Source organism: Arthrobacter sp. Soil764, assembly GCF_001428075.1.
Lineage (GTDB): Bacteria > Actinomycetota > Actinomycetes > Actinomycetales > Micrococcaceae > Arthrobacter.
In genome coordinates, this window is sequence record NZ_LMSI01000021.1 from 56,237 (window position 1) to 103,009 (window position 46,773).

47 protein-coding genes and 1 pseudogene (1 of these 48 running past the window's edge) are annotated in these 46,773 nt (G+C 66.6%); 19 read left to right on the forward strand and 29 right to left on the reverse strand.

Features of this window, described 5'->3' with window-relative positions:
• Positions 1–1,205 carry the 3' portion of an adenylosuccinate lyase gene (gene purB / locus ASG86_RS14525; RefSeq protein ID WP_056335723.1) on the forward strand. 238 nt of this gene lie to the left of the window's left edge, so the window shows 1,205 of its 1,443 coding nt (coding positions 239–1,443); the start codon falls outside the window, past its left edge; it ends in the stop codon at positions 1,203–1,205.
• A gap of 130 nt (positions 1,206–1,335) precedes the next feature.
• The gene (locus ASG86_RS14530; protein WP_056335725.1) at positions 1,336–2,013 is read left to right on the forward strand and encodes a histidine phosphatase family protein; all 678 of its coding nucleotides are present in this window, start codon (positions 1,336–1,338) and stop codon (positions 2,011–2,013) included.
• Here ASG86_RS14530 and ASG86_RS14535 read toward each other — a convergent pair.
• The 3 genes from ASG86_RS14535 to ASG86_RS14545 all read right to left on the reverse strand — a co-directional run bounded on the left by ASG86_RS14535 (position 2,010) and on the right by ASG86_RS14545 (position 3,896).
• Positions 2,010–2,993, reverse strand: coding sequence for a serine/threonine-protein kinase (locus ASG86_RS14535; protein WP_056335728.1), 984 nt, complete (start codon positions 2,991–2,993; stop codon positions 2,010–2,012). The genes ASG86_RS14530 and ASG86_RS14535 overlap by 4 nt on opposite strands.
• A complete protein-coding gene (locus ASG86_RS14540; protein ID WP_235565190.1) occupies positions 2,990–3,310 on the reverse strand; it encodes a hypothetical protein in 321 nt (106 codons plus the stop codon). Before ASG86_RS14540 ends, ASG86_RS14535 begins: the two co-directional genes overlap by 4 nt.
• 70 nt (positions 3,311–3,380) lie before the next feature.
• Positions 3,381–3,896: a MarR family winged helix-turn-helix transcriptional regulator gene (locus ASG86_RS14545; protein WP_056335734.1), complete on the reverse strand. Its 516-nt coding sequence runs from the start codon at positions 3,894–3,896 to the stop codon at positions 3,381–3,383.
• Positions 3,897–4,053: 157 nt separating this feature from the next.
• On the opposite strand from ASG86_RS14545, the gene ASG86_RS14550 reads away from it, so the two are divergent.
• The 5 genes from ASG86_RS14550 to ASG86_RS14570 all read left to right on the forward strand — a co-directional run bounded on the left by ASG86_RS14550 (position 4,054) and on the right by ASG86_RS14570 (position 9,260).
• Positions 4,054–4,557: a GNAT family N-acetyltransferase gene (locus ASG86_RS14550; RefSeq protein WP_056335735.1), complete on the forward strand. Its 504-nt coding sequence runs from the start codon at positions 4,054–4,056 to the stop codon at positions 4,555–4,557.
• Positions 4,558–4,647: 90 nt separating this feature from the next.
• Entirely contained in the window at positions 4,648–5,082 is a 435-nt protein-coding gene (locus ASG86_RS14555) for an acyl-CoA thioesterase (RefSeq protein ID WP_082566804.1), read from the forward strand.
• A gap of 168 nt (positions 5,083–5,250) precedes the next feature.
• Entirely contained in the window at positions 5,251–6,327 is a 1,077-nt protein-coding gene (locus ASG86_RS14560) for an extracellular solute-binding protein (RefSeq protein WP_056335738.1), read from the forward strand.
• Between the two features lie 48 nt (positions 6,328–6,375).
• Positions 6,376–7,440 carry an ABC transporter ATP-binding protein gene (locus tag ASG86_RS14565; protein ID WP_056335741.1) on the forward strand — a complete coding sequence of 355 codons (1,065 nt, stop codon included), beginning with the start codon at positions 6,376–6,378 and terminating at the stop codon, positions 7,438–7,440.
• Positions 7,437–9,260 (forward strand): ABC transporter permease, encoded by a 1,824-nt coding sequence (locus tag ASG86_RS14570; RefSeq protein WP_056335744.1) that lies wholly within the window; start codon positions 7,437–7,439, stop codon positions 9,258–9,260. Before ASG86_RS14565 ends, ASG86_RS14570 begins: the two co-directional genes overlap by 4 nt.
• Here the strand turns inward: ASG86_RS14570 and ASG86_RS14575 are convergent, their stop codons facing one another.
• The 4 genes from ASG86_RS14575 to ASG86_RS14590 form a co-directional block, all read right to left on the reverse strand.
• Positions 9,261–10,316 (reverse strand): FAD-dependent monooxygenase, encoded by a 1,056-nt coding sequence (locus tag ASG86_RS14575; protein WP_200946271.1) that lies wholly within the window; start codon positions 10,314–10,316, stop codon positions 9,261–9,263.
• 60 nt (positions 10,317–10,376) lie between these two features.
• Positions 10,377–11,564 (reverse strand): 4-hydroxybenzoate 3-monooxygenase, encoded by a 1,188-nt coding sequence (locus ASG86_RS14580; protein WP_056335747.1) that lies wholly within the window; start codon positions 11,562–11,564, stop codon positions 10,377–10,379.
• Positions 11,565–11,711: 147 nt separating this feature from the next.
• Positions 11,712–12,455 (reverse strand): IclR family transcriptional regulator, encoded by a 744-nt coding sequence (locus ASG86_RS14585; RefSeq protein WP_056335749.1) that lies wholly within the window; start codon positions 12,453–12,455, stop codon positions 11,712–11,714.
• Between the two features lie 72 nt (positions 12,456–12,527).
• Positions 12,528–13,610 (reverse strand): FUSC family protein, encoded by a 1,083-nt coding sequence (locus ASG86_RS14590; protein WP_056335751.1) that lies wholly within the window; start codon positions 13,608–13,610, stop codon positions 12,528–12,530.
• 161 nt (positions 13,611–13,771) lie between these two features.
• Here ASG86_RS14590 and ASG86_RS14595 point away from each other — a divergent pair, with 161 nt between their 5' ends.
• Positions 13,772–14,614: an ACT domain-containing protein gene (locus tag ASG86_RS14595; protein ID WP_056335753.1), complete on the forward strand. Its 843-nt coding sequence runs from the start codon at positions 13,772–13,774 to the stop codon at positions 14,612–14,614.
• Here the strand turns inward: ASG86_RS14595 and ASG86_RS14600 are convergent.
• A complete protein-coding gene (locus ASG86_RS14600; RefSeq protein WP_056335755.1) occupies positions 14,574–15,107 on the reverse strand; it encodes an HPP family protein in 534 nt (177 codons plus the stop codon). The two genes, ASG86_RS14595 and ASG86_RS14600, sit on opposite strands and share 41 nt — an antisense overlap.
• A 327-nt stretch (positions 15,108–15,434) precedes the next feature.
• Here ASG86_RS14600 and ASG86_RS14605 point away from each other — a divergent pair, with 327 nt between their 5' ends.
• From ASG86_RS14605 to ASG86_RS14625, 5 genes are all read left to right on the forward strand, one after another.
• Positions 15,435–16,793 (forward strand): MFS transporter, encoded by a 1,359-nt coding sequence (locus ASG86_RS14605; protein WP_056335758.1) that lies wholly within the window; start codon positions 15,435–15,437, stop codon positions 16,791–16,793.
• A gap of 78 nt (positions 16,794–16,871) precedes the next feature.
• Positions 16,872–17,555, forward strand: coding sequence for a GntR family transcriptional regulator (locus tag ASG86_RS14610; protein WP_056335762.1), 684 nt, complete (start codon positions 16,872–16,874; stop codon positions 17,553–17,555).
• Positions 17,552–18,340 (forward strand): aspartate/glutamate racemase family protein, encoded by a 789-nt coding sequence (locus ASG86_RS14615; RefSeq protein WP_056335764.1) that lies wholly within the window; start codon positions 17,552–17,554, stop codon positions 18,338–18,340. The genes ASG86_RS14610 and ASG86_RS14615 overlap by 4 nt, the downstream gene beginning before the upstream one ends.
• A 30-nt stretch (positions 18,341–18,370) precedes the next feature.
• Entirely contained in the window at positions 18,371–19,798 is a 1,428-nt protein-coding gene (locus ASG86_RS14620; protein ID WP_056335765.1) for an amidohydrolase family protein, read from the forward strand.
• An 8-nt stretch (positions 19,799–19,806) separates the two neighbouring features.
• Positions 19,807–20,532, forward strand: a complete 726-nt coding sequence (locus tag ASG86_RS14625; RefSeq protein ID WP_056335768.1) for a maleate cis-trans isomerase family protein — start codon at positions 19,807–19,809, stop codon at positions 20,530–20,532.
• Positions 20,533–20,538: 6 nt separating this feature from the next.
• Here the strand turns inward: ASG86_RS14625 and ASG86_RS14630 are convergent, their stop codons facing one another.
• The 16 genes from ASG86_RS14630 to ASG86_RS14705 form a co-directional block, all read right to left on the reverse strand.
• Complete coding sequence (locus tag ASG86_RS14630; RefSeq protein ID WP_056335770.1) at positions 20,539–21,459, reverse strand: diacylglycerol/lipid kinase family protein; 921 nt, start codon at positions 21,457–21,459, stop codon at positions 20,539–20,541.
• 72 nt (positions 21,460–21,531) lie between these two features.
• The gene (locus tag ASG86_RS14635) at positions 21,532–22,905 is read right to left on the reverse strand and encodes an NAD(P)(+) transhydrogenase (Re/Si-specific) subunit beta (protein ID WP_056335772.1); all 1,374 of its coding nucleotides are present in this window, start codon (positions 22,903–22,905) and stop codon (positions 21,532–21,534) included.
• Complete coding sequence (locus ASG86_RS14640) at positions 22,902–23,222, reverse strand: NAD(P) transhydrogenase subunit alpha (RefSeq protein WP_056335774.1); 321 nt, start codon at positions 23,220–23,222, stop codon at positions 22,902–22,904. The genes ASG86_RS14635 and ASG86_RS14640 overlap by 4 nt, the downstream gene beginning before the upstream one ends.
• A complete protein-coding gene (locus tag ASG86_RS14645; protein ID WP_056335777.1) occupies positions 23,222–24,430 on the reverse strand; it encodes a Re/Si-specific NAD(P)(+) transhydrogenase subunit alpha in 1,209 nt (402 codons plus the stop codon). Before ASG86_RS14645 ends, ASG86_RS14640 begins: the two co-directional genes overlap by 1 nt.
• A 222-nt stretch (positions 24,431–24,652) precedes the next feature.
• Positions 24,653–25,465 (reverse strand): IclR family transcriptional regulator domain-containing protein, encoded by an 813-nt coding sequence (locus tag ASG86_RS14650; RefSeq protein ID WP_056335782.1) that lies wholly within the window; start codon positions 25,463–25,465, stop codon positions 24,653–24,655.
• Positions 25,466–25,488: 23 nt separating this feature from the next.
• A complete protein-coding gene (locus ASG86_RS14655) occupies positions 25,489–26,157 on the reverse strand; it encodes a 3-oxoacid CoA-transferase subunit B (protein WP_056335785.1) in 669 nt (222 codons plus the stop codon).
• A 1-nt stretch (position 26,158) separates the two neighbouring features.
• Positions 26,159–26,860, reverse strand: a complete 702-nt coding sequence (locus ASG86_RS14660; RefSeq protein WP_056335788.1) for a 3-oxoacid CoA-transferase subunit A — start codon at positions 26,858–26,860, stop codon at positions 26,159–26,161.
• A complete protein-coding gene (locus ASG86_RS14665) occupies positions 26,860–28,059 on the reverse strand; it encodes a thiolase family protein (RefSeq protein WP_056335791.1) in 1,200 nt (399 codons plus the stop codon). Before ASG86_RS14665 ends, ASG86_RS14660 begins: the two co-directional genes overlap by 1 nt.
• 87 nt (positions 28,060–28,146) lie before the next feature.
• Complete coding sequence (pcaC, locus tag ASG86_RS14670; protein ID WP_056335794.1) at positions 28,147–28,614, reverse strand: 4-carboxymuconolactone decarboxylase; 468 nt, start codon at positions 28,612–28,614, stop codon at positions 28,147–28,149.
• Positions 28,611–29,429, reverse strand: coding sequence for an alpha/beta fold hydrolase (locus tag ASG86_RS14675; protein ID WP_056335797.1), 819 nt, complete (start codon positions 29,427–29,429; stop codon positions 28,611–28,613). Before ASG86_RS14675 ends, pcaC begins: the two co-directional genes overlap by 4 nt.
• Positions 29,422–30,897: a lyase family protein gene (locus tag ASG86_RS14680; protein ID WP_056335800.1), complete on the reverse strand. Its 1,476-nt coding sequence runs from the start codon at positions 30,895–30,897 to the stop codon at positions 29,422–29,424. Before ASG86_RS14680 ends, ASG86_RS14675 begins: the two co-directional genes overlap by 8 nt.
• On the reverse strand, positions 30,894–31,451 hold the full coding sequence (gene pcaG, locus ASG86_RS14685; RefSeq protein WP_056335803.1) for a protocatechuate 3,4-dioxygenase subunit alpha: 558 nt from the start codon (positions 31,449–31,451) through the stop codon (positions 30,894–30,896). The genes ASG86_RS14680 and pcaG overlap by 4 nt, the downstream gene beginning before the upstream one ends.
• 2 nt (positions 31,452–31,453) lie before the next feature.
• Positions 31,454–32,326: a protocatechuate 3,4-dioxygenase subunit beta gene (gene pcaH / locus ASG86_RS14690; RefSeq protein ID WP_056335807.1), complete on the reverse strand. Its 873-nt coding sequence runs from the start codon at positions 32,324–32,326 to the stop codon at positions 31,454–31,456.
• Between the two features lie 51 nt (positions 32,327–32,377).
• Positions 32,378–34,246 (reverse strand): bifunctional sugar phosphate isomerase/epimerase/4-hydroxyphenylpyruvate dioxygenase family protein, encoded by a 1,869-nt coding sequence (locus ASG86_RS14695; protein ID WP_056335810.1) that lies wholly within the window; start codon positions 34,244–34,246, stop codon positions 32,378–32,380.
• Entirely contained in the window at positions 34,246–35,127 is an 882-nt protein-coding gene (locus ASG86_RS14700) for a shikimate dehydrogenase (protein WP_056335813.1), read from the reverse strand. The genes ASG86_RS14695 and ASG86_RS14700 overlap by 1 nt, the downstream gene beginning before the upstream one ends.
• A gap of 149 nt (positions 35,128–35,276) precedes the next feature.
• Positions 35,277–36,143 (reverse strand): IclR family transcriptional regulator, encoded by an 867-nt coding sequence (locus ASG86_RS14705; protein WP_200946272.1) that lies wholly within the window; start codon positions 36,141–36,143, stop codon positions 35,277–35,279.
• 235 nt (positions 36,144–36,378) lie between these two features.
• On the opposite strand from ASG86_RS14705, the gene ASG86_RS14710 reads away from it, so the two are divergent.
• The gene (locus ASG86_RS14710; RefSeq protein WP_056335816.1) at positions 36,379–37,698 is read left to right on the forward strand and encodes an MFS transporter; all 1,320 of its coding nucleotides are present in this window, start codon (positions 36,379–36,381) and stop codon (positions 37,696–37,698) included.
• A 120-nt stretch (positions 37,699–37,818) separates the two neighbouring features.
• Here ASG86_RS14710 and ASG86_RS14715 read toward each other — a convergent pair whose 3' ends face one another.
• Together ASG86_RS14715 and ASG86_RS14720 are read right to left on the reverse strand one after the other, a co-directional pair.
• Positions 37,819–38,907 (reverse strand): ATP-dependent DNA ligase, encoded by a 1,089-nt coding sequence (locus tag ASG86_RS14715; protein WP_056335819.1) that lies wholly within the window; start codon positions 38,905–38,907, stop codon positions 37,819–37,821.
• 62 nt (positions 38,908–38,969) lie between these two features.
• The gene (locus ASG86_RS14720; protein WP_056335822.1) at positions 38,970–39,893 is read right to left on the reverse strand and encodes an AEC family transporter; all 924 of its coding nucleotides are present in this window, start codon (positions 39,891–39,893) and stop codon (positions 38,970–38,972) included.
• Between the two features lie 160 nt (positions 39,894–40,053).
• Between ASG86_RS14720 and ASG86_RS14725 the strand changes: the two genes are divergently transcribed.
• The 4 genes from ASG86_RS14725 (at position 40,054) to ASG86_RS14740 (ending at position 44,412) form a co-directional block, all read left to right on the forward strand.
• Complete coding sequence (locus ASG86_RS14725; RefSeq protein WP_056335825.1) at positions 40,054–41,082, forward strand: TIGR03885 family FMN-dependent LLM class oxidoreductase; 1,029 nt, start codon at positions 40,054–40,056, stop codon at positions 41,080–41,082.
• Positions 41,079–42,773, forward strand: a complete 1,695-nt coding sequence (locus tag ASG86_RS14730) for an alpha-amylase family protein (RefSeq protein ID WP_056335828.1) — start codon at positions 41,079–41,081, stop codon at positions 42,771–42,773. Before ASG86_RS14725 ends, ASG86_RS14730 begins: the two co-directional genes overlap by 4 nt.
• 38 nt (positions 42,774–42,811) lie before the next feature.
• Positions 42,812–44,038, forward strand: coding sequence for a pyridoxal phosphate-dependent aminotransferase (locus ASG86_RS14735; RefSeq protein ID WP_056335831.1), 1,227 nt, complete (start codon positions 42,812–42,814; stop codon positions 44,036–44,038).
• A gap of 137 nt (positions 44,039–44,175) precedes the next feature.
• Positions 44,176–44,412 (forward strand): hypothetical protein, encoded by a 237-nt coding sequence (locus ASG86_RS14740; protein ID WP_018762891.1) that lies wholly within the window; start codon positions 44,176–44,178, stop codon positions 44,410–44,412.
• Between the two features lie 73 nt (positions 44,413–44,485).
• On the opposite strand, the gene ASG86_RS14745 is transcribed toward ASG86_RS14740, so the two are convergent.
• The 3 genes from ASG86_RS14745 to ASG86_RS14755 all read right to left on the reverse strand — a co-directional run bounded on the left by ASG86_RS14745 (position 44,486) and on the right by ASG86_RS14755 (position 46,147).
• Positions 44,486–44,806, reverse strand: coding sequence for a MoaD/ThiS family protein (locus tag ASG86_RS14745; RefSeq protein WP_440152975.1), 321 nt, complete (start codon positions 44,804–44,806; stop codon positions 44,486–44,488).
• Complete coding sequence (locus ASG86_RS14750; RefSeq protein WP_056335837.1) at positions 44,766–45,875, reverse strand: WD40/YVTN/BNR-like repeat-containing protein; 1,110 nt, start codon at positions 45,873–45,875, stop codon at positions 44,766–44,768. The genes ASG86_RS14745 and ASG86_RS14750 overlap by 41 nt, the downstream gene beginning before the upstream one ends.
• Before the next feature lie 71 nt (positions 45,876–45,946).
• Positions 45,947–46,147: a hypothetical protein gene (locus ASG86_RS14755; protein ID WP_043450767.1), complete on the reverse strand. Its 201-nt coding sequence runs from the start codon at positions 46,145–46,147 to the stop codon at positions 45,947–45,949.
• A 277-nt stretch (positions 46,148–46,424) separates the two neighbouring features.
• Here ASG86_RS14755 and ASG86_RS20800 point away from each other — a divergent pair.
• Positions 46,425–46,773 (forward strand): annotated as a pseudogene (locus tag ASG86_RS20800) (hypothetical protein); the annotation flags it as partial.

The following is a 46,773-nucleotide window of genomic DNA, read 5'->3' on the forward strand; positions in this document are numbered from 1 at the left end:
GGGAGCAGCAGGACCAGCTCCGCGCCATCGTCACCGAATTCGACGCCGCTTCCGTGGCCGAACTCGCAGAGATCGAGGCCGTCACAGTCCACGATGTCAAAGCCGTGGAGTACTACATCGGCCGCCGCCTGTCTTCGATCGGCATCGAAAACCTGACCGCCATGGTGCACTTCGGCTGCACCTCAGAGGACATCAACAACCTGTCCTACGCGCTCGGGATCAAGGGAGCGGTGGAGGACGTGTGGCTGCCCGCAGCCCGCGCCCTGGTAGGACAGATCAGCAAAATGGCGGAAGACAACCGCGCCGTCCCCATGCTGTCCCGGACCCACGGGCAGCCGGCCACCCCCACCACGCTGGGCAAGGAGCTGGCCGTCGTCGCGCACCGGCTTACCCGCCAGCTGGACCGTATCGCCAAGACGGAGTACCTGGGCAAAATCAACGGTGCCACCGGCACGTACGCCGCCCATGTGGCCTCCGTGCCGGGTGCCGACTGGCAGCAGGTGTCCAGGACGTTCGTGGAGGCACTGGGACTGACGTGGAACCCGTTGACCACGCAGATCGAGAGCCACGACTGGCAGGCAGAACTGTATGCCGACGTGGCGCGTTTCAACCGCATCCTCCACAACGTCTGCACGGACATCTGGAGCTACATCTCCATTGGTTACTTCGCGCAGATCCCTGTTGCCGGCGCCACGGGTTCGTCCACGATGCCGCACAAGGTCAACCCCATCCGCTTCGAAAACGCAGAAGCGAACCTGGAGATCTCCAACGGACTGCTGGACACCTTGGGCGCAACACTGGTCACCTCCCGCTGGCAGCGCGACCTCACAGACTCCTCCAGCCAGCGCAACATCGGGGTGGCGTTCGGCCACTCGCTGCTCGCCATTTCCAACGTGGCCAAGGGCCTGGAACGCCTGGACGTCGCTGAGGACGTGCTGGCCGGAGACCTCGATACCAACTGGGAAGTCCTGGGCGAGGCAATCCAGATGGTCATGCGCGCCGAGGCAATTGCCGGCGTCGAAGGCATGGAAAACCCCTACGAGCGGCTCAAGGACCTTACGCGCGGCCAGCGCGTGGACGCTGCCCGCATGCAGGAGTTTGTGCAGGGCCTGGGCCTTTCGCCGGAGGCCGAGGCCCGTCTCCTGGCCCTCACGCCCGGCAAGTACACGGGCATCGCTGACCAGTTGGTGGACCACCTGAAGTAAGGCCCGCAGCAGGGCAGGAACATACGACGGCGGCGCCGGGCTCCCACGGGGCCCGGCGCCTTTCCGCGCCCCGCAGCGTGACGGCCCTCCGCCGTGCGTCGGCCACCTTCCGGGGTGCGAAACTGGAATCATGAAGTTGCTCCTGATCCGCCACGGCGAAACCCCCGGCAACGTGCTGGGCCAGTTGGATACCGACCACCCCGGCCCCGGACTGACCGAACTGGGCGAACGCCAAGCGGAGGCCATGGCACGCTCCCTTGCCAACGAACGCATCGGCGCCCTCTATGCCTCCACGCTGATCAGGACCCAGATCACCGCTGCACCGCTGGCGCGGCTGCACACCCTTGATATCGAGGTACTGGACGGGCTGCACGAAATCGAGGCGGGGTCGCTGGAGAAACTCACCGACCACGAATCCCACAAGCGGTATATGGGGACGGTGATCTCCTGGGCGGCCGGAGACCTGGACCTCCGGATGCCTGCAGGTCCGAACGGCCACGCCTTTTTTGAACGGTTTGACGCCGCCATCGCCGAGGTGGCGGAGCGGGCCGAAAGGCAACAGCATGGCACCGTTGCCGTGGTCAGCCATGGTGCCGCGATCCGCACCTGGGCCGGGCTCCGGGCGGACGGTGCCGACCACGAATTCGCAGCCCGCCACGTCCTGGCTAATACCGGGATCGTGGCGTTGGAGGGCGACCTGCGTGCGGGCTGGAACCTGATCCACTGGGACGGGAGCCCGGTGGGTGGCCTTGCCCTGGCAGACCCAACCGCCGAGGACCCTACGGGGCGGGATGTGTCCGCGCCCTAAACGCGCTGGCGGTGGCGCCGGGGGGAAAATAAGCCCATTACCCTGCACGGGACTGCGTCCGGCTGAACCGGCCGGGGGCCGTAGCTGGGCTGGCTGGCCTGGCTGGCTTCTGCGGGCACTGGCACCACGGGAATCAGCCGCGCGGCCAAAGCCGCGGCGCCTGCCGCCGTCGGCCGTTCCCTGGGGTCCATGGCGGTGAGGGCACGCAGCAGGACAGCCCATTCACCGAGCTGGTCCGGAACGTCCGGGGACCGAAGGGTCCGCGCCACGAGGGATTCGATGGCGGTGCCCGGATACGCCTTGGAGCCGGTGAGAAGCTCCAGCAGGACCAGCCCCATGGAGTACACATCCCAGGAGGGCTCCACCGGACCGCCGGATGCCTGCTCAGGGCTCATGTAATGCACGGTGCCGGAGGAAATTCCGGGCTCGGGCGCAGACCCCGCCGCGGCGGCGATGCCAAAATCAATGATCCGGACGGGACTTCTGCGCAGGCCGCTCAGCATGAGGTTGGCCGGCTTGATGTCACGGTGAACGAGTCCGCTGGAGTGGACGTGGGCCAGCGCAGCGAAAAAATTCCGAGCCCACAGCGCAACATCGGTCGGACCGGGGTTCTGTGCCCGGATGGTTTCGGCGAGGCTCGTGCCAAAAGCCAGTTCCTCCACCAGAAAGGGACGCCCGGAATAATGCCCGCCCCCAGGCATAACGCCCTGGGCAAGAAGACGCGCAATGGAGGGGTGGTTGAGCTTGGCCAAAACGTCGGCTTCATTGCGGAGCCGCTGGTGCTGCTTCCGGCCATTGGCTGAGGCGATCTTTACTGCGGCATCAGGACCGCCCTCCAGGTCAACCGCGCGAAATACCTCGGCAGCAGCCCCACGGCCCAAGCGTTCCCTGAGCTGGTAGCGCCCGGCAATACGACCGCCGGCCCCGGGTTTCATCGAGTCAAGCGGCAGTGCCGGCGCTGCTGTCGCCGCGATGCTCATGCGGAAAGGGCGACGGAGGCGCGCGGTGCGCTGACATCGGCGGCAGGCCAGGCGTCCAGCTGGAATCCGCAGGCGCAGCGCCATACTGGCGGAAGCTCAACGCTTCCCGTATCGGTTGGCCCGAACGTGTAGCTGGCGCCTTCCCATCCCACGGCCGGCGTCACCAAATGCATGGCGGCCCCGCAGTGAACCGCCGGCTCTCCCTGCGGCGCAATGGTGCCGTCCAGGGGAAACTGCAGCAGCCCGCCCGTCACGTACGTCACGGCAGCGCCGGGACTGGGCGGTGAAACTTCGGTGAAAGTAACCAACACACTCACGACTCCGTTGGGAAGCAACTTCGGGAACAATCGTAAGCTTACATATAACTAGTTGATCTAGCTAGTCCACCTAGTGAATTTTATTGTTTCCGGCTTCAGGAGCTTGAAGGGCTTCGGTCATCCGCTGGAGGAAATCCACCACCACGCGCGCCTCGTCCGCTGTCAGGCCTTCGGCCACCTGCATCATCCGGCGATGCATTGCACCAAGCGTCTCCCGGACTTCCTTGTCCGATTCACCCGTGGGAATGACGACGACGGAACGGCGGTCGGTGGGGTGTGGCTCGCGCCGGACGTGTCCGCTGGCAACCAGACGGTCGATCAGGGAGGTAGTGGAAGCGCTAGTAATATTGAGGAACTGGCTCAGGTCCTTGGGGACAACCTGCTTGCCGGAGGCCTGGACACGCAGCAGGTACCGGAGTGCAAGAATGTCGGTCTCCCCCATGCCCATGGAGTCCCTGGTGGAGCGGCGGATTTCCGTCTCGGCTGCCCGATAGTCCCGCAGCGACTTCAATACCGCAGCACTATAGTCCAGCTGCCCGTCGGGTCCGTACCAGTAACCGGATCCCTCGTTGCCCATAGAAACCATGTACCTACTTTAGACCAACTGGTAACTAGGCTGCCGAGCAACCTTGAGAATGCCTTCCTGGTTGACGTTATCCAGGTGCTAACCGCCAGGAAACACCTCCGTAACTCCTCCCGCCTAGCCTTATCAGGCATACCCCCTCCGGCGAATCGAGGCAGATATGCAGACCAACCCAAGGCTGAACATCCGGCAGGTCTCCTGGTCCCACCCTGTTGGTGCCGACCTTCGCCGCGCCCAGCAGGCCGAACTTGACGCCCGCTTTGGCCGGCCTGACCACGAACCCGGCCAGCCGCCGTCGGGCGCCGACTGCGCAGTCTTCCTGGTGGCATACGACAAGGGCTCCGGTCAGCCCGTGGGCTGCGGGGGACTGCGGCTCCTCGATTCATCAACAGCCGAAATCAAGCGTCTCTACGTACTGCCCTATACCCGCGGGTCCGGCGTGGCCAGCTCCATCCTGGCAGCCCTGGAAGCAGAGGCACACAAGCAGGGGATCACCCGCATCAAGGCGGAGGCAGGGTCCGCCCAGCCGGACGGCCGGAACTTCTACCAGAACTCGGGGTTCGAGGCCATCCCGAACTTTGGCCCTTACGTCGGAGTGGAACACTCGTACTGCTACGCCAAGAGCATCAATGCCCGCAGCGCAGCGCAAACCGCCATGGCTTAGCACCGGACCCTGGCATTGCACGTTCCGCATGCCGTCACCTGGCACCGTCACACTGGGAGTGCGCGCAGCCCCGTCAGCTAATCTCAGCCTATGGAAACAGCGGACATCACCTTCCGGACCCGCAAGTGGGTCCGCCCCGAGGACCTCAACGCCAACGGGACGCTCTTTGGCGGCAGCCTGCTGAAGTGGATAGACGAAGAAGCCGCAATCTACGCCATCCTCCAGCTGGGAAACGGCCGTGCCGTCACCAAGTACATCTCGGAGATCAACTTCGTCAGCTCGGCAGTCCAGGGCGACCTCATCGAGATGGGCCTCACGGCCACAAGGTTCGGGCGGACCTCGCTGACCATGCGCGCGGAGGTCCGCAACATGATCACCCGGCAAAGCATCCTCACCATCGAGGAGATCGTGTTCGTGAACCTGAACCAGGACGGCAAGCCCGAACCGCACGGCTACACGGAAATCACCTACGACCGGGACCGGATCCCCACCCATCACCTGACCGGGACAGTCGCCAAGGACTAACGTTCGCCCCTGGTTCATACCCAGGGCACCCACCGTTTCCCGGGCTGGACCAATGTGGGCAGCCGGGCTGTTTATCGAATCGATAGCTATAACAGCCCGGTTTTTGTCATGCCCGGCTATAGGCTGTGCGGACATGCTCCGATTCCAGTCCAGAAATGAGTCCTGATCGTGCGTAAATTGCAGACTTTGGTTGCCGCCGCCGTCGCCGTCACCCTCCTCGCCGGATGCGGTGGCGGTTCCACTCCACCAACGTCAACGGGGGAAGCAACCGGCGCTCCGGCAGGTGGGTCCGGGGACACTTTGGTTGTCTATACCAACTCCAACGGAGAGGGCCGGGGCGACTGGCTGGCCGGCAAGGCGGCCGAGGCCGGATTCAAGATTGAGATCGTGGGGGCCGGCGGCGCCGATGCCACCAACAAACTCATTGCCGAGAAGAACAATCCCATTGCGGACGTGGCGTTCGGCCTGAACAACATGTACTTCTCTCAAATCAAGAACGAGGGAGCATTAGAGGCCTACCAGCCTGCCTGGGCCGGTGACGTGGACAAGGGACTTGCCGACGGGGAGACGTACTGGCCCCTGGTGAAGCAGGCCATCCTCCTCGGCTACAACTCTGACAAGTTCACCAAAGAAGCAGCACCGAAGGACTGGACCGACCTGTGGACCAAGGACGAGTTCAAGGACCGTTATGAAAGGGTCACGGGCCTGGGGACCGCCACAGCCCAGTTGGTCTTTGCCGGCATCCTCTCCCGGTACCGGGACGACTCCGGTGATTTGGGTATCTCGGACGACGGTTGGAAGCAGGTTGAGCAGTACTTCAAGAACGGCAGTCCCGCCGTTGCGAAAACTGACCTGTTTGCCCGCATCGCGTCCGGCGAAGTGGACATGGGCCAGATGCCGTCCTCGATCATCGCGGAGCGCGAAAAGTCCTTCAAGGTGAACGTCGACACGGTCATCCCAACCGTTGGCGTCCCGCTGGCGGTGGAGCAGATCGCACTGGTGAAGGGCACCAAGAAGAAGGAGCAGGCGCAGAAATTCATCGACTGGTTCGGCAGCGCCGAGGTTCAGGGCGAGTTCGCCCAAAAGTTCAATTCCATGCCCGTCAACAAGGCGGCCCAGGCAAAAGCAAACCCCGACGTGGTGGGCTTCTTCGCCGACCTTAAGCAGCAGGATATCGACTGGGGCTTCGTCCAGAAGAACATGGGTGCCTGGGTGGAGAAGATCGAGCTCGAATACATGACGTAGCCTGCCCTGCCAGCCCGCCGTTTCCGCGTTCCATCAGACAGGTATGCCATGATCCGCTTGGAAAACATTGAAGTTACCTTTGGCGGTTTCACCGCCATTCCGCACCTGGACCTGCATGTCCGGCCCGGCGAGTTCTTTACCCTCCTGGGACCCTCCGGTTGCGGAAAGACGACGGCGCTGCGCACCCTGGCCGGCTTCATCCAGCCGTCCAGGGGTACGGTCCGTGTCGACGGCAAGGATGTGACCCGCCTTCCCAGCGATAAGCGGCAGGTGGGCATGGTGTTCCAGAACTATGCCCTGTTCCCGAGCATGAGTGTCTGGGAAAACATCGCCTTCGGACTCCGGGTCCGGAAGGAAAAACCGGCAGACAGCGACCGTCTTGTGCGGGACATCGCACGGCGTGTGGAACTAAGCGATGAACAGCTGGCGAAGAACGTGGCGGAGCTGTCCGGCGGCCAGCAGCAGCGGGTTGCCGTTGCGCGGGCCCTGGTGCTGCGGCCAAAAATCCTGCTGCTGGACGAGCCGCTGTCCAATCTTGACGCCAAGCTCCGCCACCAGCTGCGCCAGCAGCTCAAGGACCTGCAAAGCGAGTTCGGCATCACTACCGTCTACGTCACCCATGACCAGGACGAGGCACTTGCCATGAGCGACCGCGTCGCGGTCTTCAACAAGGGCGTCATAGAGCAAGTGGGGACGCCGCAGGAAATATACGACCATGCGGCCACTGAATTTGTCTGCAATTTCATCGGCGACAGCTCCGCGCTTACACCTGACTTTGTCTCGGAGGTCAACAGGCTCTCAGGCGCCGCTCTCAGCGCCGATGCCAAATCGTACCTTCGTGTGGAAAAGGCCTCGCTTGACCGGCCCGCCGGCGGGGGCACCGCCGTCGGGCTTCCCGCCACCGTTGTTTCCCGCACCTATCACGGCCTGCACAGCCGGTATGTGGTCCACAGCCACGGCGCGGACATCCGTCTCCTGGTCAGGGAAGACGGAAGCACTCACCCTGACTCCGGCACGGAAACAATCGTCTACGTCCAGCCTGAGCACATCCTCCAATACCATTCAGCAAGTGGAGTCGCACTGCGCCAGGACCAGGCGGTTGCGCTGCCATGAGCACCAACACCACAGCGCGCAGCATGGGCCGATCACCCTTCGTCCTGGTGGTGGGCGTGGTCCTCACCTGGTTTATTGCCGCGTTCCTGGTATGGCCCAACGTCAACATCCTGATTGCCACCTTCTTTCCTGACGGGAGCTTTTCGGGCCGCGCCGCGGAGAAACTGTTTTCCTCGCAGCGGGCCATGAAGGCATTGGGCAACAGCTTCCTCCTGGCCGTGGCGCTGTCCATCACCGTCAACCTGGTGGGCGTCTTCATTGTCCTGGTCACCCACTATTTCCGGATCAGGGGCTCGCGCATCCTCTTCCTGGGCTACGCCTCCACCTTCATCTACGGCGGCATCGTGTTGGCCGCCGGGTACAAATTCATCTATGGCGACAAGGGCATAGTCACCACACTGCTGGTCAAGCTGATCCCCGGAATGGACCCAGGGTGGTTCTCCGGGTTTTTCGCCGTCCTGGTGGTCATGACCTTTGCCACCACCACCAACCACATGCTGTTCGTCGCGAACGCGCTCAAGGGCATCGACTACCAGACCATCGAGGCCGCACGGAATCTTGGCGCTTCGACCTGGACCATCCTGCGGCGCATCGTCCTCCCCATGCTCAAGCCCACGCTGTTCTCCGTCACCATCCTGTCGTTCCTCACCGGCTTGGGCGCCTTGAGTGCCCCGCAGGTGCTCGGCGGCCGCGACTTCCAGACCATTACGCCGATGATCCTGACCTTCACCAACAGCCCCACCTCCAGGGACCTCGCGGCGCTGCTGGCGGTTATCCTGGGCGTAGCCACCATGCTGATGCTCGCCGTCATGTCCCGACTGGAGAAGGGTGGCACCTACTTCTCGGTGTCCAAGGTGTCCTCAGAGCTGCAGAAGCAGGACATCACCAACCCCGCAGCCAATGTGGCCGTACATGCCGTGGCATATCTCCTGTTTGCCATTTACACGCTCCCTGTGGCTTTGATCGTGCTGTACTCGTTCGCCGACGGCGCGGCCATTCAAACGGGACAGCTCTCGCTGGCCAACCTGACGCTGGACAACTATGTCCGCGTCCTCACCCAGCAGTCCGGGCTCCGTCCGTTCATTGTCAGTGTTGTGTACAGCGCCCTGGCCGCCGTCATCGCCGTGGGCGGCCTGCTCTTCGTGGCCCGGCTGCTGCAGAAATACAAAAACTGGGTGGCCTCGGCCTTCGAGTACCTGCTGCACATCCCGTGGATCCTGCCGTCCGCGCTGCTGGCCTTGGGCCTGATTGTCAGCTACGACCACCCGAACCCCCTGGTGGGCGGAGCCGTGCTCACCGGAACAACCGTGATCCTGCTCATCGCCTTCGTCACCGTGAAGATTCCATTCACCCTCCGGATGCTCAAGGCGTCCTTTGCCTCCGTGAACTCTTCACTGGAGGAGGCTGCTGCCATCATGGGCGCCAAGACCATGTACGTCTTTCGGCGAATCCTCCTGCCGCTGGTGCTCCCGGCCGCAGCAGCCATCACTGCCCTGAACTTCAACAGCCTCCTGGACGACTACGACACCGCCATCTTCCTGGCCCATCCGCTGGTACAGCCGCTGGGCCTGGTGATCAAGGCCAACACCGACGGCGCAGAAGGCACTGAGGGTATTGCGAACACGTTCGTTTACACCGTGCTCCTGATGATCATCACCGGCGTGACGATGTACCTGGTCTACGGCAGGTCAGGCCGGCGCAGGGCCAGAAAGCAGCTGCCCATGGAGTCTCCCGGCCCGCAGGCCTCCGGCCCGGTACTTCCCGGGACCCAGGCCCCGGGCGAGGACGACGCCGCACGCCCGGCCGCTGCCGTCCGCTGACTACCTTCCCGCACCGCTGGCGACGCCGGCGCGTTCGTTCCGCCGCCGGGCCAGGTTAAGCAGGCCGTCACGCAGCGGCTGGGCGCGTTCCGCTAGGGCCACCCGCATCATTGCCGCCGACGCCAGGCTAAGGGCACGGGTCCGCAGCCACCTTTGCCGGTTGTAGGCGGCGAGCGCCTTGTCCTGTGGCAGGCTGTTCAACAGATCCGCAAGGGTGACGGCATCCACCAGTGATTCACAGGCTCCCCGGCCGAGGTTGGGCGTCATGGCGTGGGCGGCATCGCCCACCAACACGGCGGTGCCGCGGACGTAGGAGCGCAACGGCGGGGTGGTCCAGATCCGCTGGGCCAGGGAAAGTTCGGGAACGGCGTCCGCGAGCACCTGCCGGATGGCGGGAGCGTGACCCGCAAAACGCAGCCGGGCCTGGTCGAGCGTCTGGGCGACATCGATCCCTGTGGGACCAAGATCGGAACGCCAGCTCGCATACCAGTTGGTCCCGCCCGGTGAGGCGGCGATGCCAAACAGGTCCCCCCGCCCCCAGTACTCCCCCACCTCCTCGGGATTGACCGGTGCAGGGATAGTGCCACGGACTGCAATGCACGACTGGACACGGGCATTCGTGCCGGCACCCCAGACCTCACGGCGGACCATGCTGTGCACGCCGTCGGCTCCAACCACCAGGCCACGATCGTCCGGCAGCGCCTGCAGGTGCACAGCGACTCGGCGGACAGCAGCAGGGACGGCCGAATCAAGAAGCCTCAGGAGGTCCACCCGGGACATTCCGAACAGCTCGCCCCCGTTGACCGTGGCCCACGGTTCACCTGCTGCATTGCGGATGGATCCGCTGCCAAGGACGGGGCTGACCGCCCGGGCCTGGCCAAGGATCCCCACCCGCGCCAGCGCTCTCTGGGCGTTCGGCCACATCGCGAGCACGGTGCCGACCGTAGGCAATTCCGGCCGCTTTTCGTACACCGTCACCTCGAAGCGCTCCGGCTCCAGGCAGGCCGCCAAGGCCAGTCCGGCGATGCCGCCGCCAACGATCGAGACCGTTTCCATGGACATCATGTTATGCCTCACCCATAGGGCAGTGGACGCAGTCCGGCGGCTGCCGGCTCCTTAGGCGCCCCCGGGCCAGCCCGTGTAGGCCTCGGCGAGGTAGGCCATGCCGTGGCGGGATGAGACCACTGAATTGAGTTCGCCGAGCTGGCGGGCGCGGGAGAAGTCGTCCGCGCCGGCCGGGGTATGCAGCATGGTGGTCATCCAGTATGAGAACTGCTGCGCCTTCCACACCCGGTCCAGGGCGCGGTCGCTGTAAGTCTCCAACAGCCGGTCGGAGCCGGCGTTGTAGTGGCTGTCCAGCCCCTCGAAGAGGACTTTGACGTCGTTGATGGCCAGGTTCAGGCCCTTGGCACCGGTGGGCGGCACGGTGTGTGCGGCGTCGCCGGCCAGGAAGAGGTTGCCGTGCCGCATGGGCGTGTGGACGAAGCTGCGGAAGGGAAGCACCATCTTCTCGATGACCGGCCCTTCCTTAAGTTCAAAGCCATTGCCGTTGACCCGGCTGCGGAACTCGGCCCAGATCCTGTCGTCATCCCACTCCGCCACGTTTTCCTTGGGATCGCACTGGAAATACATCCGCTGCACAGTCTCGGTGCGCTGGCTGATCAGGGCGAAGCCGTTGGCGGAGTTGGCGTAGATCAGCTCGTCGGAGCTGCGCGGCGCCTCGGCCAGGATGCCGAACCAGGCGAAGGGGTATTCGTGGAAGTACCACTTGCGGTGGGCCTCGGGGATCTGGAACCGGCAGTGGCTGCGCGATCCGTCTGCGCCCACCAGGAAGTCTGCCTGGATCTCGAACTCAACGCCCTCGGAATCGGTGAACCAGACCTTCGGCCTGCCTTCCAGGTCATGGACGGAGGTGTCGCTGACGCTGTAGCGGACATCGCCGCCGTCGTCCTTCCTCCGTGCTGCGAGATCCAGGAAGACGTCCGTCTGCGGGTACAGCCACACGGACTCCCCCACAAGGTCCTTGAAATCGACCCGGTGGCTCTCACCGTTGAACCGCAGTTCGATGCCGTCATGCCGGTCCCCGTCGCGCAGCACCCTGTCCGAGACGCCGCTGTCCACCAGCAGATTGACGGTGCCGTGCTCCAGGATTCCGGCGCGGACGGTGTGGGAGATTTCCTGGTGGCTGCGGACCTCGACCACCGTGGATTCGATGCCTGCCTTCGCCAGGAGATGGGAGAGCATCAGGCCTGCCGGGCCGCCTCCCATGATGGCCACCTGCGTGGTGATGACTTTTCGTGCCATGGCTGCGTCTCGCTTCGTTGCGGGGCCCGGGAAGGGGCCGGAATGGTTGCCTGGCTTCAGTGTGCGGGAAGAAGGGTGACGGGCGTTACGCCATTTCCGTTCAACGGAAAAGCAGACAGGGGCCGGGACTGCCCACCAGGGGAACAGTCAGGCCCCGGCCAAACCCCTGGCAATGCCGCGGGCGGCCGTTTGCAGTGCCGGCACCAGGGCCTGCAGGCGCATCTCCTGCAGGGGCACCACCACACCCAGTGAGGCCACAGCGCGCTGCCTGCGGTCCAGCACGGGCACCGCGATCCCCCAGGTATCCGGATCCACCACGCCCTTCAACTGCGCGAAGCCCTGGCGGGAGGTTTCGGCCAGCAGCCCCCGGATGTCCGCCGCAACCAGCTTCCCGTCGGGGTCGGCGAACTGGCCCAGGTACTCCTGCTGCAGCGCTTTGTCCTGGTGGGCCATGAGCGCCAGTCCGGCGGACGAGATATGGATGGGCATCCGGCCCGCTACCTGGGCCCGGTTGGCCACCGAGCCCCGGCGGGACAGCCGCTCCACGAAGAGCGCTTCCCAGCCGTCCAGCACCGCGAGGTTCACATTCTGGTTCAGGACCTGCTGGATGTCCTCCATGAAGGGCATGGCCGCCTGCCGTAGCGCCAACGCCGGGGAGGCGCGGTTCACCAGTTCCCATAACCGGAGTCCGGGCCGGACCATGCCGCCGGGAGCGGTTTCCAGCAGCCCGTGGCCGGCGAGCTGCTGCACCAGCCGGTGGGTGGTGGTCAGCGGAAGGCGCGCCCGGTCAGCCAGGTCGGACAACCGGAGGGCACCGACGTCCTGGGGGAAGGCCGAGATCACGCGCACGATCCGGTCCACCACCGAATCCCCCGAGCTTGAGTTCGCCACCGCCGTATCCCTTCCGTTCAATGGGACGTCCAGCGTACCCCCACGGCCGGAAACCTGGGGCGGATCAGGCGGTCAGGCCGCCGTCGTCCGCTGCCGGATGCCGCGCCGCTGCCTGAGGCGGCGCCACGCACTGGGAGCCAGCACCACGGCGATGCCGACGGCGGCGCCGATCACGGTCTCGATGATGCGGTCCCGTAGCAGGATGGAGGGTGAGGCGGGAACCACCAGCAGTGTTGAGACCAGCGCGAGGGGTGTTACGAAGACCTGGGCCAGCAGGTACTGGCGGATGATGAACATCTCGGCGCCGAACTGGCACAGCGCCATCACCAGCACCGTCTGCCACGGCTGCAGCCCCACCAGCAGTACGGCTGCCAGGACCAGAAGGCCCAGGACGGTGCCGATGATCCTTTGGATGCCCCGCCGCACCCGGTGCCGCGTGGTGTGGCCCACCAGCGGCACCACGGCAGCCACCATGGCCCAGTAGTTGTGCCCGAACCCCAGGCGCTCCCCGGCCCAGGTGGCCAGCGCGCCGGCAAGGCCGGCGGCCACCAGGTAGCCGAGCCCCTCAAGCCAGGCCGCGCGCTTCTCCGCGGGCGTGCGCCGGATCCGCGGAGGCGTGGTCCAGGGCGTGCGGTGGCTGGGAAGGATCCGGGACGAGAAGCCCACCAGCAGGGCGAACCCCGTGGTGAGGACAGCCACCAGCATGCCCTGCCAGAGCGGCGGCTGGTTGGGAATGGAGGCGATGGCGGCGAAGGCGAAGATATGGAACAGCGAGCCCGCCGGGCGCAGCCGAAGCCAGGAAATGGCAACGGAACAGGCTCCGGCCACCAGCGTGGTGGCCAGGACCAGCAGCCAGGTGTGGGTGGCGGCGTCCAGGTCCCAGGCGGGACCCATCCGGGCCGCGAGCGCCGCGAGGAGCATGACGAGCAGCATGAGCAGCCCGGCCCGCAGCTGCAGCACAAACCGGACCGCGTGGGGTTCGCCGCGGCCGTAGATCCCCGTGAAGGCGCCGAAGGACGCGAAGATTGCCAGGTCCAGCCTGCCGAGCAGCGCCAGCGTGATCAGGGGGACGAAGACGCCCACGGCGCACCTCAAGGCGGGGTGGTGGTCCTTGTTGCCGGGGCCAATGCTGAACATTTCGGCAAACATCTTCACGGGCAGCGCCTTCCTGGGGTTCCTGGGTGGATTCTCACGGGCGGCCGCGCTGACGTTCCTGGTAAATCCTATGGCGCTGGTCCCGGAAGTCCCCCGTCGCGTTCCCCTGAATGGAATGAGGAGGCAATGCGGCGGAAACAGCACCGGACGATGCTGGTGTCATGAAGCGCCCTGAACACAACACGCCAGCTGCCGAACTGCGCTGCGAGGTCTGCGGCCTGATGCCGGAACCGCCCAAGGCGCGTTTGACCCTGGCCAACGTCGCAGTAATGCTGCCCATCGAGTTGCTGGTCCACGCCCTGGTGGTGGAGACCCACCTCCCCTATGTGGCGAAAGTCCTGGTGCTGACCCTGACCGCCACAGTCCTGGTGATCTGGGTAGCCGAGCCCTCAGCGGCCCGGATGCTGCTGCGCTGGCTGCACGCCCCTGCCCTCCGGCAGCGGCGTCAGCTGGCGTCGGCCCCGTCCCTCTGGCGCGCGCGCACGCTGCTCCGGGACCAGCCGGGGTCGCTGCAGCGGATCACGGCGGCGCTGGCCCGGCTGGACACCAACATCCTGAGCATCCACGTCCACCCGGTCCCGGACGGGGTCCTGGATGAGTTTGTCCTCTCGGTCCCCGGGGAGGTGGGCGAGCCCGAGCTGCTGGCGGCATTGCTCGACGGCGGCGGCAGCAGTCCGCACGTCTGGCCCACCACCGCCCTGGCCATGGCTGACGGGCAGACCAGGGCGCTCAGCCTGGGAGCGAGGATCGCTGCGGCCCCGGACGAACTGCCCCTGGCGGTGGCCGAGCTTTTGCACGCACGGATCGTGCCGCCGTCGGACGCCGGCTTAAAAATGCCCGACGACGGGACGCACCTTAAGATCCCCACCGCCTGGCATGGTCCCATCACCTTCGCCCGGCCGGGAGAACCCTTCACACCGGCCGAGTCCGCACGGGCCCATCGGCTGGCGGAACTGGCCGAGATCATGTCCTACCGGCCGGCCGGGTCCCCAACAGCGCGTTGAGCCCCCACCCCACAACGGTAACCAGGACGATGGCGCCGGCCATGGAAACCAGCTGCACCGGGGCGGACAGGATGCCAAGGCTGACAATCAGCGTGGTGGCGCCCGCAGGAGGGTGCGGCAGGCCCAGCCAGGTCAGGACAAGGGTGGTCAGCCCAACCGACAACACTCCGCTGAGGACATGCAGCGGAGTCAGTCCGCCCACCGCCGCGGAGGGCTGGTCCTGCAGGCCCAACACATACAGGCAGAGCGCCCCTGCGGCCAGCCCCACGCCGTGGCCAACCAAGGTGTTGATGGGCCTTGATGCCTTCTGTTCGGGCGATTCGAAGAACAGCATCACTGTGGGCCCGAGGCTTGGGAACAACCAGGGAAGGTGGAACAGGAGGCCTGCCAGGCCACTGACGGCGAGGACCACGATACCCAGGACTCCGGCGTAGATAGCGGCGCCCAGCTTGTCCCAGCGTTGCTTTGCGCGGTCCAGAAGTGCGGTTTTCATGGCGATTCCTCTCTGCGGGTGCGACTGGCGGACGGCTGGCATCCCTGCCGCCCCCATTCGGGCCCGTACCCCACGCCCGGCGGTCACAATCCGTCAGCAGGGCCGCAGCAGCGTCCGGGATGCAAAAACCCTTGACAGTGGCCGGAGTCACTTCTACCGTTGTTTTTGGGATCCCAAATTGGGATCCCAAAAGTCACACTTCCCGCTCTACGCTCCGGATCGTCCAGCGGGCCTTTTCCCCGCCGGCAGGCCGAAGGCACTGCCAGGCAAGTACTACGCACCATTCGCATCCTCCCCATCCGTAAACTTCCCCGTGAAGGAGAAGCTGTGTCCATCCCAAACACTGAAACAACGTCCACGTCCGACGAGGCCGCTGCCCGCACTGCCGAAAAACCCGGAAAGGACGGCACGCAACGGCGCACCGCCGTCCGCTGGAAAATGTTCCTGCTCCTGCTCGTCCTGGTTGCCGTCAACTACATCGACCGCGGCTCCATTTCGGTCGCACTGCCCATCATCCAAAAGGAATTCAATCTCGCCCCGGAGCTTGTGGGCCTGCTGCTTTCCGCCTTCTTCTGGACCTACGCCCTCATGCAGATCCCCGTGGGCCTGCTCATCGACAAGTTCGGTCCCCGCAAGGTAATGACCGCCTCCTGCGTCGGCTGGGGCGCGGCAACTGCCGCGTCAGGGATGGCCGGAGGCTTCCTGAGCATGTTCATCGCCCGCCTCGGCATCGGCGTGACCGAAGCAGGTGTCATGCCGGCCGGCGGCAAGCTCAACGCCATCTGGATGCACAAGTCGGAGCGCGGCCGCGGAGCCACCATCCTGGACGCCGGCGCCCCGCTGGGTGCAGGCCTTGGCGGCATCCTCATCGCCGGCCTCATCGCAGCAACGGGCAGTTGGCGCAGTTCGTTCGTGATCGCCGGCGCCGCAACAGTCCTGATGGGCCTGGCCGTCTGGTGGTACGTCCGCGACAACCCGCGGCAGCATCGCGGTGTCAATGCCGCCGAAGCCGATTACATCGAAGCGTCGCACGCTGCCGAGGATGCCGAAGCCCAGCTCGACGGCAGCCAGGGCAAGCGCGCGCTGCTCCCCTACCTTAAGTTCCGCTCCTTCTGGGCGATGTGCTTCGGCTGGCTCGGCTTCAATGGAGTGTTCTATGGCCTGCTGACCTGGGGCCCGCTCTACCTCGCCCAGGCCAAGGGCTTCGACTTGAAGACCATCGGCTGGTCCACCTTCGTCATCTTCGGTGCCGGCTTCGTGGGTGAAATCCTGGGCGGCACCATTGCTGACAAGTGGCGTGCGTCCGGCGCCTCAGCCAACCGGGTGATGCGCACCCTCCTGGGCATCTCCAGCGCCGTGGTGATCGGCGGCCTGGTGGGCGTCACCGTGGTCCCGGACCCCACCACCGCGGTGGTCCTGCTCTCCCTCGTCATGTTCTTCCTGCGCTGGGTCGGCCTGTTCTGGAGCATCCCGTCCATCCTCGGCGGCCGCACCAACGCAGGCGTGCTGGGCGGTGCCATGAACTTCAGCGGCAACATCTCCGGGTTCGTCACTCCAATCGCCGTCGGCCTGATCGTGGGTGCCACCGGCTCCTACACGTGGGCGCTGCTGTACTTCGTGGGTTCGGCGGTGATCATGGGCGCATCAGTCCTCACCCTGAACTACAACAAGCGGCTTCCTGTCTAAGCTGACCCTCGCAGGGAAACTTGCAAACAATGCCCCGCAGCCGGGAGCAGTGCCGTACAAAAATCCGAATGGAGCATCATGCTGACCGCCGAAGAGACCCAGGACAAGGACCGCCCCCTCCGCGAAACCGTCCGGGACACCCTCCGCACCAGGATTTTTGAAGGACACTACGCTCCCGGCACGCGGCTGGTGGAGCGCGACCTGGCAGCCGAATTCTCCGTCTCCCGGCTGCCGGTCCGCGAGGCCCTGCGCATGCTCCGCCAGGAAGGCCTCATCAGCGACCGAGGCGCACGCGGGGCTGAAGTGAGCAGCCTCAGCCCCAAGGACGTGGAGGACCTCTTCGACGTCCGCCAGTCCCTGGAAGTCCTGGCCTGCCGGCTCGCCGCCAAGCGGGCCACCAAAGCAGACCTCGCCTACCTCAAGGGGCTGCTGGACAACGCGGAAGCCTTCCTGGCCAAGGGAGCGGTCATGGAGGCACACCGCTCCAACAGCGAGTTCCACGACGCCATCACCGCCATTGCTGACAACAACTTCCTCAAATCCGCCCTGGAACCCCTCCAGGGCCGGATGCACTGGCTGTTCCGGCACGTCAGCGACCTGCCCGAACTCATCCGCGAACACCGCGACCTGTACGCCGCCATTGCCAGCGGCGATCCGGACAAGGCAGCCGCCCAGTCCGCATCACACATCGGAAAGTACCGGGACCAGTTCCCCGAGGACTTCCAGAAGACCGAACCAGAATTCCACCGGAAGAGAAAATGAAACTCCTGGTCATCAACCCCAACATCAGCGCGGATGTCACGGCGCTGATTGAATCCGAGGCGCTCCGATCCGCCTCCCCCGGCACCGAACTGCTGGTCCGGACGGCCGGCCACGGCGTGGAATACATCGAGACCCGCTTTGAATCGCTGATCGCCGCCGGTGCTGTAGCCGAGATCATCGCCGAACACACCCGCGCCGGCGCAGCCCGGGTGGATGCCGTGGTGGTGGCCGCCTTCGGCGACCCCGGCATGCCGGCCCTGAAGGAACTGGCGGACGTGCCGGTCATCGGCATCACCGAGGCAGCACTGTGCGCAGCCGCACTCCAGGGCCACCGTTTCTCCATCATTGCCATCTCGGACCGGATCAAGCCCTGGTACCGGGAGTGTGTGGAGCAGTTCGGCCTCGCCGGGCGGCTGGCCTCCATCCGTTCCATCAATGACTCCCTGAACAGCATCGCCGCCGTGCAGCAGGACTTTCGGGAAACCCTGCTGGCACTCAGCCGGCAGGCCGTGGCTGAGGACGGCGCCGACGTCGTCATCCTTGCCGGCGCGCCGCTGGCCGGCCTTGCCCGCGAACTCAGGGGGCAGATTCCCGTCCCTGTGGTGGACGGGATCTCCGCCGGCGTCCGCATGGCCGAGGCGGTCGCCGCACTCCAGTCCGGTCCGCACCGCGCCGGCGCCTTCGCCCCACCCCCGGCCAAGGACCGCAAGGGCCTGTCAGGGACCCTGGACGCAGCCCTCGCCGCCCGCCAGGAGCATGCCGGCACTTCCACGCCCACCGCCTAGCCACAGCCCACCGACTTCAGGAGGACACCGATGTCCCGCCAGCCTCAACTCGTCATTGCCAACGCCATCGTGGTGAACAGCCACGACCGCCAGGAAGCGCACGTCGTGGTGCAGGACGGGCGCATTGCCCGGCTCGTCGACGCCGCCCTGCCCGTCCCCGCGGCGGACAACACCATCGACGCCACGGGCAAGCTCGTAATCCCCGGCGGCGTGGACGGACACTGCCACGTGGCCCAGGTGACCGGGCGCTTCCGCACCCTTGACGACTACCGGACCACCTCCACCGCAGCGCTGTGGGGCGGAACCACCACCATCATCGATTTCGGCATTCCCCGCGACGCCCAGGAAACCCCGCTCGCCGCCGCCCTGCACAAGAAGGAACTCGCCACACAGTCCCGCTGCGATGTTGCCCTCCACGGTTCCGTGGTCAGCTGGGACGAAACAGTGCCCTGGCAGCTTGGGCAGCTCGCAGCGGAAGGCATCAGGTCGGTGAAGATGTACACCACCAACCGCGGCAGCACCATGGCCGACGGCGACACCATCCTGAAGGTCATGCGGGAAATGGTGCGGCTGGACGGGTTGACCTACATCCATGCCGAGCACGATCCGATCATTGCCGACTGCACGGGGCAGCACGCCCAGGATGGCCGGATCGGCATCGAACACCTGCACCGGACCCGGCCGGAGCTGGCTGAGGAGATCTCGGTCAAGGAAACCCTGGCCATGGCCGAATACACGGGCGCCCCGGTCTACTTCGTCCACCAGTCCACGCCCGGGGCAGTCGACCTGGTGAGCGAGGCCCGGGACCGCGGGCTCCAGGCCTACTCCGAGACCTGCCCGCATTATGTGACGCTGGACGACTCCGTCTACGGCTCGAGATTCCCCGAGTGGTTCGCCTGCTGCCCGCCCATGCGCAGCGCGGAAACGGTGGCCGCCCTCAAGGAGCGGCTGGTGTCAGGCGCCATCCACACCATGTCCTCCGACCACTCCTGCTACGACCTGTCCCAGAAACGCGAGCGCACCGACGACGTGCGCGCCATGCCCCACGGCCTGCCCGGCGTGGAGACGCGGATGCCGGTCACTTTCACGGCCATGACGTCCGCCGGGGCAACCGTGGAGCAGTTCGTGGAGGCCTTCGCCGCAGCGCCTGCACGCATCAACGCCGTGCCCGGCAAGGGCCGCATCGCCGAGGGGTTCGACGCCGACCTGGTGGTTTTCGACCCCGCCGAGGAACGCACGGTGGACGGCTCAGCCCTGCACATGGGAACGGACTTCTCGCCCTTCGACGGGAAGGCACTCACGGGCTGGCCCGCCGTCGTTGTGTCCAACGGGCGGGTGGTCCTGGACGCCGATGGCTTCCATGACCCCGGCGCCGTGGGCCGCTTCATCAACCGCGACGGCTTCCGGGAGCACCAGTCCGCTGCCCCCGAAGCCTCCCAGCTCACCGCCGCCCTCTAGGAGCCACCATGCCCGCAACCACACGCCCGCACAGGATCGGCATGATCGTGCCGTCCTCCAACACCTGCCTGGAACCCCAGACCTACCGCATCCTGGGTGGCCGCACCGACGTCACCGTGCACTTCACCCGGATTCCCGTCACCCGCATCGCCCTGGATGACTCCTCCGACCGCCAGTTCGACCCCGCAGTCATGCAGGAGTCAGCCGGGCTGCTGGCGACGGCGGATGTGGACGTGATTGCCTGGAACGGCACCTCTGGCTCGTGGCTGGGCTCGGCGCACGACCGGGCGCTGGCGGCCGGCATCACCGGCGCCACCGGCATCCCCGCCACCACCTCCACGCTCGCGTACCTTGAGGCCTTCCGGACCTTCGGTACGGAGCGGATCGGCTTGTTCACCCCGTACACCGAGGACGTGAACCACCGGGTCATCGCGTCCTACGAGCGCGAGGGCATCAAGACCGTGGACCACCGGGCGCTGGGCCTCAGCGACAACGAATCCTTCGCCCGGGTCACCGACGACGAAATGCGCCCGGGCTCCCGGGAGCTCGCTGCCGCGGCCCCCGACGCCCTGGTTTACCTGTGCACCAACCTTTACGGGGCCAACATCAGCGCAGAGATCGAGGACGCCACCGGCGTTCCGGTGCTGGACTCCGTGGCCGTCACCCTCTGGCACGCCCTGAAACTGGCAGGTGCGCCGCTGCTTGAGCCCCGATGGGGGCGGCTGCTGGCCTAGCCGGCCTTACATCCGCAGGGTCAGGGCACCGGGCTCCATGGTCATGAGCACGTGCTTGCCCTCGCCCTCGTGGTCCCCGTCCAGCTGGTAGTCGTCCTTGTGTTCCAGCGTGATCTCCACGGTCTTGCCCTGGAAGTACTCCACGGCAGTGTCCTTGCCGCGGCCCTTGCCGATCATTCCCGCCACCACGGAGAGCCAGCCCAGCTTTCCGTGGTGGGGTGCCAGGACCGCGATGTCCAGCAGGCCGTCGTCCACCTTGGCATCAGGGAAGATCTCCAGGCCGCCCTGGACCTTGCCGCAGTTGCCCACCATCACGCTGCGGACCCCGCGGTGGACAGCCCTCTTGCCGTCAATCACCACGGTTGCCTTCACTGGTTTTCCGGGCAGGTTCCGGATCCCGGCGTCCACGTAGGCCAACCAGCCCACCTTGTGCTTCAGTTCCTGGTTGGTGTCCGCCATGATCGTGGCGTCATAGCCCATGCCGGCCATCACCAGGAACATTTGGTCCTTGTCCGGATCGCTGCGGCGGGCGCGGACCACGTCGATCTTCCTTTCCGTGCCCACCAGGGCACCGGACAGGGCGCCGTCATAGTCGGTGACGTCGATGCCCAGGTTGCGCGCCAGGAGGTTGCCCGTTCCCAGCGGCAGCAAACCCATGGGAATGTCCCCGCCGGCCAGGACCTCGGCGACACACCGTACTGTCCCGTCGCCGCCGGCTGCGATCACCAGGTCGGCGCCCTGGGCCAGGGCTTCCTTCGCCTGCCCCACGCCGGGATCCTCCTCCGTGGTCTCGAACCAGAGGGTTTCGCCCCAGCCGTTCTCCTCGCAGTGCTTGGCCATGAGCTCCCGCACGTCGATGTCCACCGTCTTTGCGGGGTTGATGACGACGGCGGCACGTTTGGGGGAAGGGGAATGGTGGTCAGTCATGGCGTCCTCTGGTGGCGGATGGAAAGCAAGCTTCTGAAAGAAGAGTAACCCGCGCCTGGTGCCTTTCCGTGCCTACAGCGCCTTGACCGCACCCAGCACCTGGGCCAGGGAGTCCTTGGCGTCGCCGAATAGCAGGGACGTCTGCGGCTGGTACAGCAGGTCGTTCTCGATGCCGGCGAACCCCGGGCGCATGGATCGCTTGAGGAACACCACCTGCCGCGCCTCCGCCACCTCCAGGATAGGCATCCCGTAAATTGGCGAGCCGGACGAGGTCTTGGCTGCCGGGTTCACCACATCGTTGGCGCCCACCACCAGGGCCACGTCCGTGGTCTTGAACTCCGGGTTGATCTCGCCCATCTCCTTCAGCGACTCGTATGGAACGTTGGCCTCGGCCAGGAGCACGTTCATGTGGCCCGGCATGCGGCCGGCCACCGGATGGATGGCGAAATCCACCTCGATGCCGCGGGCTTCCAGGGCCAGGGCCAGTTCGGCCGCCGTGTGCTGGCCCTGGGCCACGGCCAGGCCGTAGCCGGGGACGATGATCACCCGCTGGGCGTACCCCAAAAGAACAGCCACGTCCTCCGCCGACGACGAACGGACGGGACGCTCGCTGACGGCCGTTGACCCCGCCGTCGAACCTCCCCTGAAGGCCCCGAACAGGATGCCCGCCACGCTCCGGCCCATGGCGGCGGCCATGGCCCGGGTGAGGATGGTGCCCGAGGCCCCCACCAGGGTTCCTGCCACCACGAGCAGGACGTTGCCCAGCACCAGGCCGGACGCCGCGACAGCCAGGCCGGTGAAGGCGTTCAGCAGCGAGATGACGATGGGAACGTCTGCGCCGCCCACCGGCAGCACCAGCAGGACACCGGCGGCAAGGCCCAGGAGCAGCAACAGGACCGCAAGGGGCAGCGAACCGGTGACCACCACGGCCACGCCGGCGGCCACTGCGGCGAGCAGGACCACGGACATCACCACCGGCAGGCCCGGGAACACCACCGGCCGGGTGGTCATCAGTTCCTGCAGCTTGGCGAACGTGATGCCTGAACCCGCAAAGGAGACGGCACCCACCAGGAGCGTGAACACGATGGCCACCCGGACCCAGGGATCGTCCGAATGGGCCAGTTCCAGGAGGGCCACCAGTGCGGCCGCGCCGCCGCCCACCCCGTTGAACAGTGCCACCAGCTGCGGCATCTGCGTCATCTTCACGCGCCGGGCCACCGGTGCCGCCACCGCGCTGCCCACGGCGATGGCGCCCACAATCCAGGGAATGTTCTCCAGCCGGGCGGACAGGAACACGGTGGCGACGGCGATCAGCGCCCCGAGTGCGCCCACCAGGTTTCCCCGCCGGGCCGTCCGGGGGGAGCTGAGGCCGCGCAGGGCCAGGATGAAGCAGACCGCCGCGGCGAGGTAGAGCAGGGAGGTCCAGACGGGGTCGAGGAGGCTCATTTGCTGCCCGCCTTGGGTCCAGTGACGGTCCGGGCTGCGTCCTTCTTGGCGTGGAACATATGCAGCATCCGGTCCGTCACCACGAACCCGCCCACGAGGTTGGCGGTGGCAAGGACGACGGCGAGCAGCGCCACCGCCAGGACCCACGGGTCTGCTGCCTGGCCGGCCACAATGATGGCGCCGACCAGGATGATGCCGTGGATGGCATTGGCGCCGGACATCAGCGGCGTGTGCAGGGTGCTGGAGACCTTGGACACCACCTCGAAGCCGACGAATACCGCCAGTACCGTGATGGTCAGCAGGGCTGTTCCGTCCATCAGAGCGCTCCTTCCTGCCGGGCCGAGGCCGTGGCGGGCTCCGCGGCACTGCGTGCCCTGGCCGCCAGCAGCTCCGCCGTGGGCTGGTGCCGCACCACGCCATCGTGGGTGAGGCAGGCGCCGGCCACCACTTCGTCGTCGAAATCCAGGTTCAGGGTGCCGGCGCCGTCATCGGCGCGGACCAGCAGGGCCAGCAGGTTGGCCACGTTCTTGGCGTAGAGGCGCGAAGCGTCCGAGGCCATGGCCGAAGCCGGGTCCTTGAGGCCCACCAGGGTGATGTGCCCGGTTCCGTCGGCGGTGGGAATCGGGATGTCCTGGCCCGGCACCGACCCTTCCACGTTGCCCCCGGATTCCGCGGCGAGGTCGATCACGACGGATCCCGGCCGCATGCCCTGCACCATCTCCCGCGTCACCAAAAGGGGCGCCGGCCGCCCGGGGACTGCCGCCGTCGTAATCAATACGTCCGATTGCGCCACGTGGGGCGCCAGCAACTGCCGCTGCCGGGTGCCGGCGTCGGAACTCAGCTGCCGGGCGTAGCCGCCGGCCGCCTCCGCCGTCTCGAGATCCAGGCGGATGAAGGTGCCGCCCATGGATGCGACCTCGTCCGCGGAGGCGGGGCGGATGTCGTTGGCGAAAACCCGGGCACCCAGGCGCTTCGCCGTGCCGATGGCCTGAAGTCCAGCCACTCCGGCCCCTAGCACCAGGACCCGGGCGGGCGGCACTGTCCCGGCGGCGGTCATGTACAGCGGGAAGAAGCGGGGCAGCCGGATGGCCGCCTCCAGCACGCAGCGGTACCCGGCCACCAGCGCCTGGGAGGTCAGGGCGTCCATGGACTGGGCGCGGGAAATGCGCGGCACCAGTTCCAGGGCGAAGGACGTCACCCCGTTGTCCGTAAGCGCCTGCACGGCCGGCAGCTCGGACGACGGCGACGCGAGCCCTACGGTGACGGTGCCCCTTTTCAGGGACGCGGCAGTGTGCGGGTCAAGGGGGCGGACGTGGGCAAGGATGTCGAGGGCGGCAATGTCCAGCTCCGGGACGACTGTGGCGCCGGCCTTTTGGTATTCCTGATCCGCGTGCCCGGCACCATCCCCTGCGCCGGTTTCCACCAGGACCTCCAGCCCCAAACCGGCCAGTTGCCTGACGGTGTCCGGAGTGGCGGCAACACGCCGCTCACCTTCCCGGCGTTCCCGCGGTATGCCCAGTTTCACCCGGCAACTCCTCTTCCTCACAAGCAGTGCAGCGGCTCTGCTGCACGCAGTTGGCTAGAGTCTAGGGCCACTCCTGCCGGGACGGGAGTGGGGCGGCCGGCTTGGATAGCAAACAGTTATCTCCCGGCATGTGCTGATGTGCGCAGCGAGGATCCGGCCGGCTGCGCAGGGGCAGTCCCTGCGCAGCGTAACCGGAGGTGGCTGCGCGGTGCGGCGTGCCTGCTATCCGCGCGCCGTGAGGTCCGCGGAGATGAGCTTTGCAGTGGCCATGATCTCCTGCGCCACTGATGCCAGGTAGGCTTCCCGGTCCGGTTTGGCCTCCACGGACTGGGCCTGCAGGGAGACGTTCACCGCGGCCACCACCTTGGATCCGTCGTACACAGGAGCGGCTACGGACATCAGGCCCAGCTCCAGTTCCTGGTCCAGCAGGCACCAACCTTGTGCGCGGACGGTTTCCAGGACAGCCAGCAGCTCCTGGACAGATCCGAGGGCACGCGGCGTCAGCGGTTTGATGTGGGCAGCAGCAAGGTAGGCCTTGAGCTCTGCCGGCGGCAGGTAGGCGAGCAGCACCCGGCCCATTGATGTGGCGTAGGCCGGGAAGCGGGTGCCCACGGTGATGCCGATGGTCATGATGCGGCGGGTTGTCACGCGGGCGATGTAGGCGATGTCCGTGCCGTCCAGCACGGCGGCGGAGGTGGACTCCCCCAGCTTGAGGGAGAGCTCCTCCAGGTGCGGCTGGGCCAGTTGGGGAAGTGACAGCCCCGAAAGGTACGCGTACCCCAGCTGGAGGACCTTGGCGGTCAGCGCGAACGTCTTGCCGTCCGTGCGGACATAGCCCAGCTCCACCAGGGTGTGCAGGAACCGGCGTGCGGTGGCCCGGGTCAGGCCGGTGCGGCCCGCCACCTCGGTAAGCGTCATGACCGGACGCTCGGCGTCGAAGGCACGGATCACGGCAAGGCCCCGCGCCAGCGACTGGACATACTGGTCGCTGGCCTGCGGGGCGGGCTGGGTATCGGTACCTGCGGCGTCGGTCATGGTTACCAATCCTAGGGCTGTCCTCAGGCGGCGGCCTTGAGGGGGACGGGAACGAGTTCCTGGAGTTCTTCGAGGGTGCAGCCGAAGGTTTCACGGACGGTGACGCCGTCGGGCCCGGTGAGGAAGACGCCCTTGTCCGTGTAGACGCGGGTCACGCAGCCGACGCCGGTGATGGGATAGGTGCAGGACTCCACGATCTTGGAGGCTCCTTCGCGGGTCAGGAGGGTCATCATGACGAAGACGTCCTTGGCCCCGGTAGCCAGATCCATGGCACCGCCGACGGCGGGAATCGCCCCGGGTGCGCCGGTGTGCCAGTTGGCCAGGTCACCGGTTGCGGAGACCTGGAAGGCGCCCAGGACGCAGATGTCCAGGTGCCCGCCGCGCATGATCGCGAATGAATCGGCGTGGTGGAAGTAGGACGCACCGGGGAGTTCGGTCACGGGGATCTTGCCGGCGTTGATGAGGTCGCCGTCGATCTGGTCCCCTTCAGCAGCAGGGCCCATGCCGAGCATCCCGTTCTCCGTGTGGAGGGTGATGTTCTGTTCGTCGGTGAGGTAGTTGGAGACCAGGGTGGGCTGCCCGATTCCAAGGTTCACGAAGGACCCCGGGGCGATGTCCTTGGCCACGAGCCGGGCCAGCTCGTCCCGTCCCAGCGGTGTGGTGGAGGTCTGGAGCGTTGTTGCGGTGCTCATCTCAGGCTGCCTTTTCGGTGGTGGTGGAGGTGCCTGCGCCGCTGCCGGCAACCTTAACGATGCTGTTGACGTAGATCCCCGGGGTGACGACATTCTCCGGGTCCAGCGCCCCCGTAGGGACAATCTCCGAGACCTGGACGATGCTCTGCCTGGCGGCCGCTGCCATGATGGGCCCGAAGTTCCGTGCCGTCTTGCGGTAGACCAGGTTGCCCTTGCCGTCGGCCTTGAGGGCCTTGATCAGGGCCACGTCGGCGTGGATGGGGGTTTCGAACACCTGCCATTTGCCGTCCAGGAACCGGGTTTCCTTACCCTCGGCCAGCATGGTGCCGTACCCGGTGGGGGTGAAGAACCCGCCGATCCCCGCCCCGGCAGCGCGGATCCGTTCGGCCAGGTTGCCCTGCGGGACCAGTTCCAGCTCGATTTCGCCGGCCTTGTACTTGGCGTCGAAGTGCCAGGAGTCGGACTGCCGGGGGAAGGAGCAGATCATTTTCTTCACGCGGCCTTCCTTGATGAGCAGGGCCAGGCCCTGGTCGCCCTGGCCGGCGTTGTTGTTCACCACGGTCAGGTCCGTGGCGCCGCATTCGAGCAGCGCGTCGATCAGTTCGAACGGCTGGCCGGCGTTGCCGAACCCGCCGATCATCACGGTGGAACCGTCCTTGATGCCGGCCACGGCTTCCTGGACGGAATCTACGAAGTTCAGCATTACTGGTCCTTTCCAGCGGTGACGTTTTCGAGCACGACGGCCAGTCCCTGGCCCACGCCGATGCAGATTGCCGCGACGCCCCAGCGTTCGCCGGAGGCCTGCAGGGATCGGGCCAGGGTGCCCAGGATCCGGGTTCCGGAGGCACCGAGCGGGTGGCCCATGGCGATGGCACCGCCGTGCCGGTTCACGATGGAGGGGTCGATGCCCCAGGCGTGGATGCAGGCCAGGGACTGGGCGGCGAAGGCTTCGTTAAGTTCGACGGCGCCTACCTGGTCCCAGCCGATGCCCGCCTTCGCGAGGGCCTTGTTTGCCGCTTCCACAGGCGCGTAGCCGAAGTATTGCGGATCATTCGCGTGCGCCCCGCGCCCGGCGATCCGGGCCAGCGGCTCCAGCCCCAGCAGCCCGGCGGCAGCCTCGGACCCGATCCATGCCGCGGAGGCGCCGTCGGACAACGGCGAAGCATTCCCGGCGGTGACCGTGCCGCCCTCGGCCCGGAACACCGTCTTCAGGGCCGCCAGCTTCTCCGCCGACGAGCCGGCACGGATACCCTCGTCCCGGACCAGGTCCGTTCCCGGCACCGGGGTGACCAGGTTGTCGTAGAACCCCTCGTCCCAAGCCGCGGCGGAGAGGTTGTGCGAGGCGGCGGCGAACTCATCCTGCGCTTCGCGGGTGACGCCGTACTTCTCGCGCAAACGTTCGGTGGCTTCACCGAGCGAGATGGTCCATTCCTTGGGCATTGCCTTGTTCACCAGGCGCCAGCCCAGGGTGGTGGAGGCCAGGGTCATGTCCCCGGCCGGGTAGGGCTTCTCGGTCTTGGGCAGCACCCAGGGCGCACGGGACATCGACTCGGCCCCGCCCACCAGCATGAGGTCGGCGTCGCCGGCGTTGATCTGCCGGGAAGCGATGATCGCAGCATCCAGCGAGGACCCGCACAGCCGGTTGACCGTGGTACCGGGAATGGACACCGGGAGGCCCGCCAACAGCGTGCCCATCCGGGCGATGTTCCGGTTCTCCTCACCCGCGCCGTTGGCGTTGCCGAACACCACCTCATCAATCCGCTCGGGATCGAGCCCGGGCGCGCGCTTCACGGACTCCTTGATCACGTGCGCGGCAAGGTCATCCGGGCGGACGGCAGCGAGGCCGGAGCCGAACTTGCCGAACGGGGTGCGCACGGCGTCGTACACAAAAGCTTGGTTCATTACTTGTTCCTCTGGTTTGCGTCTGGGATTCCCAACTGGGTAGCGGTAAGTGTCGTTTTGAGGGGTCAAAACGACACTTAGCGCTACTTAGTTGGGAGGGGTGGGGTTGGTGTCGGCGCCGGTGGCCTCGGCGTGGGTGCTGTCCATTTCACGGAACACCTGCTGTGCCGTCTTGAACGCGGTGTTGGCGGACGGGACGCCGCAGTAGATGGCGGTCTGCAGCAGAATTTCCTTGATCTCGTCCCTGCTAAGGCCGTTCCGGAGGGCGGCGCGAATGTGCATGGCCAGCTCCTCCCAGTGCCCGTGGGCCACCATGGCGGTGATGGTCACGGCGGAGCGCATCTGGCGCGGAAGCCCGGGCCTGGTCCAGATTCCACCCCACGCGATGCGGGTGATCATGTCCTGGAAGTCCTCGGTGAACCCGTCCTTGTTGGCGTTGGCCCGGTCCACGTGCGCGTCCCCAAGGACTTCGCGCCGGACCAACATGCCGCCGTCGTAAATCTCCTGGCTGGTGGCTCCGGGCTGGACCACCCCGTGCCGCTCGGCGCCGCTCATTTGGCTGTTCCCTGTGATTCGGCCCAGCTGATCAGGCTGCGCATCAGATCGGCCACGTGTGCGGGCGCCTCGGCGGGTGCCAGGTGCGCCACGCCCTCAAGCGTCACGGCGGTGGCGGTGCCGCCCGCTGCGGTGATGCCTGCCGCGACTTCGTCCGCCATGGCCGGTGTGGCGACGCCGTCCAGTGCCCCGGCGATAACCTGTGTGGGGACGCGGATGCTGCCCAGCTCGCTGCGGACGTCGAAGGAGGCCAGGGCCTCGCAGCAGAAGGCGTAGCTGAAGCGGTCGGCGTCGCGCAGGGCGTGCAGGAGCCGGCTGCTGAACTCGGGTTCCCGGTCCATGAAGCCCGGTGCGAACCACCGCTGGGCGGATCCCTGGATCATTACGGGCGTGCCCTGGGTGCGGACGGTTTCGGCGCGCTCCAGCCAGCCCTCCGGCGTGCCGATTTTGGCGCCGCTGTTCTGCACGGACAGGCTCTTCAGCCGCTCCCCGTGCTTGATGCCGAGCTGCAGGCCAACCGCCCCGCCCAGCGAAACGCCGGCGTAGTGGAAGGCCTCGCCGGGGGCGATGGAATCAACCAGCTCCACGACGGCGTCCGCGAGTGCTGCGACGTCGAAGGTTTCGGTGGCGGCGGGCGAGACGCCGTGGCCGGGGAGGTCCCAGGCCACCACGTCGTAATCGTTGCCGAGCAGGGTGGCCACACGGTTCCACAGGATGGTGGAGGTGCCCAGGGACGGGCCCGCCACCAGCAGGGGGTGATCGCCCAGGGGTCGCTGGGGTGACAGCAGCGCTGCCTTGAGGGCCGGTTTAGCCACGGGAAGCTCCGTTCGCGTCGGTGGTGGGGGAAACAAAGTCGGGGAAGGCCGCCAGGATGCGGCGGGAAATCTCGGCAGCCTGGCCAAGGTAGCTGCCAGGGTCCAGAAGCTCTTCCAGCCGCTGGTCCGGGACGACGGCGGCGGGGACAGCTTCGCGGAGCAGCTTGCGGTAGGTGCCGGCTTGCTCCGCCGGGGGCACCTGCAGGGTCTGGTCCACCACGTCCTGCAGCTGCTGCTTGCCGCTCCGGCCGTCCTTCTCCTCAAGCAATGGAGCAATCGCGGCGTTCACGCCTTCGGCCAGCAGCAGCGGGCCGGCCAGGTCCAGGTTGCGGCGCATCGCATCAGGGAACACGCGCAGCCCTTCGGCCAGTTCGCGGATATGTCCTGCGGCGCCGAGGGCCAAGGCCAGAAGTTGCCGGAGGGCGGGCCACTCGATGTGCCAGGCCCCGTCCGGGCGTTCGTCATTGAAGGTGGCGGCGGCGAGGTGCAGCTGGGCAGCCAGCCCGGGTGCCTGCAGTGCCGCACTCCGGACCAGGACAGACAGGACGGGGTTCTGCTTCTGTGGCATGGCGGAGGACACCCCGCGTCCGGCGGCGCGCGGCTCAGCCAGCTCGGCCACCTCCGGGCGGCTCAGGAACAGGACGTCCGCGGCGATCTTGCCGAACGCGTCCAGGACCGACGCCAGCGCATGCCCAAGGGATGTCACGGGCAGGCGGTTGGTGTGCCAGGGAGCCGCTGCAGAGGCCAACCCCAACTGGGCTGCCAGGGCATCGGCCAGGGTGAAGGGGGTGGCGGAGGAGCCTTCCGTCAGCACTGTTCCGGCCGCGAGGGTCCCCGCGGCCCCGCCGAACTGGGCCGGGAACTCCAGGCCTTCCAGCTGCCGGCCGGCGGCGGCCACGCCCTGGAACCACTGCGCAGCCCGCAACCCGAAGGTATAAGGAAGCGAATGCTGGGTCAGGCTCCTGCCCACGCACAGTGTGCCCTCATGCCGCCCGGCCAAAGCAGCCAGCGCCGTGGTGGTGGCTTTCAGATCGGCCACTACGGCGTGCACGGTGTTGCGGGCCACCAGCATCAGGGCGGTGTCCAGCACGTCCTGGCTGGTCAGGGAGGTGTGGACCGCTTTTCCCGCGCCGACACCGGCGCTATCCGACGCAGCCACGTTCTTCCGGAGGTCCGCCAGCAGCGGAATCACCGGGTTGCCGCCGCCCTGGGCACGGAGCGCAATATCGGCCAGGTCGTAGCGGCCCGCTTCGGCAGCGGAGGCCACGACGGCGGCCGAACCGGCAGGTGCCAGGCCGGCCCGTTGCAGCACGGCTGCCCAGCCGGATTCGACGGCGAGGATCGCCGCCAGGACCGCCCGGTCACCCGTCAGCGCCGCCACGAGCGGTGACGCTGATACGGGACTGAGCAGGCCGGCGTCGGCCTCTTCCGCAAAGGCGCGCAGATCTCCCAGGGCGGCGTTGGTCACTGGAAGTCCAGGAAGACCGTCTCGCCCTCACCCTGCAGGCGGATGTCCCAGGTGAGGCCGCCATCGGGATCGCGGCGGCCTATCAGCGTCCTGCGGCGTTCGGGGTCGAGCGAGCTGAGCAGTGGGTCATTCGCCAGGGCCTCGGTGTCCTCGGGCAGGTAGATGCGGGTGAACAGGCGGTTGGTAAGGCCGCGGGCGAAGAGCGCCACGGAGATGAACGGCGCCGCACCCGGCTTGGTGGGTCCCGGGTTGACCGTGGTGAAGGTGAAGACGCCGGAGTTGCCGACAGCGCCGCGGCCCCAGCCGGTGAAAGTGTAGCCGTCGCGGACCAGGGAGCCGGTGCGCTGGACGATGTTGCCCTCGGCGTCCGGCTGCCAGATTTCCAGGATGGCGTCCGGGATGGTGTGGCCGGCGCCGTCATAGACCGTGCCCTGCAGGCGGATGGAACCGGGCGAGCCCGGGGCCAGCAGCTCGTTGTCCTTCTCGAACGGGAGGGCGTAGCCGTAGAACGGGCCGACGGTCTGTCCGGGCGTGGGTACCAGTTTGGTGCTCATCTCTACTCCTCATCCCCGGCGTCGCCGTATGCTTCGTTTTCGGTCCAGGTCCGCTTGGGCCCGGTCAGGACGATGTCCCAGTTGTAGCCGAGGGCCCACTCGGGCTCGGTGAGGCTGTGGTCGTACGTGGCCACCAGCCGGTCGCGGGCGTCCTGGTCCACGATGGTCTGGTAGATCGGGTCCAGCGGGAAGAGCTGGTCGCCGGGGAAGTACATCTGGGTGATGATGCGCTGGGTGAACTCGGTGCCGAACAGCGAGAAGTGGATGTGCGCAGGGCGCCACGCGTTCAGGTGGTTCTTCCACGGGTAGGCGCCGGGCTTGATGGTGGTGAACCTGTAGGAACCGTCCGGTCCGGTGATGCAGCGTCCGATGCCCGTGAAGTTGGGATCGATCGGGGCCGGGTGCTGGTCGCGCTTGTGGATGTAGCGGCCGGACGAGTTGGCCTGCCAGATCTCCACGAGCTGGCCCGCCACCGGGCGGCCGTCGCCGTCCAGGACCTTGCCGGAAACGATGATCCGCTCACCCAGCGGCTCGCCGTTGTGCTGGATGGTGAGGTCCGATTCCAGCGCGTGCACGTCCTGGTGCCCGAACGCCGGCGAGTACAGCTCGATGGTTTCCGGGTCTGCGTGCTGCAGGCTCTTGGTGGGGTGGCGCAGGATGCTGCTGCGGTACGGCGCGTAGTCCAGGCGCGGCTGGGTCTCGGGCTGGCCGCCGTCCTTGAGCGCCCGTTGGTAGGCCTCGCCGATGGCGTTGATCTCTGCGCTGAGGTCCGCCTGTGACTCGATGGCCTTGTCCAGGGGCTGGTGGGCAGCCTTCGGTTCAGCCGGGGGCACGAGTTCCTCCGACTCCAGCTCCGCGGTGATGTCTTCCGGCATTGCTGGCTCCTTTCCGGTTGGTTGTTCTCTTGTAGGTCTGGCTGGGATGGTTCAGGTGCGGTGCAGGGAGTCGTACTGGACTGCGTGGCGCACCGGGGCGTTGGGGGCCCCGTAGCCGTCGTAGTTGCCGCGGCGTTCCACCATTTCGAAGAACACGCTGCCCACGGTGGCGGTGTAGAAGTGCAGGAACTCGCCGTCGGCATCCCGGTCGAACAGCAGGTTGAGCTCCTGCAGGGTGGCCAGGAAACCGGGCTCGAGGTCGAACCGGGCATCCAGGTCCTCGTAGTAGTTGGCCGGAATCTGCAGGAATTCCAGGCCCCGGTCCCGGGCGGCCTTGGCGGTAGCCACGAGATCGTCCACGGCGAATGCGATGTGTTCCTGGTAGGTCTTGCGGGCTTCGTTCTGCGCCTGCTGCACCGGTGCCAGGTTCAGCACCAGGCGTACGTCGCCGTTCGAGGCCTGCATGACCTGGGAGCGCACCAGCCCGCTGGGGCTGGGCACCTCCGCGAACGGCTGCGGCTCCAGGGCCAGCGCGCTGGTGTAGAAGAGGACAGCTTCGTCGAAGTGCTGCCACGGCTGGGCCAGGTTGACGTGGTCGATCACCGCGCTGGCTCCGGCGGAAGCGTGTTCCAGCCCTTCCCCGAATTCATGCGTCCAGGCCGCGGTTCCGTCAGGGCTGCCCTGGCAGAGGAAGATCTCGGTGGAGTCCGGGGCGGAGATGCCCTGGAACACTTCCTCGTCCGCCTGCACCTTGCGGGCCACCACGGGGGCCTTGAGCTGCTGGGCCCGGGCGGAGGCAATCACGGGGGAATCGACGTCGAACCCCAGCGCGGCGATGGCTGGCTCGGCATGCTGGGCCGCCTGTTCGTTGATGATCACCCGGGCCTGGCCCATGGTCCACAGCTGGACGTCCTTGGTGCGGTGCCGGCCTTCGAACGCAAACCCCAGCTGGCCCAGGAGCTTCTCCAGCTGCGCGGTGTCGTCCGCCTTGACCTCGGCGAAGTTGAAGCCGGCGGGTTGGTTCACCTTGGGCAGCGTGGCCAGTTCCATGGGGTAACGACGGCGGAGCGCGGCGCCGATGTCCTGCGCGCCGTCGGTGCCGGCCAGCCATTTGGCGCTTTGCTCTTCAAGCCAGATCAGTGAACGCATGGCGTCCACGGCCGTGCGCTCCACATCGGACTGGCGGAAGACGTCGTTGAAGACCTCCAGCGAAACAGGTCCGGTGTAGCCGGCACGGACCACGTGGCCCATGAACTTGGCCAGCTCAAACTGCCCCTCGCCCGGGAACACCCGGTAGTGGCGGCTCCAGGAGAGGACGTCCATGGAGAGCTTGGGGGCGTCGGCCACCTGCACGAAGAAGATCTTGTCCGGGTTGAACGCCTCGATGTGGGAGGTTTCCCAGTCCCGGGACAGGATGTGGAACGAGTCCAGGCAGGTGCCGAGGTTGGGGTGGTCCACCATGTCCACCAGCCGGTAGGCGTGCTCGTAGTCGTTGACGTACTTGCCCCAGGCCAGCGCTTCGTAGGCTACCTTGACGCCGTGGTCGCCGGCCAGGTTGGCAAGCTGTGCCAGCTGTTCGGCGCGGAGGGCGTCGTCGTCGATGCTGGCGGTGGCCACGTTGGAGCAGACCAGGATGGTGTCCATGCCCAGCCGGGCCATGAGCCTGAACTTGGCCTCAGCCCTGCGGAGGTTGGCCTTGAGCAGGTCCGGGGTGACGCCGTCGAAGTCGCGGAACGGCTGGTAAAGGTCAAGGCCAAGGCCCAGGTCCGCGGCCATCTTCCGCACGTCCTCGGGACTGAGCGGGGAGGTGACGAGGTCCTGTTCGAAGATTTCGATGCCGTCGAAGCCGGCGATGGCGCACGCCTGCATTTTCTCTTTGAGGGTGCCGGACAGGCAGACGGTGGCGATTCCGGTGCGCATCAGGCGTTCACCTCCTCGGCGGCCACAAGCTCCAGGAAGTGGCTGCGCATGCGGTCCGGATCGGCATCCAGGCCAGTGAAGATCCGGAACGCGTCCGCGGCCTGGCCAACGGCCATACGTCCGCCGTCCAGGACGTCGCAGCCCTTGGCCCGGGCACCCCGGACCAGTTCGGTGTCGATGGGGCGGTAGACGATGTCCGCCACCCAGTGCCGGGATTCCAGCAGGTCCAGGTCCAGCGGGACACCGGGGTGGGCGGCCATGCCCACGGGGGTGCAGTGCACCAGGCCGTCAGCCACGCGCATCAGCTGCGGCAGCTCTGCCGTCGTGCCTGCCGTCACGGTACTGTCCGGGAAAAAGCCGGCCAGTTCGGCAGCCCGGGCCTGGGCGCGCAGCGGGTCCACGTCCACCAGGTGCAGCGTACGGACGCCGGCCGTCAGCAGGGCGTAGGCGACGGCGGACCCTGCACCGCCGGCGCCCAGCTGCACCACACGGTCCAGCCGGGCTCCGGGGAGGCCGGACGACAAGGCGGCGGCGAAGCCGGAGAAGTCAGTGTTGTGGCCGATGAAGCGGCCGTCGCGGATCACCACGGTGTTCACGGCGCCCAGGCGGCGGGCGTCCGGGCTCACCTCGTCCAGGTGCTGCAGGACCAGCTGCTTGCAGGGGTGGGTGATGTTCAGGCCGTTGAAGCCAAGGGTCCTGGCGCTGTGCAGGATGGCGCCCACCGACTCTCCGGCCAGGCCCAGCTCCAGCAGGTCGATGGGGCGGTACAGGTAACGCAGGCCCTGCACGTCACCTTCCCGTTCGTGCATGGGCGGCGTGAGCGATGGCGTGACGCCATCACCAACCAGTCCCACCAGGTAGGACTCAGTTCGATTGCTCATGCGTGCAGCTCCTTTGGTACGGCACCGGGCAGGCGCGGAAGTTGGGCCGCGCTACGGGGTGACAGGGATTACGGTACATCAATTGTTCACTTATCGCACTCTTGTTCTAGATGCGAACAAGAGGCCTAAACGAGGGGATTTCTTGGCTGCTAGCGCTGCGGCAGCCTGGCGGCGAGCTCCGCGGCAGCTTCCTGCAGCAACGGAACGTGGGCCTTCAGCTCCTCGAGGCCCAGGCGGAACACCGGTACCGCGGTTGCCAGGGATGCGAAGGCATGCCCCTGGCTGTTGAGCAGCGGGACGGCCACGGCGCGCATGCCGGCCTCATTTTCCTCATCCATGACGGCGTAGCCCTGCCGGCGCACCCGCTCTATTTCGGCGCGGAAGGCATCCCGGTCGGTAATGGACTTTGCGGTGAGCGCTTCCAGCGGCAACTCCACCAGGAGCCTTTCCCGCTCCGCATCCTCGGCGAAGGCCACCAGGGCTTTCCCGACGGCGGTGGTGGACAGGGAGCCCAGGTGGCCGGGGTCGCTGGTCACCCGGAACATCTGGGGACCGTCCACCTTGCTGACCGTCAGGTGATGGTGGCCGTCGCGGACGCTGAGGATGGTTGCTTCGCCGGTCTCGGCGGTGACCCGGCGCAGGACCGGCGTGGCAGTACCCGCGAAACCATGATGATTGGACACACGCTGGCCCAGCTGGAAGATGCGCAGGCCCAGGTGGTAGCGGCGCCCGTCCGGCTCGTAGTCCACAAAGCCGTCACGGGTCAGGGATCCAAGCAGGCGATAGGTGGTACTGAAGGGCAGTTCCGCGCGGCGGGAAATCTCCGCGGCGCTGGCACCCCGGGGCTCGTCGCCCAGCAGGACCAGCAGGCCCAGGGCTTTGCCCACCATGTCCGTGCGGTCCGCGGGACGGCCGCCAACCTTGGCTTCCGGGGGCATGGCGTTCACGGGCTCTACGGCGGCGGGGACGGCAGCAGCGGATTCTTCATTGACCGCTGTGGTTTGGTTCACACTCATAGATCGATGTTCCCACAATGTGAGAGCTATTTCTAGATGGTGAGTATTTTCTTGACAGGTGACTGCCCTCACAGTCATAGTTTCTATATCGCACAAGTAGCTCCCACCATGTGGCTACGAATGTTCGGGTCTTTTCCGGACTCCAGCCGCATCGCGCCCCGCCCGCACCAAGGCAGCGGCGGCTGCGACCCCCAGATTCACATCCGCGACAATGTCGTCACACCAAAGGAACACCATGAGCCAGACACTTCCGTCCGCCGGGGCGGGTGCCCTCACCTCCGCCGGGACGCCCAAGAAGGCCGCCCTCGCCAGCTTCCTGGGCAGCGCCGTCGAATACTATGACTTCTTCATCTTCGGATCCGCTGCGGCGCTGATCTTCCCCAAGGTCTTTTTCCCCGATGCAGACACCAACGCTGCCATCATGTCCTTCGCCACCTTCGGGTTCGCCTACGTGGCCCGTCCCGTGGGCGCCATCATCCTGGGCCACTTCGGTGACCGGGTGGGCCGCCGGAAGGTCCTGATGTTCACGCTGCTGCTCATGGGCGCATCGACGTTCGTGATCGGCTGCCTCCCCGACTTCCGGACTGTCGGCTGGTGGGCTCCGGCCCTCCTGGTGATCGCCCGCCTCTGCCAGGGCCTCTCTGCCGCCGGTGAGCAGGCCGGCGCCTCCTCAATGACCCTCGAGCACGCCCCGGACAACCAGCGGTCCTTCTTTACCTCCTGGACCCTCACCGGTACGCAGGGCGGCCAGATCCTCGCCGCCCTGGTCTTCATCCCCGTCCTGGCCCTGCCGGACGAGATCAAGTACGGCATTGGCTGGCGCATCCCGTTCTGGCTCAGCGCCGTGGTGGTCGTCGTTGCCTTCTTCATCCGCCGCACGCTGCACGAACCCCCGGCCTTCGAGGAAGCCCAGAAGAACGCCCAGATCTCCAAGCTCCCCGTCGCCGACCTCCTCAAGGGCCACTGGCGCGACGTCCTGCGTGTTGTCGCCTGCGCCTTCATCGCCGCTGTCTCCACCGTGTTCGGCACGCTGGCCATCAGCTACGCCAAGACCGTCGCCGGAGTGGACGGCACTACCACCCTCTGGCTCGTCGTCGGCGCCAACCTGGTGGCCCTGGGCACCCAGCCGCTCTTCGGGAAGCTCGCGGACAGGATCGGCCGCAAGCCCGTCTTCATCTACGGCGCCGTGGCCAGCGCAATCCTGACCCCGCTGTTCCTGCTCAGCCTCGAGTCCGGCAGCGTGCCCCTGATGTTCGTGGCCGCCATCGGTTTCTTCTCCTTCGGCTACGCCGCCTCCAACGCCGTCTGGCCGTCCTTCTACGCCGAGATGTTCAGCACCAAGGTCCGCTTCTCCGGCCTGGCCATCGGCACCCAGCTGGGCTTCCTGATGGCAGGCTTCGCACCGGCCATCGTGGCTGCCATGGGCGGCATCAAGCCCGGCGGCTGGGTGCAGATCAGCATCTTCACCGCCATCATCTGCGCCATCGCAGCAGTCTCCGCACTGACCGCCAAGGAGTCCTTCCGGACCCCCACCAAGCTGCTGGGCCTGAAGTAGGAGCGCCAAAAAGCGCCACACTGGCCCGGTTTTGAAGCCGGAAAGCCCGCCATTCCCCCAAATGGCGGGCTTTCCCCTGTTAAAACTGGGCTGGTTTGGCAGAGACCTGGTGGGGACGCACTACTCCCGGCCGGTCTCCAGCACCGAGGCCAGGTCAAAGTTGACCGGTTCCTCCAGCTGTTCGTACGTGCAGGATTCCGGGTCCCGGTCCGGCCGCCAGCGGTTGAACTGGGCTGTATGGCGGAACCTGTCGCCCTCCATGTGGTCGTAGCGGACCTCCACCACCAGTTCGGGCCGCAGCGGCACGAAGGACAGGTCCTTCCCGGCACTCCACCTGCTGCCTTCGGCGTTCCGCGGCGTCCGTTCCCCTTCTTCCTGCTTGGCCCACGCCCAGGGGTGGTTGTCGAAATCCGTCACCAGCGGTTGGAGCTGGTCAAACAATACCTTGCGTCGCTTCATGGGGAAGGCGCCGATCACGCCCACGCTGGCCAGGCCGCCGTCGTCCTTGTACAGGCCCAGCAGCAGGGAGCCAATGGCGTCCGGGCCGCTCTTGTGGAGCCGGTAGCCTGCCACCACGCAGTCCGCGGTGCGCTCGTGCTTGACCTTGAACATCACCCGCTTGTCCGGCTCGTACCGGCCGTCCAGCCGTTTGGCCACGATGCCGTCCAGCCCGGCCCCCTCGAACTGCTCGAACCACTGGGCGGCGGTGTCCTTGTCCGTGGTGGCCGCCGTGAGGTGGACCGGCGCGCTGCTGGCCGCGAGCGCCTTCTCCAGCGCCGCCCGGCGCTCAGAAAAGGGCCTGCCGGTGTAGTCGTCGCGGTCCAGCGCAAGGAGGTCGAACGCCACGAAACTCGCCGGTGTTTGCTGGGCCAGCAGCTTCACCCGGCTGGCGGCGGGGTGGATGCGCTGTTGCAGGGCGTCGAAATCCAGCCGGTCGCCGGAGGCGCCCACCAGGATGATCTCGCCGTCCACCACGCAGCGCTGCGGCAGGTTTTCCTTGAGCGCTGCCACGAGCTCCGGGAAGTAGCGGGTCATGGGCTTTTCATTGCGGCTGCCGATCTCCAGCTCGTCCCCGTCACGGAAGATGATGGACCTGAAGCCGTCCCATTTGGGCTCGTAGCTGAGGTCACCGCCGCCTGGGATGCCGTCAATGCCGCTGACGGCCTTGGCGAGCATGGGCGGGACGGGCGGCATCACGGGAAGTTCCATAGTGCCCATTCTTGCCCGGCCCGTGCCCTGGACGGTAGGGCGGCACGGCACCGGGAGGGTTTTCAGCCGGCGAGCAGCCAGACCACCAGGACCAGCACGGGCGCCGCGGCGGCCGTGGAGAGCAGGATGGTTTCCCGCGCAACGGCCACGCCCTTCCCGTATTTGCTGGCAAACAGGAACACATTCTGGGCCGAGGGAAGCGCCGCCATGAGCACCACGCCCAGCAGCATGCGGTGGTCCAGGTCAAAGAGGAAGCGGCCGACGACGAACGCCACCGCCGGCATCACCGCGGACTTGAGTGCCGTGGCGGTGAGGATTTCGGCCGTGTGGCCGCCGCTTCGGAGCATTTTGGTTCCGTGCAGCGACATTCCGAATGCCAGCAGCACCACCGGGACGGCCGCGCCGCCCAGGAGCGTCAGCGGCGCCATCACCGGGGCCGGGAGCTGCACGTGGAACGCGGCCAGGACCACGCCCAGGAGCGAGGCGATGATCATGGGGTTCCGGAAGGGCTGGGTCAGCATGAGCCGGGGCGAGAACCGGCCGGCTTCGGAGAGGTCCAGCAGGGTCAGGACCAGCGGGGCGAACAGGAGCAACTGGACCAGCAGGACCGGGGCCACGGGGGTGGCGTCCCCCAGGGCGTACAGGGTGATGGGGATGCCGATGTTGTTGGCGTTGACGTAGGAGCCGGCCATCGCGCCGACGGCCGTTTCGGCCAGCGACCTCCGGAACCAGATCCTGCTGGCGGCCACATAAAGAAGCGCCGTGACGGCCGCCGTGATCAGCGCGAGCGGAACATAGGCGGAAAAGACCACGGAGAGGTCCGATTTCAGCACCACCGTGAAGAGCAGCACGGGGTTGGTGATGAAGAAGGCGGTGCGGGTCAGTGCAGAGATGGTGGGTTCGTCACCCAACCCGCACCGTGCAGCGATATAGCCCACGGCGATGACCACGCCGATCACCGCCAGTCCAATGAGCACACCGCCCACGTGGGGTACTTCCTTCCGGTTCCGCCGCACCCTGCGCCCGGAAGGGCACAGTATTACAAGTCTTAAACTTATCGGACAAGTGCCCCTGCTTTCGGTACCTGGCCATCCCACAGCCCAGGAACCCCTCGACAGGCCGCCGCCGGGACGGTACAGCTTAACGATGGTTACCGTCGGCTTCCACGCATCCCACGAACAAATCAGTCCCGGCCAGTTGCTCAAGGACGTCCAGCACGCCGAACGCGCCGGCTTTGACGCGGCCATGTGCTCCGACCACATCGAGCCATGGTCAGCCCGGCAGGGGCACTCCGGCTTCGCATGGTCCTGGCTGGGTGCTGCGATGGCCACCACCAGCCTGCGGTTCGGCGTGGTGACCGCACCCGGCCAGCGCTACCACCCGGCCATCATCGCCCACGCCTCCGCAACCCTGGCCTGCATGTTCCCAGGCAGGTTCTGGTTCGCCCCCGGCAGCGGCGAAAACATGAACGAGCACATCACCGGCGACGCCTGGCCGACCAAAGACATCCGGCAACGCCGGCTCGAAGAATGCGTGGACATGATCCGCCGCCTGCACCGCGGGGAGGAGGTCAGCCACCGCGGGCTGGTCACCGTGGAGCAGGCCCGGATCTGGGACGTCCCCGACTCCCCGCCCCCGCTCATCGCTCCTGCCATCAGCGTGGACACGGCCCGCCGCGCGGCAGCCTGGGCGGACGGCCTGGTCACCGTCAACCAGCCGGCGCCGAAGCTGCGGGACATGCTCGCCGCCTACCGCGACAGCGGGGGCAAGGGCAAGGCGGTGCTGCAGGTGCACCTGTCCTGGGCCGGCAGCGAGCAGGAAGCGGCGGCCGTCGCCCTGGACCAGTGGCGGACCAACACGTTCGCACCGCCCATTCCCTGGGACCTGCCCTCCGCGGGCCATTTCGACGGCGTGGGCGAGCACGTGGGCGAGGAACAGGTCCGCAGCGCGGTCAATGTTTCCGCCAGCCTTGGCCGGCACGTGGACTGGCTGGCCGGGTATGCGGAGCTGGGCTTCGATGAGCTGTACCTGCACTTCGTGGGGCAGCAGCAGGAGGCCTTTATCGACGCCTTCGCCGCTGAGGTGCTTCCGCAGGTGCGCACCCCTCACCCGGCCGGCACGGAACCGCAGCTTGCGGCGGCAACCGCCAGCCCGGCGTCGGACACCCCGGCATGAGGATCGCCGAGACCTCGGATCTGTGGTGGAAGAACGCGGTGGTCTACTGCCTGGACGTGGAGACGTTCTTCGACGACGACGGCGACGGCACCGGCGATTTCGCCGGCCTCACCCAGCGGGTGGACTACCTCGCTGCGCTGGGCGTGACCTGCATTTGGCTGATGCCGTTCTACCCGTCCCCGGACCGCGATGACGGCTATGACGTCACGGACTTCTTCGGCGTGGACCGCCGCCTTGGCACGTTGGGTGACCTGGTGGAATTCATCCGCGCCGCGAAGGACCGGGGCATGCGGGTCATCGCCGACTTCGTGGTGAACCATACCTCGGACCAGCACCCCTGGTTCGCGGAAGCCCGGAAATCCACTGACAACCCGTTCCGCGACTTTTATGTGTGGCGGAAGGACACTCCCCCGGACACGTCCTCGGAGGTGGTGTTCCCCGGGGAGGAGAACTCGCTGTGGACCCTTGATGAGGCCACCGGCGAGTGGTACCTGCACATGTTCGCCAAGTACCAACCGGACCTCAACGTCACCAATGCCGGCGTGCGGGACCAGATCGCCAAGGCCATGGGACTGTGGCTGGAACTGGGGCTTGACGGCTTCAGGCTGGACGCCGTGCCGTTCTTCCTGGAGACGCGGGGCCAGCCCAAGGACGAGGCCGCCAACATCGACCCGCACGGCTACCTCCGCGCGCTGCGCAGCTTCATCAACCGGCGCAACGGCAGCGCCGTGCTGCTGGGGGAGGTGAACCTGCCCTACAAGGAGCAGCTGGAGTACTACGGCGGCCCCGAGGGCAATGAACTGAACATGCAGTTCGACTTCCTGGCCATGCAGCACATCTATTTGTCCCTCGCCAGGCAGGACGCGCGCCCGCTGGCCGAGACGCTCAAGAGCAGGCCGCCGATCAACCCGGACAACCAGTGGGCCATGTTCGTGCGCAACCATGACGAACTGACCCTGGACAAGCTCAGCGACGGCGAGCGGCAGGAAGTGTTCGCCGCGTTCGGGCCGGACAAGAACATGCAGATCTACGGCCGTGGCCTCCGGCGCCGGCTGCCCCCGATGCTCGGTGGAGACCAGGAGCGGATCCGCATGGTGTATTCCCTGATGTTCTCGCTGCCCGGCACCCCGGTGCTGTTCTATGGCGAGGAGATCGGCATGGGTGAGGATCTCCGGCAAAAGAGCCGCGCCGCAGTACGCACCCCCATGCAGTGGAACACTGAGAAGAACGGCGGGTTTTCCAATGCCAAGGCCTCAGAGCTGGTGGCCCCGCTGGTGCGCGGCGACTATGGGCCCGAGAACGTCAACGCCGCTGCGGCCAAGCGGGACCCGGAATCGCTGTTCAACTTCATGGCAACGCTGATCGCGCGCTACCGCGAGGCACCGGAACTGGGGTGGGGCTCGTTCGGGATCATCGACCAGCCGGAACCTGCGGTCTTTGCCCACACCTGCAGTTCCGACGGCGGGACGCTGGTGCTGCTGCACAACTTCGGCGAAGAGCCGGTGTTGGTCAGTGGACGCGTGGGACCGGAGGATGGCCCGCGCCAGGCATACCGGGACGCCATGCTGCTGGACCTGTTCGACGGCGGGAACGCCCCCTTGGAGCCCGACGGCAGTTTCACAGTGGAACTGGGGCGCTACGGCTACCGCTGGTTCCGTATGCACCGCAAAGGCGACCGGCTGGCACCGTAACCCGCCGCCCGCCGTCGTGCTTTGTGAAAAGATCAACCATGCACGCAATGCAGCACTCCAGCAAGCTTGAAAACGTCCGGTACGAACTCCGGGGCCCGGTCCTGCAGGCTGCCAAGAACATGGAGGCTGAGGGACACCGGATCCTCAAGATGAACCTCGGGGACACGGCACCGTTCGGCCTCGAGGCGCCGGAATCCGTGGTGGTGGACATGATCCACCACCTCCGCGGCGCCCAGGGCTACAGCGATTCAAAAGGCATCTTCACGGCACGGACCGCCATCTCGCAGTACTACCAGACGCGTGGCCTGATGAACATCGGGGTCGAGGACATCGTGATCGGCAACGGCGTCAGCGAACTGATCTCCATGAGCCTGCAGGCGTTCATGGAAAACGGCGACCAAATCCTGGTCCCGGCCCCCGACTACCCCTTGTGGACCGCCGCCGTGACCCTGACCGGCGGCAAGCCGGTGCACTACCTCTGCGACGAGGCGGAGAACTGGTGGCCGGACATGGCCGATGTCGAAGCAAAGATCACCAGCCGCACCAAGGGCATCGTGATCATCAACCCGAACAACCCCACCGGCGCCGTCTACCCCCGCCACATCCTGGAACAGTTCGCGGCGCTGGCCCGGAAGCACAACCTGGTCCTGTTCTCCGACGAGATCTACGAGAAGGTGCTCTACGAAGACGCCACGCATATCCACACCGCCTCCGTGGCCGAGGACGTGTGCTGCCTGACCTTCAGCGGCCTGTCCAAGGCCTACCGGATGCCGGGCTACCGGGCAGGATGGGTGGCCATCACGGGGCCGCTTGCCGCTACCGCCGCCTACCGTGAAGGCCTTGAACTGCTGGCCTCGCTGCGCCTGTGCGCCAACGTTCCTGCCCAGCACGCCATCCAAACCTGCCTGGGCGGCTACCAGAGCATCGAGGCCCTGGTGCAGCCCGGCGGGCGGCTGCGCGAGCAGCGGGACCTTGCCCACCAGCTCCTTACTGCCATTCCCGGCGTAACGTGCGTGCCGGCGTCGGGCGCCATGTATCTGTTCCCCCGCCTGGACCCGGAACTCTACCCCATCGCCAATGACGAGAAATTCGTCCTGGACCTGCTCCGGGACCAAAAGATCCTGATTTCACACGGCTCGGCCTTCAACTGGCCCGCCCCGGACCACTTCCGGTTCGTCATCCTGCCCTCGGTGCTGGACATCGAGGAAGCTGTCCGGCGGATTTCCGCCTTCCTTGCCGCCTACCGCAACGGCAGCGACGCCTGAAAGCCACAGACATGAAACCGGTGCGGCGCGAAGAACTAACCGCACGCTAACCGCGGGGAAACCGCTGCGCAACATTCGCGGCCCACACTGGGTAGTGCAGGCAAGAGCCGGCACCAGCTCCAGCCAGGAGGCCCCCGATGTTGAAGAAAGCGACCACGCATGTAACCAGAGTCCGCGCACTGGACCAGCTCCACCGCGGTGACGAAATCGAAGCCCGCCTCTCCGTGGGTCCTTCCTACGACGACGTGGTGATCCGCCGCGGCAGCGTGCAGGAAACGGCGCCCGGCATCGGAGTGGTGTGGATCCTGGACCGGATCACGGGGGTCCGGAAGGCAATCAATACGGACGAGTGCAGCGTTTGGCGTGTGGCATAACGAACTGGACGTGGGGCTGCGGGCGTAGCCAGTAAGGGCTGCCCGCCGCCTTACCCGTCTCTATGTCAGACGGTCAGCCGCCAGCGACAGACTGGATCACCAGGACCTCCTGGCCCGGCGCCACCTCGGTATCCAGGCCGTGCAACCGCCGCACCTCGTCACCGTTGACGTAAATGTTCACGAACCGCCGTAGCGCGCCGGTTTCGTCACGAAGCCGCCGGCCCAGCACCGCATAGTCGGAGGCCACCGCATCAAGCAGGCTTCCTACCGTCACCGGCCCGTCCGCGGGTGCAGTCAGCACCGACTGCCCGCCAGCCAGGGGCTGCAGGACGCTGGGCAGCAGCAGCGAAATCTCAGGCACCTGCCACCACGGCTGCCCTGACGCACAACACATCCGGCAGGTGGGACGCCACCTCCCTGAAGGTCTCCCCTTCATCCGCACTCGCATAGACGGCCCCGCCGCGCGTACCGAAGTACACCCCGGCGGGATCCGCGGTGTCCACGGCCGCTGCGTCCCGGAGCACGCTGTTGTATTCGTGCTCCGGAAGCCCGGTATTGAGGCGCTTCCAGGTGTTCCCGGCGTCGTCCGTGCGGTGGACGGCGAGCTTTCCGTCGGGAGGGATGCGTTCGCCGTCGGCCTTCAGCGGAATAACCCAGGCGGTGCCGTCCCGGCGCGGATGCGTGAGCATTACGAACCCGAAGTCGGCAGGCAGGCCCTCGGCGATGGAACTCCAACTGTCTGCGTTGTCGTCCGTCCGGTAGACCCCGTGGTGGTTCTGGGCGTACAGGCGTCCTTCCACCGCTGCGTCCGCCGCGATCTTGTGCACGCACTGGCCGAACTCCGGGTTGGGGTCCGGCATGAAGTAAGCCGAGATGCCCTTGTTGCGTGCTTCCCAGGAGGTGCCGCCGTCGAGCGACCGGTATACGCCGCCGGTGCTCATGGCAACGTGCACCGTTTCCCCGGCCGGCTGGACCACGATCGAATGCGCCGCCGCCCCGCCGTAGCCCGCTCCCCATTCACTGCGGTGCGGGTGGTCCCACAGGCCGCGGTTCAGCTCGAAGTGCTCACCGCCGTCAGTGGATTTCCAGACGGAGATCGGTTCGGCTCCCGCCCACACAACTCCGGGACGCGACTCGGCGTCCGGGTAAATCTGCCAGACGCGCTCAAGTGCTGCCCCCGTATCCTCCGGGAACGTGATGGCGCCCTGTTCCGGCTCGGACCAGGTGGCACCGAGGTCATCCGAGTGGGCCACCGTCGGTCCCCAGTGCGGGCTGCGGACACCCACCAGGATGCGGGTGCGGCCCTCCCTGGTGTCGATCCCGATGCTGGGGATCTCCGCCATGAGGAAGTGCGGGCCCGTGAAGGACCACTCCTGCCGGTCCGGGCTGGTGGCCAGCCAGAGCCCTTTCTTGGTGCCGATTGCCAGGACGAATGATTCTGCCGCCGTTGCCATGGGCTCCATGCAACCACCGGACGGGTCCGCCCGCAATGGTTTTCACCCCTGCGGTGCCCCCTTCGGATCCGGCAGGGGCCTCAGTCGACGAACTCGGACTGCGTTTCGATGAAGTCCCAGTCCGCAGCCGTCAGTACCGCAGCGGGATTGCCGGGGTGCGGGCCGCCGGCTTCGGCAATGCCCTGGAGGACCGGGAGCGGCAGTTCCTCGGCTCGCAGGTTCCCGCGCAGCCACTCCTTGCTGTCCAGGTCCAGGTCCAGCCACCACATGAAGATTTCCATGACGTACGCTCCTTGGGTCGATTTAAACGTTAGGCGCGGCCCCGACCGTGGACAAGGTGCTGCAGCGGAAGCAGGTGTGTCCGGCAGGGTTTCGGGTACTGGCAAGTAACCTGGCCAGCCGCTGCCGGAAAAAGACGAGTATCCCCTACTGGCGACTGCCCCGGGAGGCGGCCCCTAGCCTGAAATCTCAAAGCAAGCTGACCGTGCTGCTGGGGCATACAGCGTCACCGCTGGCCTTTCGTTGCCATGGTCCGTTTCACACATATGGGGAGACAACATGAAACGCACCTTTGCCACACTTGGGGTGGTGGGGCTCGGCCTCATCACCCTGACCGCACCCGCCATCGCGGCTTCCGACAGGGCGGTGCCCGCCCCGTCGGACGGAAGCGCCCTGATACCGCTGGAATTCACCCTCAACGGCACAGGCGGGCAGGATCAGCACTCGACAGACGTCATCCCTGCGGCGCCCACGCTGCTGCTGGGGAACAACTGGAACAATCAAGTGATGCCCCTGGTGCTTGTGCAGCCGGGCGGCGGCAACGGCGGAGGCGGCACCAACAACGSCGGCGGCAACGGCGGAGGCGGCACCAACAACGSCGGCGGCAACGGCGGAGGCGGCACCAACA

Excerpts from the sequence above, each read along its gene's own strand:
- ASG86_RS14530 (WP_056335725.1), top strand. The coding sequence starts at position 1,336 with ATGAAGTTGCTCCTGATCCGCCACGGCGAAACCCCCGGCAACGTGCTG.
- ASG86_RS14535 (WP_056335728.1), bottom strand. The coding sequence starts at position 2,993 with ATGAGCATCGCGGCGACAGCAGCGCCGGCACTGCCGCTTGACTCGATG.
- ASG86_RS14545 (WP_056335734.1), bottom strand. The coding sequence starts at position 3,896 with ATGGTTTCTATGGGCAACGAGGGATCCGGTTACTGGTACGGACCCGAC.
- ASG86_RS14550 (WP_056335735.1), top strand. The coding sequence starts at position 4,054 with ATGCAGACCAACCCAAGGCTGAACATCCGGCAGGTCTCCTGGTCCCAC.
- ASG86_RS14555 (WP_082566804.1), top strand. The coding sequence starts at position 4,648 with ATGGAAACAGCGGACATCACCTTCCGGACCCGCAAGTGGGTCCGCCCC.
- ASG86_RS14565 (WP_056335741.1), top strand. The coding sequence starts at position 6,376 with ATGATCCGCTTGGAAAACATTGAAGTTACCTTTGGCGGTTTCACCGCC.
- ASG86_RS14570 (WP_056335744.1), top strand. The coding sequence starts at position 7,437 with ATGAGCACCAACACCACAGCGCGCAGCATGGGCCGATCACCCTTCGTC.
- ASG86_RS14575 (WP_200946271.1), bottom strand. The coding sequence starts at position 10,316 with ATGGAAACGGTCTCGATCGTTGGCGGCGGCATCGCCGGACTGGCCTTG.
- ASG86_RS14580 (WP_056335747.1), bottom strand. The coding sequence starts at position 11,564 with ATGGCACGAAAAGTCATCACCACGCAGGTGGCCATCATGGGAGGCGGC.
- ASG86_RS14595 (WP_056335753.1), top strand. The coding sequence starts at position 13,772 with ATGAAGCGCCCTGAACACAACACGCCAGCTGCCGAACTGCGCTGCGAG.
- ASG86_RS14600 (WP_056335755.1), bottom strand. The coding sequence starts at position 15,107 with ATGAAAACCGCACTTCTGGACCGCGCAAAGCAACGCTGGGACAAGCTG.
- ASG86_RS14610 (WP_056335762.1), top strand. The coding sequence starts at position 16,872 with ATGCTGACCGCCGAAGAGACCCAGGACAAGGACCGCCCCCTCCGCGAA.
- ASG86_RS14615 (WP_056335764.1), top strand. The coding sequence starts at position 17,552 with ATGAAACTCCTGGTCATCAACCCCAACATCAGCGCGGATGTCACGGCG.
- ASG86_RS14620 (WP_056335765.1), top strand. The coding sequence starts at position 18,371 with ATGTCCCGCCAGCCTCAACTCGTCATTGCCAACGCCATCGTGGTGAAC.
- ASG86_RS14625 (WP_056335768.1), top strand. The coding sequence starts at position 19,807 with ATGCCCGCAACCACACGCCCGCACAGGATCGGCATGATCGTGCCGTCC.
- ASG86_RS14630 (WP_056335770.1), bottom strand. The coding sequence starts at position 21,459 with ATGACTGACCACCATTCCCCTTCCCCCAAACGTGCCGCCGTCGTCATC.
- ASG86_RS14635 (WP_056335772.1), bottom strand. The coding sequence starts at position 22,905 with ATGAGCCTCCTCGACCCCGTCTGGACCTCCCTGCTCTACCTCGCCGCG.
- ASG86_RS14640 (WP_056335774.1), bottom strand. The coding sequence starts at position 23,222 with ATGGACGGAACAGCCCTGCTGACCATCACGGTACTGGCGGTATTCGTC.
- ASG86_RS14650 (WP_056335782.1), bottom strand. The coding sequence starts at position 25,465 with ATGACCGACGCCGCAGGTACCGATACCCAGCCCGCCCCGCAGGCCAGC.
- ASG86_RS14655 (WP_056335785.1), bottom strand. The coding sequence starts at position 26,157 with ATGAGCACCGCAACAACGCTCCAGACCTCCACCACACCGCTGGGACGG.
- ASG86_RS14660 (WP_056335788.1), bottom strand. The coding sequence starts at position 26,860 with ATGCTGAACTTCGTAGATTCCGTCCAGGAAGCCGTGGCCGGCATCAAG.
- ASG86_RS14665 (WP_056335791.1), bottom strand. The coding sequence starts at position 28,059 with ATGAACCAAGCTTTTGTGTACGACGCCGTGCGCACCCCGTTCGGCAAG.
- pcaC (WP_056335794.1), bottom strand. The coding sequence starts at position 28,614 with ATGAGCGGCGCCGAGCGGCACGGGGTGGTCCAGCCCGGAGCCACCAGC.
- pcaG (WP_056335803.1), bottom strand. The coding sequence starts at position 31,451 with ATGAGCACCAAACTGGTACCCACGCCCGGACAGACCGTCGGCCCGTTC.
- pcaH (WP_056335807.1), bottom strand. The coding sequence starts at position 32,326 with ATGCCGGAAGACATCACCGCGGAGCTGGAGTCGGAGGAACTCGTGCCC.
- ASG86_RS14695 (WP_056335810.1), bottom strand. The coding sequence starts at position 34,246 with ATGCGCACCGGAATCGCCACCGTCTGCCTGTCCGGCACCCTCAAAGAG.
- ASG86_RS14700 (WP_056335813.1), bottom strand. The coding sequence starts at position 35,127 with ATGAGCAATCGAACTGAGTCCTACCTGGTGGGACTGGTTGGTGATGGC.
- ASG86_RS14705 (WP_200946272.1), bottom strand. The coding sequence starts at position 36,143 with ATGAGTGTGAACCAAACCACAGCGGTCAATGAAGAATCCGCTGCTGCC.
- ASG86_RS14710 (WP_056335816.1), top strand. The coding sequence starts at position 36,379 with ATGAGCCAGACACTTCCGTCCGCCGGGGCGGGTGCCCTCACCTCCGCC.
- ASG86_RS14715 (WP_056335819.1), bottom strand. The coding sequence starts at position 38,907 with ATGGAACTTCCCGTGATGCCGCCCGTCCCGCCCATGCTCGCCAAGGCC.
- ASG86_RS14725 (WP_056335825.1), top strand. The coding sequence starts at position 40,054 with ATGGTTACCGTCGGCTTCCACGCATCCCACGAACAAATCAGTCCCGGC.
- ASG86_RS14730 (WP_056335828.1), top strand. The coding sequence starts at position 41,079 with ATGAGGATCGCCGAGACCTCGGATCTGTGGTGGAAGAACGCGGTGGTC.
- ASG86_RS14735 (WP_056335831.1), top strand. The coding sequence starts at position 42,812 with ATGCACGCAATGCAGCACTCCAGCAAGCTTGAAAACGTCCGGTACGAA.
- ASG86_RS14740 (WP_018762891.1), top strand. The coding sequence starts at position 44,176 with ATGTTGAAGAAAGCGACCACGCATGTAACCAGAGTCCGCGCACTGGAC.
- ASG86_RS14745 (WP_440152975.1), bottom strand. The coding sequence starts at position 44,806 with ATGTGTTGTGCGTCAGGGCAGCCGTGGTGGCAGGTGCCTGAGATTTCG.
- ASG86_RS14750 (WP_056335837.1), bottom strand. The coding sequence starts at position 45,875 with ATGGAGCCCATGGCAACGGCGGCAGAATCATTCGTCCTGGCAATCGGC.
- ASG86_RS14755 (WP_043450767.1), bottom strand. The coding sequence starts at position 46,147 with ATGGAAATCTTCATGTGGTGGCTGGACCTGGACCTGGACAGCAAGGAG.